Raw genomic sequence first — 55,938 nt, 5'->3', positions numbered from 1 at the left:
CAAGGCGCAGCCGGCCGGAAAGCGGGCCGCTCGATGCCCTGACGAGGTCTTCCAGCTCCTCCACGCCCAGCAGTATCTCGCGGGCCTTGCGCACGAACTCTTCGCCGAGCGCGGTCAGCCGGACCTGCCGGGCGCTGCGTTCCACCAGCGGCGCGCCGAACATCCGCTCCAGTTCCTTCACCTGAAGCGACAGGGCGGGTTGCGAGATGGCGCAGGCCTCGGCAGCGCGTCCGAAGTGGCGGTGCCGGGCCAGCGCCTCGACGTAGCGGATCTGTTTGAGGGTGAGGTTTATCATTTGCACAGCTTATCGTGATGTTTTGAATATTCAATTGGAGTAAATGAAAGCCCGTGTTTAGAATGCTTCCAAACTGAGCATGAAGCACTGTTTTGATTAAGGAAAAAAGGGAGATTCCCATGGACGGAAACAACGTGAACCCAGCCGGTGGCTGCCCGGTGATGCACGGCGGCAATACCGCGATGGGCCAGCCGGTCACCAAGTGGTGGCCGAACGCGCTGAACCTTGGCATCCTGCACCAGCATGGCGCGCGCACGAACCCGATGGATCCCGATTACAACCACCGTGAGGCGGTGAAGGGCCTGGATTTCGACGCGGTCAAGGCCGACGTGAAGGCGCTGATGACCGAAAGTCAGGACTGGTGGCCCGCGGACTGGGGGCACTACGGCGGGCTGATGATCCGCTTGGCGTGGCACTCCGCCGGCTCCTACCGCATGGGCGACGGGCGCGGCGGCGCCGGGTCCGGCAACATCCGTTTCGCGCCGCTGAACTCCTGGCCCGACAACGCCAGCCTGGACAAGGCGCGCCGTCTGCTGTGGCCGGTGAAGAAGAAGTACGGCAACGCGCTGAGCTGGGCCGACCTGATCATCCTGGCGGGCAACATGGCCTATGAATCCATGGGCCTGAAAACCTTCGGCTTCGGCTTCGGGCGCGAAGATATCTGGGGCCCCGAAGAAGACGTGAACTGGGGCGCTGAGGCCGAGTGGCTCGCCCCGAGCGAGAACCGCTACGGTGACCTCGACGATCCGTCGACCCTCTACAACCCGCTGGCCGCGGTGCACATGGGCCTGATCTACGTGAACCCGGAAGGGGTGAACGGCCAGCCCGACCCGGCGAAGACCGCGGCGCAGGTGCGCGAGACCTTCTCGCGCATGGCGATGAACGACGAGGAAACCGCCGCCCTGACCTGCGGCGGGCACACCGTCGGCAAGGCGCACGGCAAGGGCGCGGTGGACCAGATCGGCCCCGAACCCGAGGCTTGCCCGGTGCACGCGCAGGGCTTCGGCTGGGCCAACCCCGGCCATGAGGGCAAGGCGGCGAACGCCTTCACCTCGGGCATCGAAGGGGCCTGGACCAAGGAACCCACCAAGTGGGACATGGGCTATTTCGACTACCTGTTCGGTTACGAGTGGGAACTGACGAAATCCCCCGCCGGTGCGAACCAGTGGAAGCCCGTGGACATGCCCGAAAGCGAGATGCCGCTCGATCCCAGCGATCCGTCCAAGCGCGAAATGCCGATGATGACGGATGCGGACATGGCAATGAAGGTGGACCCCGTCTACAACGAGATCTGCCAGAAGTTCCGCGCCGATCCCGAGTATTTCGCCGACACCTTCGCGCGCGCCTGGTTCAAGCTGACCCACCGCGACATGGGCCCGAAGGACAACTACTACGGCCCCGATGTCCCGGCCGAGGACCTGATCTGGCAGGATCCGATCCCCGCGGGCAGCACCGGTTACGACGTGGCCGCCGTGAAGGCGAAGATCGCGGACAGCGGGCTTTCCGCCGCCGAGATGATCGCAACGGCCTGGGACAGCGCGCGCACGTTCCGCGGCTCGGACAAGCGGGGCGGGGCCAATGGCGCACGCATCCGTTTCGCCCCCCAGAAGGACTGGGAAGGCAACGAGCCGGAGCGCCTGGCCAAGGTGCTGGGCATCCTTGAGCCGATCGCCGCTGAAACCGGCGCCTCGGTGGCCGATGTCATCGTGCTGGCGGGCAACGTCGGGCTGGAGCAGGCGCTGAAAGCCGCCGGTCATGACGTCGAGGTGCCCTTCGCACCGGGCCGTGGCGATGCGACCGAGGAAATGACGGACGCCGAAAGCTTCGACGTGCTGGAGCCGCTGGCCGATGGCTTCCGCAACTGGCAGAAGGAGAAATACGCTGTCAGCCCCGAGGAACTGTTGCTCGACCGGGCACAGCTGCTTGGCCTGACCGCTGCCGAAATGACCGTGCTGCTCGGGGGGATGCGTGTCCTCGGCACCAACCACGGCGGCAACAAGCATGGCGTGTTCACCGACCGCGAAGGCCAGCTGACGAACGACTTCTTCGTCAACCTGACCGACATGGGCAACAGCTGGCACCCGGTGGAGGAAAGCGGCACCTACGAGATCCGCGACCGCAAGACCGGTGCGGTGAAATGGACCGCGACCAGCGCGGACCTGGTGTTCGGCTCGAACTCCATCCTGCGCGCCTATGCCGAGGTGTATGCACAGGACGACAACGCCGGGAAGTTCGCTCGTGACTTCGTGGCGGCCTGGACCAAGGTCATGAACGCCGACCGCTTCGACCTGGTGGCGTAAGGCTCCGGCCCGGGCGGCAGCGTTGCCGCCCGAGGCTGACTTTCGGGCCGTCCCTGTCCGCAGGGGCGGCCCTTTTCGTTGCGCGCCGCTTCCCCGGCAGGGTCGCGCGCAGCGGGCGCGTCTCACAAGAGCATGGAATCGCAGGCCGTTCCGGGCTAACAATCGAGCAGGGAGACATATGATGCCGGATTTACTGAGAAAACCATTCGGAACCCACGGAAAGGTTCACGAGATCACCCCCCAAAGCGCAGGTTGGCGGTACGTCGGCTTTTCGCTCTACCGCCTGCGCGCCGGGGAGGCGGTGTCCGAGGCAACGGGATCGAACGAGGTCATCCTCGTCATGGTCGAAGGCAAGGCCGCCATCACCGGGGCCGGGCAGGACTGGGGCGTTCTGGGCGAGCGGATGAACGTCTTTGAGAAGACACCGCCCCATTGCCTGTACCTGCCCAATGACAGCGACTGGTCTGCGGTAGCGGAAACGGACTGCGTGCTGGCGGTCTGTTCCGCGCCGGGCAAGGGCGGCCATGCGGCGCGCCGCATCGGGCCGGACGGCATCAGTCTGACCGAGCGTGGCAAGGGCACCAACACCCGCCACATCAACAATATCGCGATGGAGCACGAGGATTACGCCGACAGCCTGCTGGTGACGGAAGTCTTCACCCCCGCCGGGCACTGGTCGTCCTATCCCAGCCACCGCCATGACGAGGATGACTTCCCGCGCATCACCTATCTTGAGGAAACCTATTACCACCGCCTGAACCCGGCCAGCGGCTTCGGCATCCAGCGCGTCTACACCGATGACGGGCAGCTCGATGAGACCATGGCCGTCGCCGACGGCGACGTGGTGCTGGTGCCGCGCGGGCATCACCCTTGCGGTGCGCCCTACGGGTTCGAGATGTATTACCTCAACGTCATGGCCGGGCCGCTGCGTAAGTGGCGTTTCGTCCCCGCGCCCGAGGTGGAATGGATCATGGAGCGCGACGCCTGAGCGGCTTGCTCCCTTTTTCCTGAGCGTCTTACGCACTTCGTGACCCAAGCGCCCGCCCCGCGGGCAAGGGCTGGATGCCGCCGGTTTCGGCGGCATCCCTGTTCTCAGAGGATGCCGGGCAGGTTCAGCCCATGCTCGCGCGCGCAATCGCGGGCGATGTCGTAGCCCGCATCCGCATGGCGCATCACGCCCGTCGCCGGGTCGTTCCACAGAACGTTGGCGATACGGCGGTCGGCGTCCTCGGAGCCGTCGCAGCAGATCACCATGCCCGAATGCTGGGAAAAGCCCATGCCCACGCCGCCGCCGTGGTGCAGGCTGACCCAGGTCGCGCCCGAGGCGGTGTTCAGCAGTGCGTTCAGCAGCGGCCAGTCGCTGACCGCGTCCGAGCCGTCCTTCATCGCCTCCGTCTCGCGGTTGGGCGAGGCGACCGAGCCGGAATCGAGGTGGTCGCGCCCGATCACGACGGGGGCCTTCAGTTCTCCGGTGCGCACCATCTCGTTGAAGGCCAGGCCCAGCTTGTGGCGAATGCCAAGGCCGACCCAGCAGATCCGCGCCGGCAAGCCCTGGAAGCTGATCCGCTCCCGCGCCATGTCCAGCCAGTTGTGCAGATGCGCGTCGTCCACCAGTTCCTTCACCTTGGCGTCTGTCTTGTAGATATCCTCCGGGTCGCCGGACAGGGCGCACCAGCGGAACGGGCCGATGCCCCGGCAGAACAGCGGGCGGATATAGGCGGGCACGAAACCGGGGAAGGCGAAAGCGTTCTCCAGCCCTTCCTCCAGCGCGACCTGGCGGATGTTGTTGCCGTAATCCAGCGTGGGCACGCCCGCGTTCCAGAAGTCCACCATCGCGGCCACATGCACCTTCATCGAGGCGCGGGCCGCCTTTTCCACCGCCTTGGGATCGCTTTGCTGTTTCTCGCGCCATTCCGCCACGTTCCAGCCCTGGGGCAGGTAGCCGTGGATCGGATCATGGGCCGAGGTCTGGTCGGTGACGATATCGGGGCGCACGCCGCGCTTGACGAGTTCGGGGAAGACATCCGCCGCGTTGCCGATCAGGGCGACGGACTTCGCCTCGCCCGCCTTGGTCCAGCGCGCGATCATCTCCAGCGCCTCGTCCAGGCTGTGGGTCTTTTCGTCCACGTATTTCGTGCGCAAGCGGAAATCGGCGCGGGTCTCGTCGCATTCGACGGCCAGGCAGCAGGCCCCGGCCATCACGGCCGCCAGAGGCTGCGCGCCGCCCATACCGCCGAGGCCACCGGTCAGGATCCACTTGCCGGTCAGGTCGCCGTCGTAGTGCTGGCGGCCCGCCTCGACAAAGGTTTCGTAGGTGCCCTGCACGATGCCCTGGCTGCCGATGTAGATCCAGGACCCGGCGGTCATCTGGCCGTACATGGCCAGGCCCTTCTTGTCGAGCTCGTTGAAATGGTCCCAGGTCGCCCAGTGCGGCACCAGGTTGGAGTTCGCGATCAGCACACGCGGCGCGTCCTTGTGGGTGCGGAACACGCCCACCGGCTTGCCGGACTGTACCAGCAGGGTCTGATCGTCCTCCAGCTCTTTCAGGCTGGCGACGATGGTGTCGAAATCGGCCCAGGTGCGCGCGGCGCGCCCGATGCCGCCGTAGACGACCAGCTCATGCGGGTTCTCGGCCACGTCGGGGTGGAGGTTGTTCATCAGCATCCGCATCGGCGCTTCGGTCAGCCAGCTCTTGGCGGTGATCTCGGGCCCGGTGTCGGGATAAACGTCGCGCATGTTGTGGCGGGGGTTCGTCATTTTGAGCCTCCTAGGGTCGGGGCCAGGTCGGCCAGGGATTGCAGGATGTCTGAAAGGTGGCCGCGCAGACGACCGGCCTTGGTTTCGTCATAGGCCCAAGGGGCCTGCTCGGCCGTCAGGTAGGTGGACTGGGCCAGCTCCATCTGGATGGCGTGCAGGCCTTCGTCTGGGCGCCCGTAGTGGCGGGTGGTCCAGCCGCCCTTGAAACGCCCGTTCAGGGTGGAGGTGTAGCCCTCCGCCCCGTCGCAGATGTCCCGGACAGCGGCTTCGATCACAGGGGCGCAGGTCGTGCCGTTGTTGGTGCCGATGTTGAAGTCCGGCAGGGTGCCGTCAAACAGGAACGGGATGTGGCTGCGGATCGAGTGGCAGTCATAGAGGATCGCCACGCCGTGGATCGCGCGCACGCGCTCCAGCTCGGCTTCGATGGCGGCGTGGTAGGGGGCGTGGAACGCGAGGCGGCGCTCCTCTACCTCGGCCTCGCTCGGGGGGGTGTCCCATATGTCTACACCGTCGAAATCGGTCAGCGGCACCAGGCCGGTGGTGTTCTGGCCAGGATACAGGCTGGCCCCCGAGGGGTCGCGGTTGGCGTCGATCACGTAGCGATGAAACGTGGCGCGCACGGTCGTCGCGCCGGGCAGCAACCCTTCGTAGAGGGTGTGGATGTGCCAGTCGGTATCGTCCAGCCCCCGGCCACGCTCGTTCAGCCGGGCGCTTATGTCATCGGGCAGCCAGGTCCCGGTGTGGGGCAGGCCCAGCACCACGGGGCTGTCGCCGCGCGTCACCTCGACCGGGGTCACGGCGCGAGCTCCGGCATCGGGGTGTTCGCGGCTTGGCTCAGCGCGCCAGCGCACACCAGGCTGGCGGCGGTTTCAAGGTCAGGGGCCATATAGCGATCCTCTGTCAATGTGGGGACGGTCGCGCGCAGGTGGTCCAGCACCCGCGCGAGCGGCGCGCTGGTGGCCAGCGGTGCGCGGAACTCGATGCCTTGCGCGGCGCAGAGCAGTTCCACGCCCAGAATGCGTTCCAGGTTGGCCACCATCCGCCCCAGCCGCACCGCGCCATGGGCGGCCATGCTGACGTGATCCTCCTGGTTGGCGGAGGTGGGCGTGCTGTCGGTGACGCAGGGATTGGCGAGGTGCTTGTTCTCGCTCATCAGGGCCGCCGTCGTCACCTCCGCGATCATCAGGCCGGAGTTCAGCCCGGGATCGGGGGTCAGGAACGGCGGCAGATCGAAGCTCAGCGTCGGGTCCACGATCAGCGCGATGCGGCGCTGCGCGATTGCGCCAATCTCGGCCACGGCCAGGGCGATCATGTCGGCGGCGAAGCCCACCGGCTCGGCGTGGAAGTTCCCGCCCGAGACGATCAGCCCCGCCTCTGTCAGGACCAGCGGGTTGTCGGTGGCGGCGTTCGCCTCTGTCTGCAGCGTCTGCGCGGCCATGCGCAGCATGTCCATCGCAGCACCGGTGACCTGTGGCTGGCAGCGGATGCAATAGGGGTCCTGAACGCGGGTGTCCCCGTCCCGGTGGCTTTCGCGGATCTCAGAGCCGGAGAGCAGCGCGCGCAGGGCCGCTGCGGCGTCGATCTGGCCGCGATGGCCGCGCAGGGCGTGGATCTCGGGCTGGAGGGGGGCGGTCGAGCCCATGATCGCGTCGGTGGACATGGCGGATGTCACCAGCGCGGCCTGCGTCGCGCGCCAGGCGTCGAACAGGCCCGCAAGCGCGAAGGCGGTGGAAAACTGGGTGCCGTTGATCAGGGCGAGCCCTTCCTTCGCGCCCAGCTCGACCGGGGTCAGCCCGGCGCGGCGCAGGGCCTCGTCCCCCGGCAGGGTCTCGCCCGCAAAGGTGGCCAGCCCGTGACCCATCATCACCGCCGCCATATGCGCCAGCGGCGCAAGGTCGCCCGAGGCCCCGACAGAGCCCTGCCGCGGGATCACCGGGATGACGCCTGCCGCGAGCATCCCCTCGATCAGCGTGACAAGCTCCATCCGCACGCCCGAAGCACCCCGCCCGAGGCTGAGCAGCTTCAGCGCCATCATCAGGCGCGCCTGCGCGGGCGGGATCGGATCGCCGACGCCGCAGCAATGGGACAGGATCAGGTTGCGTTGCAGCCGCGCCGTGTCTTCCGGCGCGATCTTGACGCTGGCAAGCTTGCCGAAGCCGGTATTCACGCCATAGACAGCCGCTTCGCCTTGCGCGGCAGCCTCGATCCGGGCGGCGGCCCGCGCGATGGCGTCATGGCAGGCAGGGTCGAGGCGGACCGGCATGTCCCCGCGATAGATGCGCTCCAGATCGGCGAGGGTGGCGTCGCCGGGGCGCAGGGTCAGGGCGGTCATGCGATGCCTCCGAAGATGCGGCTGTGAAGCGGGTTGAACCCCATGCGATAGGCCAGCTCGGCCGGGTGCGCGATGTCCCAGACCGCCAGGTCGGCGCGCTGGCCGGCGGCGATGGTGCCGGTGTCCTTCAGCCCCAGCGCGCGGGCGGCGTTCAGCGTGACGCCGCGCAGCGCCTCCTCAGGGGTCAGGCGGAACAGGGTGCAGCCCATGTTCATTGCCAGCAGAAGCGAGGTCAGCGGCGAGGAGCCGGGATTGGCGTCCGTCGCCAGCGCGATGGGTACGCCCTGATCGCGCAGCGCCTGGACCGGGGGCACCTGCGTTTCGCGCAGGGTATAGAAGGCCCCCGGCAGCAGGACCGCCACGGTGCCTGCCCGCGCCATGGCGCTGACGCCGGCGTCGTCGAGGTATTCGATGTGATCGGCGGACAAGGCGCCGTAGCGCGCCGCCAGCGCCGCACCGCCAAGGTTGGAAAGCTGCTCGGCATGCAGCTTCACCGGCAGGCCAAGGTCGCCCGCCACGTCGAAGACCCGGCTGATCTGCTCCGGCGAAAAGGCTATGCCCTCGCAAAAGCCGTCGACCGCATCGACCAGCCCTTCGCTATGGGAGGCGCGCAGGGCGGGGATGCAGACCTCGTCGATATAGGCGTCGGCGCGGTCCTTGTATTCCGGCGGGATCGCGTGCGCGCCAAGGAAGCTGGTCCTCACCCGAACCGGGCGCTGCACGGCGAGGTCGCGAGCAACGCGCAGCATCCGCAACTCCGTTTCGACGTCGAGGCCGTAGCCGGACTTGACCTCGATGGTCGTGACCCCCTCGGCGATCAGCGCGTCGGCCCGGCGAAGGGCGCTGTCGAGCAGCTCGGCCGCGCTTGCGCCCCGTGTCGCCGAAACGGTCGAGACGATGCCGCCACCGGCGCGGGCGACCTGCTCGTAGGTGGCGCCTTGGAGCCGCATCTCGAATTCCGCGGCGCGGTTGCCGCCATGCACCAGGTGCGTGTGGCAGTCGATCAGCCCCGGCGTCACCATGCGTCCGCCCAGGTCCTGCGGCGGCACGGCGCGCAGGTCATCGGGAAGGGCGTTCCGTGGCCCTACCCAGCGTATGGTGTCGCCCTCCAGCGCGATGGCCGCATCCTCGATCAGGCCATAGGGCCCGGCGTCCTGGCGCAGGGTCGCGGCGGTCAGGTTGGTCAACACATGTGGCGTGGCGTTCATTGACGGGCGCTCCTTCAACAATCCGCTTTTCTCGTACATATGAATCGGCTATATGTCTAGACATAACATTACCGAAGGTGGGAACATGGCCGTGATACATGCAAGACAGGCCCTGCTGGTCGAAGGGTGGGCTGAGGACGTCCGGCTGACCGTGGCGGATGGTGCAATTGTCGAGATCCGCGCGAACACCCCGGCCGCGCCGGGGGATGTGACGGTGGACACGCTGCTGCCCGCGCTTGGCAACCTGCACAGCCACGCGTTCCAGCGCGCCATGGCCGGCATGACCGAGTATCGGCAGGCCGGGCGCGACAGTTTCTGGACCTGGCGCACGCTGATGTATCGCTTCATGGACACCTTGACCCCGGCGCAGATCGAGGCGATCGCCGCCCAGGTCTATGTCGAGATGCTGGAGGCGGGCTATGCCAGCGTGGCCGAGTTCCACTACGTTCACCACCAGCCCGGAGGCCAGCCCTATGACGACCTCGCCGAACTGTCCGCGCGCATATTCGCGGCGGTCGAGGGGACGGGCATCGGGCTGACCCATCTGCCGGTGCTCTATACCTACGGCGGGGCAGGGCGGAGCGCGTTGAAGGAAGGCCAGCGGCGCTTCGGCAACGATGTCGACGGATTCTCCCGGCTGGTCGAGGCGGCCGAGGCGGGCTTGCGCGCGCTGCCCGGGGATACGCGCCTTGGCATCGCGCCGCATTCGCTGCGCGCCACCGCGCCCGAGGACCTGGCCGAACTGCTCGCGCGCTACACCTCGGGGCCGATGCACATGCATATCGCCGAACAGCCGCAGGAGGTGGCGGACGTTCGCGACTGGCTGGGTGCGCGCCCCGTGGAATGGCTTCTGGACAACGTACAGGTGGATGCCCGCTGGTGCCTGATCCACGCGACCCACATGACGCCGGAAGAAACCCGCGCACTGGCGATGACGAAAGCCGTTGCCGGCCTCTGCCCGATCACCGAGGCGAACCTGGGCGACGGTCCGTTCAGCGGGCCGGACTATGTTGCGGCGGCGGGGCGTTTCGGGATCGGCTCGGATTCGAACGTCAAGATCTCGGTCGTGGAGGAGTTGCGCGCGCTGGAATACGCGCAGCGCCTGCGCGACGGGGCGCGCAACGTCATGATCCCGGACCAGGGGTCCGTGGGTGCGTTCCTCTACACGGCAGCGGCGCAGGGCGGGGCGCAGGCGCTGGGCCGGGACGCGGGCCAGATCGCCGACGGCAAGCTGGCCGACCTGGTCGCCATCGACACCAACGCGCCCACGCTATGCGCCCTTTCGCGCGAGCAACTGCTGGATGGGCTGGTCTTTGCGGCCAAGGACACTGTCGTGACCGATGTCTGGTCCGCGGGGCGGCACATGGTGCGGGGCGGGCGGCATATCAACCGCGATGCGGTGGCCGAGCGCTACAGGAACGCGATGAAGGGGTTGCTGCGCGACTGCTGAGCGCCGTGTCGGCCGGGGCCGCCGCGCCCGTCAGCGGTTCAGGATCCGGTCCAGCCGCTCGGCGGCCTCTTCGCCCTTCAGGCTGTTCTTCCACAGGCGCTCGGTCACTTGCTGGTGCAGGCGCACGGATTCCTGGTCGCCCGAGATCGAGGCGACGCCGATCCTGACATTCGGGTACATGCCCAGCCGGAACGGGCTGACGGCCACCTGCGAGTGGGTGCCGTTGCGGAAGATCTGGAAGCTGGTGCCGGGCATCGAATCCTCGATGACGCCGATCTGGACGCCGATCGGCTGTTCCTCCAGCAAGGTGCGGATGTGCCGGATCTCGGCGCGGGCCACGGTGCGGCGGGCGTCCAGTTCCGCGCCCGAAAACCCCTGCCGGCCGACGAAGCCGACCTGCGCGAAATGTTCCAACTCGGCGCTGGACACCAGGCTCAGGATGTTCGGGCGGCGCGCGCGGTAGCCTTCCTTGCGGCTGCGCAGGATCGCCATGATCCGGTCGAGGTCGGTGTCGAAGAACTCGCAATCGGCCGCGCCGGAGGGCACGCTTTCGCGAAGCACCTGGCGCAGCATTCCGTCGAATTCATCCGTCGTCAGAAGGTAGGAAATCGGCCCGAACAGCACGCTGATGTGGTCGGCGGAAGCTTCGATCTGGCGCATCCGCTCGAAGAACGTCACCGCCGAGGCCGTATATTCCGACCCCACCCCGAGCAGGGAGGTAAGCGACACTTCCAGGAAATCCGCGATCCGCCCGAGGACGTCGACCTTGATCGGTTGGCCGGATTCGTAGCGGTAGATCGCGGCGCGGGACAGGCCGGTGCTGTTAGCAATATCATCGGGGGTCAGCCCCTTGCCGATTCGATAGGATCGGAGTCTTTCTCCGACCTGGACAATCGTGTCGTGTTGCGATGACAAGGCGAAATGACCCTTCTCAGTTTTGCCCAATTTAGCAGCATTCGTGATATGTCGCAACTCAGGGAATTTGCCTTAATAATTTGCAGATTCCTGTGAATTGTCGCAAAAGTGAGAAAAATATTGATTTTGACGCCCTGCTAACGTAGTTTTGCGGCATCAACCTGGAGGCTAACATGACAAATCCTATCAAGTCCGCCCGCGTGCAATTCGGTGTTGCACTTGCCGCGGCGACCTTTTCGCTGGGTGCGCTGCCCGCTGTCGCACAGGACTACATTGCGCGCATCGGCCACCTGGAATCAGAACAGCAGTCCCGCCACATCCACCTTGCCAAGGTGGCTGAGCTGGTGTCCGAACGGACCGACGGCGCGGTGGAGTTCCAGATCTTCCCGCAGGGCCAGATGGGCAACCAGCGTCAGATGACCGAAGGCGTCCAGCTCGGCACGCTCGAGGGCACGGTGTCCCCGGCGGCGTTCCTCGGCGGGTTCAACCCGGTCGTGTCGGTCCTCGATATTCCCTACCTGCTTCCGGACGACGCGGAGGAGGCTCAGGCCCTGCGCGAAGGCCCGTTCGGCCAGGCACTGCTGGACTCGTTCGACTCGCGCGGGATCGTCGGCCTCGCCCTCTGGCCGAACGGCAAGAAGAACTTCACCTCGAACGCGCCGCTCGACAACATCGCGGAATTCGCCGACCAGAAGTTCCGCGTGATGGACAGCCGCATCCTGATCGAGCAGTTCAGCCAGCTTGGCGCATCCGCGATCGCGCTGCCCTTCGGTGAGCTTTACACCTCGCTCCAGACAGGTGTGATCGACGGCCAGGAAAACCCGCTGGACACCATCCTGCGCATGAAGTTCTACGAAGTGCAGGATTACCTGGTGGTGTCCGATCACGGCGCGATGGAAGACGTCGTCCTGTTCAACCCGATGTGGTGGGAAAGCCTGCCCGAGGAATACCGGACCGTCATCGAAGAGGCTTTCGCCGAAGTGGTGCCCGAGCTGACCGCCCACAAGGCAGCCGCCGTGGCCGACGCCCTTGCCGAGATCGAGGCGACCGGCGAAACCAACGTCCGCATCGCCGACGAGGCAGAGCGCGCCGCCCTGCGCGAGAAGCTGTATGAGCCGACGAAGGCCGCCTACATCGAGATGGCCGGTGAAGAAGGCGCGAACCTGATCGCGATCTACGAAGAGCAGATGGCCGAGTAAGTCATCCGCGAAAGGGCTTTTCCGGGAGCTCCGGGAAAGCCCTGATTTTTCGGGATGCGCGGCACAGCCTGCGCATCCCGCACAGCCCATCACATCGTCACAAGAGGAGTAGGTTCAGTCATGGTGAAGTATCTACGGCTGGTGGAACGCACCACGCTGGTGGTCCTGTTCCTGACAATGGCGGGGTTGTTCTTCTTCAGCGTCATCACCCGGGAAATCGGCGGCACCTTCGCCAGCAAGTTCGCCTGGATCGAGGAAGCGGTGCGCCTGATGAACACCTTCCTCGTGTTCCTCGGCCTTGGCCTGGCGCTTGAGCGTGGCAAACACGTGGGCATCGATTCCTTTCGCGATCGGATGCCGGAAAAGCTGCGCTTCCTGGTGCTGAAGCTGATCGATGCCATGGGCTTCTTCTTCAGTATCTACCTTGCGTGGCTGGGTTACGGCCTGTCGCAGTTCGTCCTTGGCACTGGCCAGAGCAGCCCGACCCTCGGCATTCCGATGGGCTATGTCTACTTCGCGCCGGTGATCGGTTTCGCGCTGCTGGCCCTGCGCTTCGCGCTCAGCTTCTTCGGCGTGTTCGACCGGCACGCCAAGTCCGATACCCCCGAAGTGGAGATGGGATCATGATTATCGCGATAGCCGTCCTCGGCGTGATCCTTCTGCTGCTGGGCTTCGAGATGTTCCTGGTGCTTGGCATTCCGGCCCTGGTCACGAAGGAAGCGTTCTTCGGCCGCCTGCCGGACCCTGCCGTCGTGCAGAAGATCTTCGGCGGGATCGACCACACAACGCTTCTGGCGATCCCCTTCTTCATCTTTGCCGCGCACCTGATGGGCTCGGGGCAGATCGCGCGCAACCTGACCGGGCTGGTCCGCTCGCTGATCGGGCATACCCGCGGCGGCATGGGGCATACGGTGATCGGCGGCTCCATGGCGTTCGGCTCGGTTTCCGGCTCGGCCCCGGCGACGGTGGCGGCCATGGGCAAGATGGTCTACCCGGAAATGCGCAAGTCCGGCTTCAGCCAGAAGTTCAGCCTGGGCCTGCTGGTGGCCAGCGCGGAAACCGCGCTGCTGATCCCGCCCTCGATCACCTTCATCATCTACGGCTGGATGACCGGCACCTCCATCGCGCGCCTGTTCGCGGGCGGCCTTGCGGTCGGCATCTTCCTCGGACTGGCCTTCGCCGTCTACGTCATGATCGAGTCCCGCCGCGCGGGTATTCAGGGCGATGCGCGCACCACCTGGAAAGAGCGGGCGATGGCCGTCAAGACCGCGGGCTGGGCGCTGGGCATGCCGGCGATCATCCTTGGCGGCATCTATTCCGGCACCATCACCCCGACCGAGGCAGCGGCGGTCAGCGTCGTCTACGCGATCTTCGTCGAGATGGTGGTCTACCGGAATTTCGGCTTCGGCGACCTGTTCCGCATTACCGAGCAAAGCGCGATCGCGACATCCGTGATCTTCGTGCTGCTGGCGATGGGGGGGCTGATTTCCTTCTTCGTCACGATGGCGCAGGTGCCCACGGGGATCAGCAACTTCCTGACGGCGATCGACGCGGGCCCGCTGACGTTCCTGATCATCGTGAACGTGCTGTTCCTGATCGCGGGGATGTTCATCGACCCGAACTCGGCCCTGCTGATCCTGGTGCCGCCGCTTTACCCGGTGGCCACGTCGCTGGGCGTCGATCCGGTCCACTTCGGCATGATCGTCACGCTCAACATCAGCCTTGGCATGATCACGCCCCCCTTCGGGCTGGATATCTTCGTCGCCTCCTCGACGCTCGGCAAGCCAGTGCTGGACATCATCAAGGGCGTCTGGCCGTTCGTGCTGGTGAACATCATCGTCCTGCTGATCGTGACCTATGTGCCCGAAATATCACTTTTCATTCCGAACCTGATCTTCGGCTAGAAAGGAAGACCCATGACACAGACCGACACCGCCGCCGAAGTCCGGACTTCGGCGAACGGGGAAGCTTTCGAAGCTGAAACCGTCGTGAAGAGCAACGAAGAGGTGAACGGAGAGTACCGTCTGCTGATCCTCGACGCGCCTCAGCGGATCCTGAACTGCCGCCCTGGCCAGTTCTTCCACCTGCTCTGCCCGGTGACCACCGCGCACCAGCCCTACCTGCGCCGCCCGATGAGCATCTACGGCTTCTACCCCGAGCGGGGCGAGCTGCACTTCCTTTACAAGGTGACGGGCGAGGGGACGCGCGCGCTGGCCGAACTGCGCCCGGGCGATACGCTGAACGTGCTCGGGCCCCTGGGGCACGGCTACACGATCCAGGACGACTGGCAGAACCTGCTGCTGGTCGCGCGCGGCGTCGGGCTGGCCACGCTGGCCCCGCTGGCGCAGGAAGCGCGCCGCCTTGGGCGCAAGCTGACGGCGATCTGTTCCGCGCGCAGCCCCGAGGTGCTGATGTCCGTCGACCTGTTCCGCGAAATGGGGGCGGAAGTGATCACCGTGACGGATGCCGAGGGCACCTCCGGCATGGAGGACATCCGCGCCACGATCGAGGCCCGCATCGCCGCCGGAGAGGTGGACGCGCTTTATACCTGTGGCTCCAACCGGATGCTGAAGCTGTTGCAGGACATCGGCGCAAAGCACGGAATTCCGGGCGAAATCGCGCTGGAGCAGCAGATGGCCTGCGGCCTTGGCATGTGCCAGTGCTGCGTGCGCTCTTTCCGCCGCGACAACCGTATCGTGCACGAACGTGTCTGCCGCGAAGGCCCGGTCTTTGATATGCAGGAGGCAATGGGATGGTAGATCTCACCGCGAAAATTGGCGCGCTGACGCTGAAGAACCCGATCATGCCCGCCTCGGGCACGTTTTCCGAGGACCTGGCCGACGTCATCGACATGAACGCGCTCGGCGCGCATGTGACCAAGACGATCACCCGCGAAAAGCGCGGCGGCAACCCGACGCCACGGGTTTGCGAGGTGCGCGGCTCGATGCTGAACTCCATCGGCATTCCGTCCAAGGGGATCGACTATTTCATCCAGAACGTGATCCCCTTCTACCAGAAGTACGACGTGCCGCTGATCGTCAGCATCTCGGCCAACAACGCCGACGACTTCGCGCGCATCTGCGAGGAAATCTCGGTCCCCGGCGTGGATGCGATCGAGGTCAACATCTCCTGTCCCAACATCGAGGAGGACGGCAAGGCCTTCGCCATGCGCCCGTCCACCACGCACCAGGTCATGACCCAACTGCGCGGCGCGTCGGACCTGCCGCTCTGGGCGAAACTGTCACCCAACACGGGCGAGACGAGCGAGGTCGCCCAGGCGGCCGAGGATGCGGGCGCGGACGCGCTGGTGGTGGCGAACACGTTGCTGTCCATGGCGATCGATATCCATTCGCGCAAGCCCAAGCTAGGCAATCTGATGGGCGGGCTGTCGGGGCCGTCGCTAAAGCCAATCACGCTGCGCATGGCCTATCAATGCGCCAAGGCGGTGGACATTCCGGTGATCGGCTGCGGCGGGATCTCCAAGGCGGAGGACGTGATCGAGTACCTGATCGCCGGCGCCTCGGCGGTGCAGGTGGGCACGGCCACCTTCATCAACCCGACGGCCATGATCACGATCATCGCGGAACTGGAAGCCTACATGGCGGCGAACGGCATGGCGGATCTGTCCGCGCTGGTTGGGTCCGTGCGCGATGACGATGCCGCCGATGCCGTGGTCTTCATGGAGACCGCGCCGTGACCCGTATCGGACCCGTCGTGGTGGACGACTGCGAACAGACGCGCGCGGCGGACCTGTTTGCCACTATCGCGGACATGAGCCCCGACAAGGCGGGTGTCAGCCGCCCCGCCTTTTCCGAGGTGGAAACCGCCGTGCTCGCCTACCTTGAAAAGGTGGCGGGGGATGCCGGACTGGCCGTGTCCTATGACGTGGGGCAAAACCTGGTGATGTCCCTGCCAGAGGACGCTGAGGCAGAGAAATTCGTGCTGGTTGGCAGCCACGTGGACAGCGTGCCCATGGGCGGCAACTTCGACGGGCTTGCGGGCGTGATCGCCGGGCTTATGTGCCTGCTGCGCGCCCACGACCGGGGCGAGCGGTTCGCCCGCCCGGTCAAGGTCATCGCCATGCGGGGCGAGGAAAGCGCGTGGTTCGGCCCGTGCTACATCGCCTCCAAGACGCTGATGGGCGTGCTGAGCGAGGAGGAGCGCCTCTCGCAGCACAAGCAGGACGGGCGCAGCCTGGAGGATCACATGCAGGGCGTCGGCATCGACATGGCCCCTGTGCGCGCCGGCAAGCCGTTGATGGATGCGGCCACGATCCTTGAGTACATCGAGCTGCATATCGAGCAAGGCCCGCTTCTGATCGGCAAGGATATGCCCGCCGCCGTCGTCAACAGCATCCGCGGCAACCACCGTCACAAGCGGATCCGCTGCATCGGCGAGGCGGGGCATTCGGGCGCCGTGCCGCGCGCCTTCCGCCGTGACCCCGTCCTGGCCATGGCCGACCTGCTGTCCCGTCTGGACGAGGCGTGGCTGTCCATCGTGCAAAAGGGCGGCGACCTTGTCCTGACCGCCGGCGTCGTCCACACGGATTCCGAGCGCAACGCGATGTCGCGCATTCCGGACCTGGTGGATTTTTCCATGGACATCCGCAGCCAGAGCGCGGAAACGCTCGACGGGATGCGCGAGTTGCTGCATCGCGAGGTGGCGCAGATTGAGCGGGAAAGACGGGTGCGTTTCGAATTCGACCAGGCCAACCTGACCGCGCCCGCGTTGATGAGCGGGGCTGTCGTCTCCGGGCTTGAGGCCGCGATGGAGCGCCTCGGGCTGGAGCCGATGGTCATGGCCTCCGGCGGGGGGCATGACGCGGCGGTCTTCGCCAACGCCGGTGTGCCGGCGGCCATGGTCTTCGTGCGCAACGCCAACGGCTCGCACAATCCGGACGAGGCGATGGAGATCGACGATTTCCTCGTCGGCATGTCGATCATCTACGATCACCTGACCGAAGGCGCGGCCCATGCAGACTGAGCTGATCCTGCCGCGCCCGGACGACATGCACCTGCACCTGCGCGACGGGGACATGATGCGGGCGGTCACGCCGTACTCCAGCCGGGATTTCGCGCGCGCCATCATCATGCCGAACCTCGTGCCGCCCGTGACCACGCTTGAGGCGGCCACCGCCTATCGCGACCGGATCCTGGCGGCGGTGCCAAAGGGGCAGGACTTCCGCCCGATGATGACGCTTTACCTGACCGAGACGACAACCCCTGATGAGGTGGCGGCGGCCTTTGCGTCGGGCATCGTGAAGGCGGTGAAGCTCTACCCGGCGGGGGCGACGACGAACTCGGACAGCGGTGTGAAGGACGTCAGGAACGTGATGCATGTTCTTGAGAAAATGTCCGAAATCGGAATGCCGCTGCTGGTGCATGGCGAGGTGACCTCAGCCGAGATCGACATCTTCGACCGCGAGGCGGTGTTCATCGACCGCGTGCTGGAACCGCTGCGCCGCGCGCTGCCTGACCTGCGCATCGTGATGGAACATGTCACCACCAAGGACGGCGTGGATTACGTCCGTTCTGCCGATAGCGGGCTGGCGGCGACGCTGACCACGCATCACCTGGTGCTGAACCGCAACGCCCTCCTCGCCGGGGGGATCCGCCCGCACTACTACTGCCTGCCGGTCCTGAAGCGGGAACGCCACCGGCTGGCGCTGCGGGACGCGGCGGTGTCTGGCGATGCGCGCTTCTTCCTCGGCACCGATTCCGCGCCCCATGCGCGCTCGGCCAAGGAAAGCCCTTGCGGCTGTGCGGGCATGTTCACCGCCATCAACACGATGCCGATCCTGGCCAGCGTGTTCGAGCAGGAAGGCCAGCTTGACCGGCTGGCAGACTTCACCTCAAAGCACGGGGCCGGTTTCTATGGGCTGGAGCCGACCGCCGCGCGCCTCCGCCTGGTCAAACGCGCCGAACCCCTCGACTGGCCTGCGCAGATCGATGCGGGGGGCGACGAAGTAACGGTGTTTGATCCCGGCTTCCCGGTGTATTGGCACGTGGCCGACCAGCCGGGCGCGACAGAGGAGCAGAGCCATGAAGACATATGATTACCCCGATCGCGCGTTCATCGCCCGCACGACGGCGAAGATGCTGCTGGAAATCAATGCCATCCACTTCTCCAAGGAGCAGCCGTTCCAGTTCACCTCCGGCATCGCCAGCCCGGTCTATATCGATTGCCGCAAGGTGATCGCCTATCCCCGCGTGCGCGCCGCGATGATGAGCTTCATGGGCTCGGTCCTGCAACGCGAAGTCGGCTTCGAGCAACTCGACGCCATCGCCGGGGGCGAGACCGCCGGCATCCCCTTCGCCGCATGGCTGGCGGCGGACCTGGGCCTGCCCATGCAATACGTGCGCAAGAAGCCCAAGGGCTTCGCGCGCAATGCCCAGATCGAGGGCGACCTTCTGGACGGTCAGCGCGTCCTGCTGGTGGAAGACCTGACCACCGACGGGGGCAGCAAGATCAACTTCTGCAACGCGCTGCGCCGCGCGGGGGCGGTGGTGGATCACACGATCATGCTGTTCTACTATGACATCTTTCCCGAAACGGATCGCAACCTGGCCCGCCACGGCCTGAAGCTGCACTGCCTGGCGACATGGCAGGACGTGCTTGCGGTCGCCAAGGAAACCAATGCCTTCGACACCTCCACGCTCGGGGAAATCGAATCCTTCCTGAATGCCCCGCTGGTCTGGTCCGGCAATCACGGCGGCGCAACGTCAATCGTTACCTAGAGGAGACACCGATGTTTGCAGATCTGATCACCATCCTTGAAGAAAAGGGCAGAGGGCTGAACGCCTTTCAGAAATGCGCCGAAACCGCCCGTACCCGCGCGGCCGAAGGGACCGAACAGGCCGCCGCATGGGCCCTGATGAGCGTGATCGCCAGCGAATTCGTGGATGCGAACGAGCGGATGGCGATCTCCACCAGCCAGATCAACTGGCAGATCGAACAGTATGTGGACCAGGCGAAGAAGCTGGACGAAGCCTTTGCCAGCGGCGATGCCGCGCAAAAGCTTGCCGCGACGAACGCGGTCGCGCGTGCGCTGATCAAAAGCGCGGACTGACCGTTCGCCGGCCGCGCCCCCGGGCGGCGGCCGGCGTGATCTCTCCAAACGGCCTTAACCAAACTTTAGGGTCTTGTTTGATATGGGAAATTCCTGAGAGCTGCGGTGTCTCCGTTCGGCCTTGCGCCGGGCGATTTCCTCGCGGTTTCACCTGTCTCACGAGGAGTTACCCGAGATGATAAGACTTGCCCTGGCCGTCATCCTTGGCCTGAGCGCCACCGCCGCTGTCGCGAATGACCCCCTGTCGGATAGCCCCGACGGCGCGGCCCCCCTGCTGGCGGCAGGCGCGATGTCCCCCGGCGAGGATCGCACCGGGCTGAGCCTGCGGGGCAACGTCTCGACACTCGGGCTGGGAGGGGAGTTGGCCTGGCGCGTCAATGACCGCCTCGGCATCAGCGCCCCCTTCGGCTCGGCCGAGATGAACGTCGATGGCAAGGTCGAAGGCTACGACATGGATGGCACCGTGAACCTCGGTGGTTTCGGGCTGATGGTCGACTTCTACCCGATGGGCGGCGCGTTCCACGTCTCCGGCGGGGCCTTTCACACCAACTACAGCGCGCATGGTATCGCGTCCGACGTGAATATCGACGGTGTGATCACCGATGTGACGATGCAGTTCGACCAGAAGCGGAAGGTCGCGCCCGTCACGGCCATGGGCTGGGACTGGCGGCTTGGAAAGCACGGCATGGTCTCGGCAGACCTCGGAGCGATCATCGGCTCGGGTTTCGACCTGACGGCGAGTGAGAGTTCGGGACTTGTCACGCAAGACCGCGTCGATGCGGAAACCGCGGATATCCGCGACACGGCGGGCCGCTTGCGGGTGCTTCCCTACCTGAAACTGGGCGTCGGCATCAATTTCTGAGCTGGGTGGGCGCGCCTCGGCACCCCAAAGCGCGCCGCTGTCCTGTTGCGGTGTTCGCGCGGATGGCGCGGATCGTGCCGCTTCATGTGGTGCGGGCGTTCGCCGTTCTTCAACCGGGGCCGCACCGGCGGTGAAGTCGCCCTGGGCATCAGGTATCGTGAGGATCGGCGGGATTTATCCGCGGGTGCGTTTCCTCGGCAAACCAGAACAGCACGGCGCCGGAAATGAACATAGAGATCGCGACGAACCAGAAGGCCGCCTCGATCACGCCCGTCGCGCTTGCGACGAGGCCGAGGCCAAGCGCGCCGATCGCGTAGCCGAGGTCGCGCCAGAAGCGGTAGATCCCGATCGCCGAGCCGCGCCAGGCGGGCGGCGTGATGTCCGCGACCGCCGCCGACAGGTTCGGGTAGAGCAGCGCCATGCCGAAGCCCGCCACCCCGGCCGAGACCGACCACCATGCAGCGCCCGTTCCCAGCACCACGAGGGCCACGCCGGCGCCGCAGATCCACATGCCCAGCACATTGGGCCAGAAACGGCCGACGTGGTCCGAAAGCCGCCCCGTGACAAGCTGTGATCCGCCCCAGACGAAACCGTAGACGCCGACGATCCAGCCGACCTCGGTCAGGCTGGCGCCGCGGCTCACCAGGAAGACCGGGAACAGGGTCCAGACGAGGGCATCGACGAATTTCTCGACCAGCCCCGCCTGGCTGATCGCGAAAAGACGCCGGTCGCGCCAGCTCATCATCGCGAAAGCCTCGCCCGTGGTCGGCACCGCGGAGATGCCCCGGGGATAGCGCGGCAGCGATTTCGGCGGCGTGGCCGTGTGCGCCGCGCTCTCGGCCCGGGCCCAGGGAAGCGTGTCCTTCACCCAGACCATGGTGAGGATCAGCGCCAGTACGACCACGGCCAGCCCGAACACCAGAAGCCCCGTGCGCGCGCCCAGCCACGCGGCGGCATAGGCGGTCAGGATGCCCGCGCCCGCGACGCCGACGTAGCCCGAAAACTCGTTCAGACCCATCGTCAGCCCCCGTTCCTCGGCCCGGGTGATGTCGAGCTTCGCGGTTTGCGTCATCGACCAGCAGAGCCCCTGGTTGACGCCGAGCAGCACGGTGGCCGCCACGATCCAGGACCAGTCGGGCGCGTGCCAGATCATTGCCGGGATCGGCAACGCCACGACCCAGCCCCAGAAAAGCACCCGTTTCCGCCCGATTCGCTCCGACCAGCGGCCTGCCACGAAGTTCATCACCGCCTTCACCGCGCCGAAAGCCACCACAAAGGAGGTCAGCAGCAGGAAGGAGCCGCGTTCGAGCCCGAACTCACTTTCCGCAAGCGCCGGGATCACGGTGCGGGTCATGCCGATGGCAAAGCCCACCAGCATCACCTGGATCAGCTGGTGCGTGACCTGTCCGGCGTTTTCGCGAATACCGTGTCTCAGATCGCTTTCGGTCATGCGGCGGGCGCCTTCGTCGTCGGCCGCAGGCCGGGTGGGCGGCACGACACCGGGCGGGGCAGGGGGGACCCCACTCTCCGACCCGGCCTGGGGGCGCGGTGATTGGGGAACGGCTCGTTGGCGATGTCCATGCCCTCGCATCCTTTCGCGCGCCGCGCGACACGTCTGCCCTCGATCCCGGCATACGGCGTTCGGGGTTGCGGGGCGCGGGGTTTTCGATATGATTCAATCAATCACTTGATTGATCTATCCACGGGAGTCGCCCGATGTCAATCAGCCCCAAGGCTGCCCTGCTCGAAGAATACGCCCTCATCGCGCGCGCCCTGTCCGCCCCGGCGCGGCTTTCGATCCTCGAACAACTGGCGCAAGCCCCGCGCGGGGTGGAGGGCCTGGCGGAAAAGACCGGCCTGACCCTCGCCAATTGTTCGCAACATCTTCAGCACCTGCGCCGGGCGGGTCTTGTCACCAGCCGGCGGGACGGCAAGGCGGTGATCTATCGCCTCACCGACGCAACGACGCTTGGGCTGATGGACCTTCTGCGCATGGTGGCCGAGCGGAACCTGGCCGAGGTCGCGCGTATTCTTCGCGGCCTGTCGGACGGGGAGGACCCGCCCGAGCCGGTCAGCCGCGCAGAGCTTGCCGCCCGGCTCGCCGAAGGATCGGTGACGGTGCTGGACGTGCGGCCGGCGGACGAATACGCCGCCGGGCACATTCCCGGCGCGCTCAACACGACCTTGGCGACGCTTGAGCAGTTCCTGCCCACGCTTTCGCCCGATGCCCGGATCGTCGCCTATTGCCGGGGGCCTTACTGCGTCTACGCGCATCAGGCCGTCGCGGCCCTGCGCCGCCAAGGGTTCGACGCGCGCCGGATGGAGGGTGGCCTGCCGGAGTGGCGCGCGGATGGAAGGCCGGTGTTTCAGGGGACGGACGAGCCGCTTTCCGCCGGTCCCGCCCGATAGCCGGAATTGATCTGCCTCATCGAAGCCGTGATCCGGGGGCGATAGCGAGGGGAGCGTAACCTTCGGAGCGATTCACCCATGAAAATCCTCTTCGCGATCCTCGTCGTTGTCGCGCTTGTGCTTGTCGGGCTGGCCGTGCTCGCTTTCCTGGACCGGCGCGCCGACCGGGCGGAGTGGGAGCGGCTGACAGCGCTGCAGCCGAAGGATCCGCCGCTTTTCACGGCGCAGATGGTGGCCGACCTGCCCGAACCGGCGCGCCGCTATTTCACTTATGCCATCAGCCCGGGCACCCCCCTGCTGCCGGTGGCCGATATCGGGATGACCGGGCAGTTCAGCCTGGGGACGAAGGACGACCCGCGCTACCAGCCGATGGAGGCGCGCCAGCTGCTCGCCGCGCCCGAGGGGTTCGTCTGGGCCATGAACACGACCGGGGGCATGCCCGTCGCGGGCTCGGATTCGGGGCGCTGGACGCGGTTCCGGATCTTCGGCCTGGTCCCGGTCGCCCGCGCCGGAGGCGATGTGGATCACGCCCGCTCCGCCTTCGGGCGTTTCGTGTCGGAGGCCGTGATCTGGTCCCCCGCGGCCGTGCTGCCCGGGCCGGGCGTGACGTGGGAGGCGGTGGATGACGATACCGCCCGCGTCACCCTGCGCCGGGGGCAACTGGCCCAGGCGGTGGACATGACCCTCGATGCCGAGGGGCGTCCGCGGGTCGTGTCTTTCGAGCGCTGGACCAACGCCAACCCGGAGAAGACCTTCCGCCTGCAACCCTTCGGCGCGGTGGTGTCGGACTTCCGCGAGGTGGCGGGCTATCGCCTGCCGTTCCACGCCGAGGCGGGCAACATGTTCGGCACCGACGACTATTTCCCGTTCTTCATCGCCGATGTCACGCAAATCCGCTTCCCGGAAGCGCAACCATGACGGCCCTCGTCCTCGGCATCCAGGTCGCCCTGCCGCTGGCGCTGCTCGCCTGGCTGACGCTCCTGCCGGCGGGAAGCGTTGTCGGGGGCGCACTTCAGGCGGCGGGGACGGGGGCGATGCTGTTCGCCCTGGCGCGCATCGCGCAATGGGCGGTGCCGGTCTGGTGGTTGCTCTGGGTCTACGGCGCGCTTTGGCTGGGGGTTGTCCTTTACTGGGTGCTGGTAGCACGCTCCGGTACCTGGCCCCTGCTGCCCGAGGGGGCGTGGGGCTGGACTGGCCTTGCGCTGGCGGCCCTGCTTTGTGCTTTGGGTGGATGGTACGGGGCGCGGGCGCTAGCGGGACGCACCCTGCCACCCGTTGAGGTAGTGGACATCGCCACCCCGTTCGGCCCCGGTCGCTACCTCGTCGGGAATGGCGGGTCCGACGCTGTCGTGAACGCCCACATGAAGACGCTGGATGCCAGCGTCGAGCGGTTCCGGCCCTGGCGCGGGCAATCCTACGCGGTCGATTTCTTCGGGCTCGGGCGCTTCGGGCTGCGCGCCGACGGTTGGAGGCCCGCCGATCCGGCGGGATACGCGATCTTCGGTGCCGAGTTGCGCGCGCCCTGTGCGGGCAAGGTCATCGCGGCAGAGGGCGATATGCCGGATTACGACGTGCCTGAGCAGGACCCGGTCAACCGCCTTGGCAACCATGTCATCCTGCGCTGCGGCGCGGCCGAGATCGTCCTTGCGCACATGCGCCAAGGCAGCGTCAGCGTTGCCGCCGGGGATAGCGTCGCAGTGGGGGACCGGCTGGGCGAGGCGGGCAATTCCGGCGCGAGCACGGAGCCGCACCTGCATATCCATGCGCAGCGTCCGGCGGAGCAAGGCGCACCGCCGATCTCGGGCGCGCCACTGGCCTTGCGGATCGAGGGGCGCTTCCTCGTGCGGGGGGACCGGCTGACCGGCCAGCCGGAATAAGGCAGGTCGCCGCGTGGCCGATGACATTCGCCGCGCTGGCCCGCCGTCAGGATCGGACGCGGCCCAGCTTGCCAGTCCCCGCTTCGGACGGGATTACCGCTCGAGGCACTGTCTCCCGGTGCAAAGCGTCACCGGGAGGGCTTTGAAAACAAAATGCCTTATGCCTCGGACACCCGCAGGACCAGTTTCCCCGCGACCTCTCCGGCCTCGATGCGTTCGTGGGCGCGGCGAATGTCCTCCAGCGGGAGCTGCTCGGCGACGACGGGGGCAATCCGCCCCTCGGCCAGCATGGTGAACAGGCGCGCAAGATCCTCGCGGAACCAGTCGGGGTGCTTCCGCCGCATCGCGCCGATGGAATAGAAGGCGGTGGCGTGGCCGTTGGGCAGCCAGTTCCAGAGCTTGAGCTTCACCAGGTCCAGCGGGATCGAGCCGCCGTGGCCCAGCACCTCGTTCTGGAAGCCGAAGGCGATCAGCATCCCGCCCGGTTTCAGCACGTCAAGGGACCGCGACAGGCTTTTGCCACCGAGCGGATCGAAAACGAAATCGACGCCATCGCCAAGGGCCGCCTTCAGCGTGTCCAGGGTCGCATCCGCCGCGATCGGCGTGGCGCCGAGGCTGCGGATCAGGTCGTGCTTGGATGCGACATCGGTGCCGAAGGCGGTGATGCCCGCGTCGCGCGCCAGTTGCAGCATCGCCGTACCGACCGCGCCGCCTGCCCCGTGGATCAGCAGGCTCTGCCCCGCCCGCGCCCTGGCCACGCGGTTCAGCATCTGGAAGGGCGTGACCGACGAGAGGATCATGCTGAGGGCGTCGATGTCCGCGATGCCCTCGGGTACGGGGGTGAGTCGGTCCTCGGGCAGGCAAAGATACTCGGCATAGGCGCCGATCGTCGTCAGGTCGGCCACGCGGTCGCCGGGGCGAAAGCGGGTCGCCTTCGGGCCCACGGCGTCCACCACGCCGACGAGGTCGTAACCGGGGGTGAAGGGCGGCTTCTCCTTCACGTCGCGGTAGAGCCCCTTGCGGATGATCGCGTCGGTGAAGGCCGCGCTGGTCACAAGGACGCGGATGCGTACCTCGGTGCCGTTCGGCTCGGGCAATGCGTCGCGCGTTTGCATCTCCAGCATGTCCGGGCCGCCGAAGCCGGTCAGCACGATCTTGTTCCAGCTCATTCGGGTGTCTCCATCGGGGGTCAGCCTTGGCTCACGAAGGTTGTGATCTCACGTGCCACGTCTGTGTCGTGGCCGAGCCAGATATGCCCGCCCTCGGGCCAGATCACCAGCGTTGCTTCGGGGATTCGCACAGCGAGGCGTCGCGCGGTGTCCGCCGTGGCAAAAAGGTCGTCCTCGCAGGACAGGATCAGCGTCGGCACCCGGATCTTCTCATACGCGGTGGGCGAGGGGGCGCCGGCCCAGAAGCCGTCCGTGCGCAATCCGTCCGCCTTGCGGCTGATGGGCAGAAGCCCGGCGAGGATCAGCTCCGCGCGCCGCCGCTCATCCGGTGTGACGCGGGACAAAAGCGCGGGATCGGTGGCGAGCAGGGTCCGGATCATCTGCCCCGGCGCGAGCGTGGAAAGCCCCCAAAAGGCAAGGTCCGAGCCCAGCACAAGGTTCACCGCCAGCCGTTGCGCCGGGGTGAATTCCACCGGGTCGCGGCCGGTCAGGTTCGCCGCGGGCACCAGCAGGACGAGGTGCGAACACCTGTCGGGATGGCGCAGCGCGAACTCGGCCGCGCTGAGCGCCCCGGCCGAGCCGCCGATGACGGGCAGGCGCGCGATGCCCAGGTGATCCAGTAGCGTCACCAGAACATCTGCCTGGTGCGCGGGCGAGGCATCCTCGGGAAAGGCGCTGCGCAGGTAGCCGAAGCGCGAGGGGGCGACGACGCGAAAGCCGCTTTCGCGCAGCGCATGGGCGAAAAGCAGGCCCTGGTCGAACCCGCCGCCGGTGCCGTGGATCATCATCGCCGGGGGGCCGTCGCCAGCAACGGCGTACTCCAGGGCACCGGCCTGCGTGTCGATCACGCTGCTGCGGCGGGCCAGCCGCGCATGGGTTGCGGCCATCGTGCTCCGGTAGGCGCCGGTCGCGTAGGCCCCGCCCGCCAGGGCCAGGCCGCCCAGCCCGGTCAGAACCCTGCGGCGGGTGGTCATTCCAGCGCCCCGATGCCGAGGCTGGCCGCCCGCACCCCGCTCACCCGGCGGCTCTTAGCGCGGCCCGGGGCGCGGGGGGAATGACCTCCGTCATAGCGCCCGCGCGGGTGAACATCGTCTTGCGGTGCCACCAGACGACGACGACAGCGACACCGGCGAGGATCCAGGTGTCCCAGGGCTGCGCGTCCGGCCAGAAGGGGTTGATCAGCTGCCAGTGGAACAGCATCGGCCAAAGCAGGCTGCCGCCCGTGCGGTTCAGGATCGGCGTCACCAGAACGGCGAGCACGACGTTGCCAAGGAAGAAGGGCAGGAAGTTCCAGCTGCCGAACACCGTCCCCGCAAGGTAGAAGGCGGGCAGGTGCCAGAAGCCCCAGATCGCCCCGATCATCGCCCCGGCCCAGATCGGCGCCACGTGACGCTGAAGAAGGGGTTGCAGCACGCCGCGCCAGCCGAATTCCTCGACAGGGCCGAGGAACAGCATCATGAACATGACCGCGACCATCGGACCGGCCCCCTCGGGGGGCAGCGGCGCGAGGATTGGACCGCCCTTGACCAGCGATCCGGCCACGAAGACCAGCGGCGGGCCGATCAGGACGAAGGCTACCCATCCCGGTGGCGCGCGCCAGAGCAGGAGCCGCGACAGGAAGCGCCGCAAGCCCGCGGCGCCGGCATGGGAAAGGATCAGCACGAACGCCGCAATGGCGGGCGACCAGGTGGCGAGGAAGAAGAGCGGGTGCGAACCGCTGATTTCCCCGAACCAGCTTGTCGCCAGTGCCGGGGTCAGCACGTAGAGGCCGACGATCCCCCAAGTAATCAGGAAGGTGATGACCAGGAAGAGCGGAATGGTGCGTGAAGACATCGGACCTCGCTTTTCTCCCCGGTCGGAGGGTCGTTCATCATGTGTCATGCTTGAAGGAGCGCACGCGCCTTGAATAAGCTATTCGGGGGCGTCTTCCGTGATCTGTATCAACTTTCCACCGTGACGGGCCAGGTTGGCCCGATTCCTTGATACGCTGGCCGGCGAGACCGGTTGCACGGATTTCCGCGCCAACAGTGCGCCGCCGGTCTTTGCCGTGCAGTTCCTGGATGCTCCGGGGGCCGCGTCATTCCTGGAGCCGGAGGCGCCCCGCAGCGCCCCCCAATCGATCTATCCGCCCTGCATCGTCGGCCGGGTCTGACGCGCCACCAGCGCGAGCACCCCCCAGACCGCGCTGCGCAGGGTCATGGCGAAGACCGTCCGCATCTCGAACGCGCCGCCTTGGGCGACGTGCAGACCGAAGCCCGTGAACACGAGCACGGTCGCCGCGAATATGGCGAGAGACAGGGCGAACGCCCATTGCCGGCGCTGCCAGATGGCGTAGCCGGCGACGACATAGGCCAGCCCGGCCAGCGTGTTGAACCAGAGCACGAAGCCGACGATCCGCCCCATGTCGACCCCGCCGAGCAGGGTGACGCCGCCCGAGGCGATCGTCAGAAGTCCGAAGCCGATCGCGAAGAGCCCCGCGACAAGGGAAATCCTACCTGTCTTGCCCATCGGATAGATCCTTTTCTGTGCGCAGCAGCGCCATCTGAAGGTCGAAAAGCCGCAATCCTTCCGCGACCAGGGAAAAGCCGCGCGCGCCCAGCGTCCAGCGGATCGCGACCCCTTGCACAAGCGAGGTGAGCAGGATCGCGATATCCTCGGCGTTGACGTCGCGGCGCAGATCGCCTGACGCCTGCTGGTTGCTGATCGCGTCGACAAGGTGCCCCTGAAAGGTGGCCAAAAGCCCGCGAAACACTTCCCTCAGCGCGGTATTTTCCACCTGCAATTCGCGCGAGAACAGGATCGACGGCAGGGCAGGGGTCCCGGCAATGGCGTTCAGTTGCGCTGCGACCAGCGCCCGCAGGCGCGCGTCCGGTGTGCTGGTCTGTGCCTTGGCGGCGGTCCAGCTGCTGCGCAGGCGGGTCGCGATATTCTCGGCCACGGCCAGCCAGAGTTCGCCCTTGTTGGGGAAATGGCGAAAGATCGCAGGCTGGCTCAGGCCGACGGCCCGGGCCACGTCCGTCGTGCTTAGCCGGTCCGGCCCGATCCGGTCTGCCAGGCGCAACACCTCGGTGACGATTTGCGCTTTGCGTTCCTCAGCGCTTTGACGAGCGGCCATGGGTGTTCCTCTTGTTAGTGATAACTAACTAACATATACTCCCGCCAATAGCAACCTCGAGTCCGAGTCGGATGCTACCGACAGAGAGGCCCCGCCATGCGCCCCAAGACCGCCCCAACCAGCTGTTTCCAAACGCAGATCGGGCTGCGTCCCATGGCGGGTGGTGCGCCGTATCCGTCCCTCGCCGCCAAGGTTATGGCCTTGCGCGACAATACCCCGGCGCGGGGCTGAGGCCATGCGCGTTGCCCCTTTCCTCGCATTGGTTCCCATCGCGCTCGGGGTCGCGGCGGCGGGCTGGATGATCTCCTCCGCGCCGGAACCCGCCCGGGTTGAGGGGGGTGAGCCGGCCCATCCTGTCCGCGTGCTCACGGTCGCGGCGCAGGATCTTCGCCCCACGGCCACCGGCTGGGGGAACCTGCGCGCCGCCGACACCTGGGTCGCCGTGGCCGAAGTGCAGGGAGAGGTGATCTGGCGCCACCCGGACCTTGAGCCGGGGCGGTTGCTCCCCGCCGAAACAGAAGTGTTGCGCATCGATCCCACGGATTACGAGCTTGCGCTGGCGCAGGCGGGGGCCGACCTGGACGCGCTCGCATCCGAAGGTGCGCAACTCAGCGCCGAGGCCGCCAACACCGCCCGCATCCTGGACCTGGAGCGGGACCGCCTGGCGCTGGCCGAGGGGGACCTGGCGCGGATCCGCAGCCTGACCAAACAGGGCGCGTCCCCGCAAGCCCGCCTGGACGAGGCAGAGCGCGCCACGCTTCTGGCCCGCCGCACGGTGGCGGAGCTGGAAAACACGCTGGCCCTGATCCCGTCGCGCAAGGCGCGGATCGCGGCGCAGACCGCGCGGACGCAGGCCGCCCTCGACCGGGCGCGCCGCGCGCTCGCGCGGACCACGCTGACAACGCCCTTCGATCTGCGCGTCACCGAGGTCAGCGCCGAGCGGTTCCAGACCGTCGCACCCGGCCAGGTGGTCATCCGCGCCAACGGGATCGCCACGGCCGAGGTGGTGGCGCATCTGCCGATCGCGAGCTTTCGCCGCCTCGTCGCCAGCGCGCCCGGGGCGATCACCCTGGAGGACATGATGCGCGATGGGCCAACCATCGGGATCGACGTGACGCTCAGCCCGCTGGCGGACTCGGCCCAGTCATGGCCCGCCCGCGTCAGCCGGATCGAGGGCGCGCTGGATCCCCGTGCGCGCACGGTGCCCGTGGTGGTGACGGTCGACGACCCCTACGCCGGTGCCGACCCACCCCGCCGCTTGCCGCTGGTGCCCAACATGCAGGTGCAGCTTGCTTTCACGGGGGCGCCGAAAAGCGGGGTGATCGCGATCCCCGAGTCGGCGCTTCACGGGGGCATGGTGCGCCTCGCAGGCCCCGGCGACCTGCTGGAGTTGCGCCCCGTCACCGTCGCCTTTGCCCAAGGTGGGCAGGTGGTGATTGCCGAGGGGCTTTCCCCGGGTGAGCGCGTGGTGCTTGACGACATCGTGCCCGCGATCCCCGGCATGGCGCTTCTGCCCGTCGGGGCGGCGGAATGATCCGCTGGTTCACCGGGCATCCGACGGCGGGCAACCTGCTGCTGCTGCTGTTTCTGGCCGCCGGTATCCTGGCAGCCCCGGGCCTGCTGCGCGAGACTTTCCCCGATTTCCGCGCCGTCGAGGCAGAGATCACCGTGCCCTGGCGCGGCGCTTCCGCCGAGGACGTGGAAAGCGCGATCTGCGCGCCGCTCTGGGACGGGCTGCAGGGCGTGGAGGGGCTGGAGACCCTGACCTGCACCGCGCAGACCGGGCGCGCGCAGGCCGTGGCAAGCATGGCGCCCGGCAACGACTCACTTCGTTTCGTCAATTCCCTGCGGACCGAGGTTTCGGCGATCGACACATTCCCGGACAGCGCGGATCCCGCCATTACCCGCGAGTTGCATCGAACCGATCCGGTTACCTCCGTCGCCGTCTCGGGCGAGCTGCCGCTGGGCGAACTGGACCTTTATGCCGACGCGCTGTCCGACCGCCTGTCCGCGCTGCCCGGGGTGGCGACGGTGAACCGTTCGGGGCTCGGGACGCGCACGTTCCGGGTCTCGGCGCGCGAGGCGGTCCTTGCAAGCCACGGGCTGACGCCCGCGGCACTGGCCGCTGCCATCGCCACGCAGAACATAGACCTGCCCGCGGGGACGCTGGAAGGGGCGGGCGCGGACCTGACGCTGCGCTTCACCGCCGAGCGGGACACGGCGGTGGCGCTGGCCGGGATCCCGGTGCTGGTGCAGCCCAATGGCGCAACTCTGACACTGGGCGACGTGGCGGTGATCGAGGAAAGGTTCGAGCCGCCCCATGACCGCGCCTTCGTGGATGGCACGCCCGCGATCCTGATCGACGTCGCCAAGGCGCTTGACGCCGATGCGCTGCGTGTGTTCGACGCCGTCACCGCCCTTGTAGCGGAGGAGACGACCATCCTGCCCGACACCGTCAAGGTGGAGGTGGTGCAGGATGTCACCTCCATCATCCGTGACCGCCTGCTGATGCTGGTGCAGAACGGCGTGATCGGCCTTGTGCTGGTCGTGGCCGTGATGAGCCTGTTCTTCCGCCCCGGATTCGCGATCTGGGCCGCGATGGGCCTGCCGGTGGCGTTCGCGGGGGCCTTCCTGTGGATGGCGCTGACGGGGCTCAGCCTGAACATGATGACGCTGGTGGCCCTGCTCATGGCGATCGGCATCGTGATGGACGATTCCATCGTGATCGCGGATTCGATCGCCGTGCACGCCGCCAAGGGCGCAACGGTTCAAACCGTGGCTGCCGGGGTCGGCGCGGTCGCGCCCGGCGTCATCTCGTCCTTTCTGACCACGATGGCCGTGTTCCTGCCGCTGGCGTTTCTTGCCGGGGAACTGGGCGCCGTGCTTGAGGTGCTGCCGGTCGTCCTGCTGGCGGCGCTTGCCGCCTCGCTGGTCGAGGCGTTCCTGATCCTGCCGCACCACCTGAAGGGCGGCTTGAAAGAGGTCGCGCCGTCGCGCTTCCGTCGCCGCTTCGATGCCGGGTTCGACGCCCTGCGCGAACGCGGCGTGGGTCGGCTGGCCGATGCCGCGATCCGCGGGCGCTGGCTGGTGGCGGGGCTGTCCATCGGGGCGCTGATCCTGACCGTTGGCGCGCTCGGCGGCGGCGTGGTCAAGCGCGAGGCGATGCCCGATATCGACGGCGACGTGCTGGAAGCGCGGCTGATGCTGCCCGCGGGCACACCGCTGGCGCGCACCAGCGAAGCCGTCGCGCAGGTGGAGGCCGCGCTTCAACGCGTGAACGAACAACTCTCGCCACGGCAACCGGGCGCGCAACCGCTGGTGATCCGCCGCATTACCCGCATGGGGCGCAACCTGTCGGCGGGCGAGGCGGGCGCCCATGTCGCCACCGTGGCCGTGGACCTTCTGGGGGCCGAGACGCGCGCCAGCACGCTGGACGAGATCGTGACCCTATGGCGCGAGGAAACCGGGCCGTTGCCCGGCGTCACCTCGCTGATCCTGACCGAGCCGGGCATCGGCCCACAAGGCATCGCGCTGGAGCTGCGCCTGACCCATCCAGACCTGGCGACGCTAGAATCCGCGGGGCGCAACGCCCTGGCCGAGCTGCAAACCTACGCCGGTGTGCGCAACGCGATCCTCGACCTGCGCCCCGGCGCGCCTGAGGTGCGGCTGAGCCTGTCGCCGGGGGCCGAGGCCCTTGGCCTGACGGCCAGCGACGTCTCGGCGCAGGTGCGCGCCGCCTTCCTTGGCACCCGGCTTGCCGAGATCCGGCAGGGCGACCTTGCCTGGGATCTGGAGGTCCGCTTGAGCGAGACCGACCGCGACACCCGCGCCGACCTGGCCACGTTCGAGATCGCCCTTCCCGGCGGCGGCAGCGTGCCGCTGGCCAGCATCGCCACCCTTTCCGAGGCGCGGGGCTGGGGCAGCATCGCCCGGCGCAACGGTCTGCGCACCCTGACCGTTTCCGCGGACGTGGGCGGGCGCATCGGCAACGCCGATGCGATCACCGCCCGGCTGGCCGAGGGCTTCCTGCCGGAGCTTGCCGCCGCAACCCGCGGCCTTGGCTTCGAGATCGGCGGGCAGGCGGCGAACGCGGCTGAAACCGTCGGTTCGATCCTGCGCGGGTTCGTGATCGGGCTGGTGGGCGTCTACATCGTGCTCAGCTTCCAGTTCCGCAGCTACGTCGAGCCGCTGATCGTGATGCTCACCATTCCGCTGGCCTTCCTGGGCGTGATCTGGGGGCATGTGCTGATGGGATACAACATCTCCATGCCATCGCTCGTGGGCGCGGCATCGCTGGCCGGGATCGTGGTGAACAACGCCATCCTTCTGGTCGGCGTCATCAAGTCCCGCCGCGCCGAGGGCCGCTCGGCCAGCCACGCCGCCGGGGAGGCGGTGCGCGCGCGGTTCCGGCCGATCTTCGTGTCCGTCTCGACCACGATCATGGGCATGGCGCCCCTGCTGCTGGAAACCTCGACCCAGGCGCAGACGCTCAAGCCGCTGGTGATTGCCGTGGTCTTCGGCCTTCTGGCCGCCACGGTGCTGATCCTGCTGGTGCTGCCGGCGTTCTACGCGGTGATCGACGACATGCGCCCCGACAGGGGCTGATCGGGGCAGAGGCATCCGTCTTCCTTCCCGAGCTTCTTGATGCTATTCACCCGGGTCACCGTTCAGGGCGAGGCTTCGCCGGAGTTCGAGGGCGGCAGAACAATCGGGGACAGGGCAACATTTTGTTGCGCCACCCACGGAAACGGGGGCAAAACGCCCCAAGATCGAGGATGACCGGTCAGGTGACCATGAGCGCAGAGCCAGGAAAACAACGGGTTACCGACGTCCGTCGGGCCGCGCGGCTTTCCGTCGCCCCCATGATGGACTGGACCGATCGCCATTGCCGGTGGTTCCATCGCCGGCTCAGCAGGGAAACGCTGTTGTACACCGAGATGGTGACAGCCGCCGCGCTGGTGCGGGGCGGCGCGCATTACCTGCTGGACTACGATCAGGATGAGCACCCTGTCGCGCTTCAGCTTGGCGGATCGGACCCTGCCATGCTGGCGGAGGCGACGCGGATCGCGACCACGTTCGGGTATGACGAGATCAATCTCAACGTCGGTTGCCCGTCGGACCGGGTGCAATCGGGCTGTTTCGGCGCGGTGTTGATGCGCGATCCCGCGCTGGTGGCGGATTGCGTCAAGGCGATGCAGGGCGCCGCGGGCGACACGCCGGTCACGGTCAAATGCCGGATCGGCGTGGATGAGCAGGACCCCGCGCAGGCCTTGCCCGCGTTTCTGGAGGCGATGATCGGGGCCGGTGTCCGCCAGGTCACGATCCACGCGCGCAAGGCCTGGTTGCAGGGGCTCAACCCCAAGGAAAACAGGGAGATTCCGCCCCTCGACTATCCATTGGTGCTGGCGATGAAGGCGCGTTTCCCCGAGTTGTGGATCGGGTTGAACGGCGGTGTAACCTCGCTGGAGCAGGCGCAGGACCATCTGGCAGAGGGGGTTGACGGCGTGATGATCGGGCGGGCTGCCTATCACCAGCCGTGGGATATCCTCGCCCATGCGGATCAGCGGATCTACGGGGCCGATACGCCGGTGGTCGCGCCCGAAGAGGCGGTGCGCGCCATGCTGCCCTATATCGAGGCGGAGCGCACGAAGGGTACGCCGCTGCATCACGTCACGCGCCACATGCTCGGGGTTTTCGCCGGTCGTCCCGGCGCGCGGGCGTTTCGCAGGGTGTTGTCGGACCACCAGCGGCTGAAACAGGGTGGCCCGGAATTGCTCGAGGATGCATTGGCCGAGGTCGTTCCGCAGGCCGCCTGAGCTGAAGAGTATGCTACACGATACCGTCAGCGCCGATGTCGCTGGCGCTGCGCCGGTGTTGGCCTGACGCGCCCCTCGGAGCGCGTCAGGCCAGCCGGTTACGTCGCGGTGCGCGGCGCGCGGGCCTGGTAGCTGGCAAGCGCGATGCCGATCAGCATGGCGGTGGTGAACAGCATGGTCCCCCCCTCCATCAGCGGCAGGGCCGTCATCGCGGGGCCGGGGCACAGCCCGGCGATGCCCCAGCCGAGCCCGAAGATGGCCGAGCCGCCGATCAGCTGGCGATCCAGGTCCTGCCGGGTCGGCAGGTGGAACATCGGATGCAGCATCGGCCCGGAGCGGCGGTGCACCAGCCGGTAGCCCGGCAGGGTGACGGCGATCGCCCCGGCCATCACGAAGGCCAGGCTGGGATCCCACTGGCCCGCGATATCAAGGAAGTTCAGCACCTTGGCGGGGTTGATCATCCCCGAAACGATCAGGCCCAGCCCGAAGATCAGACCAGAGAGCGCGGCAAAGACGGGACCCATCACGACACCCCCAGCACATGGCGCATGACGAAGACGGTCAGCGCCGCCACGACCATGAAGGTGGCCGTCGCCACCAGCGAGCGTGTGGACAGCCGCGACAGGCCGCAGACGCCGTGCCCGCTGGTGCACCCCCCGCCGCGTACCGCGCCGTAGCCGACCAGCAACCCGCCGAGGATCAGAAGGATGGGCGTGTCCGTCAGAGCGATCTCGGGCTGCGGGGCAACCAGCAGCGCCAGCGGCATCGCCGCCAGAAGCCCGATGAGGAAGGCGAGCCGCAGTGAAAATCCTCCGTCCCTCGTCGGGGAGAGCACACCGGCTATGATACCGCTGATCCCGGCGATACGACCGACCGTCGCCATGAGGACGACGGCCGAAAGCCCGATCAGCGCGCCTCCGGCGAGTGACATGAGGGGGGTGAAGGTTGTTTCCATCAATCGGCTCCAGTCTTGGGGCCCGCGGGGGCGGGGCCCTGAAAATTCGTTTACCTTTTGCGCTTAGGATCGTCCCGGGTGCAAGGGCTGCGACCCGGCAAATTTAAGGCGGTAAAAAGCTCGTGAAGCTGCTTTTACATATCGGCACGGAAAAGACCGGCAGCACGGCGTTCCAGGAATGGGCGCAAGCCAATCGCCGTGCCCTGCTGGCGCAGGGGGTGTGGCTGGCGCAAAGCCTTGGCGTGCCAAATCACCGCGCCCTGTCCGTCATGGCGCGCACCGCGGATGAGGTCGAGGACGGTTTCGCCAAGTTCGGCGTCAATTCGCCGCGCGATCACGCCGCCTTTCGCGCCCTGCGCAGCGCCGCCCTGCGTGACGAGGTGGCGGCGGCGCGGGCCAGCGGCGCGACGGTTTTCCTGATCACCAGCGAACATTGCCACAGCCGGATGAAGACACAGGCCGCCGTCGATTTCGCCGCCGGGCTGTTGCGCCCCTTTTTCGCCTCGATCGAAATCGTCTGTTTCCTCAGGCCGCAGGCGGACATGGGGCTCTCGCTCGGCTCGACCATGTCGCGTTGCGGGCTGCATATCTCCGGGCGGCTGGTGCGCTCGATCGGGCCGGGGAACAGTTACTACGACTACCACGGGATGCTGACGCGCTGGGCCAAGGCCTTCGGGGATGCAAGCATTGTTCCGGTGCCGTTCCGCCCCGGCCCCGTGCCCTGGCTTGAGGACCGGCTGGGGCTGAACACGGAGGGTTTCGTGCCCGAGGCGCGGGTGAACCGGCGGCTCGACTATCGCACAGTTGCGCTGATGAACCAGATCGTGGGGCCGTCGAACGATGGCGCGCGCTCGGACGTTCCGCCGATCTGCCGGGACATCAACGCCGAGGAGGTGCCGTGCACCGACCCACTCAGCCTGTCGCGCGCGGATGTCGCGGCAATCACCGCGAAATTCGCGGACGGAAACGCCGCGCTTTGCGCGCGCTGGGGCAGCGTGACGGTCGCGGACCTGACGCCGGACCTGTCCCGCTGCCCCGAGGTCGGGACGCTTGAGCAACTAGAGCAGGCCGACACGGCCCCCGTGCTGCGCCATGTCATCGGGCGGCGCAACGCCGAACTGGCCCTCGCGCGGGCAGAGGCGTTGTTGCTGAAATCCATGCTGGCCGAGCAGGCCGGAAAGCGGGAGGACGCCATCGCGCTGCTCGACCAGGCGTTGCCGCTGCTGGACAAGGCCGCGACCTTCGAGCTGACCGCCGCCTGGGCAGGGGAGCAGGCCCAATCCTACCGCGCGCGCCTTGCCCGGCTGCGCTCGGCCAAGGCCGGGCGGCCGCGCCGCGCGCGCCCCGTGCTGGTCCGGCTCTGGCGCGGCATGAACGCGATGCGCTCGCAGGCCTGACTGGCCCCGCGCGGTATTGTCGGGCTCTGGCGCAGTCGGTGCGATAAGCGCATCGTCTGGGCCGCCAAATCCTGTCGGATCCTTCATTTCCGAAGCCGCCGCCGCACGGGCGGATGGTTGACACGACCGCGCGGCATCGGGTTTGTGGTCTCAGCAGCCGTGATGCCCGCCAGCGCGCTCAGACAAAACGCCACGGGCAGGGACAGGCCAGATGACGGGGCCAGCAGACAAGGGGTCGGGCCAGCGCAGGAACGGGGCCGGTCCGCGGATCCCCCCCGAAAAACAGGAGAATACGATGAGCTTCGATGCATTGGTCGTCACAAAGGACGACGACGGCAAGACCCACGCCGCTGTCCAGGCGCTGACGCTGGACGACCTGCCCGAGGGGGAGGTGACGGTGGCCGTCGAGTATTCGACCGTGAACTACAAGGACGGGCTCTGCATCGGCCCCGGCGGCGGCCTTGTGCGGACCTATCCCCATGTGCCCGGCATCGATTTCGCCGGCACGGTCGAGACATCGCAGGACCCGCGCTACAGCCCCGGCGACAAGGTTGTGTTGACTGGCTGGCGCGTGGGCGAAGCGCATTGGGGTGGTTACGCGCAAAAAGCCCGGGTCAAGGCGGACTGGCTGGTTCCCCTGCCTGACGGGCTGACGCCGCGCGCGGCGATGGCGGTGGGCACCGCCGGGCTGACCGCGATGTTGGCGATCAACGCGCTGGAGGATCACGGGCTCAAACCCGACGACGGCCCTGTGCTGGTCACCGGCGCGGCAGGGGGCGTCGGCTCGGTCGCGACGGCGATCCTGGCGACCCTCGGCTACGAGGTGGCTGCCGTCACCGGCCGCCCCGAGACGGCGGACTATCTGAAAACGCTTGGCGCGTCCCGGATCGTCGCGCGCGAGGAGATCAACGAAACCGTCAAGCGCCCGCTGGAAACCGAGACATGGGCGGGTTGCGTCGATGCCGTCGGCGGCGCGATGCTGGCGCGGGTCCTCGGGCAGATGAAATACGGCGCAAGCGTCGCCGCCGTCGGTCTGGCCGGTGGGGCCGGGTTGCCCGCAACGGTCATTCCCTTCCTGCTGCGCGGCGTCAACCTGCTTGGCATCGACAGCGTGATGCAGCCCTTCGAGAACCGCCAGCGCGCCTGGGCCCGTATTGCCGAGGTGCTGCCGATGGACAAGCTGGAGGCCATGGTCCAGCCCGCCACGCTGGCGGATCTGCCCCGGCTCGGCGCAGAGATCCTGAAGGGCCAGGTCAAGGGCCGGGTCGTCGTGGACGTGAACGCGTGAGCCTCGGCAGTCCGGGCAGACCCGCTGGCGAAGCTGCAAAAATGGCGGCGGGCACAATGGTTTGCCCGCGTGAGTGATCCGACCCGGCTGCTGCGGCGTATTCCTGTTAATCCTTGTTTCGACAGCGCCGGGCGGCCCACCGATATATGAACACTCCGACACTCTTCTGGTTCCGCCGTGACCTGCGACTGAGCGATCATCCCGGCCTGACAGCGGCACTGGCGCAAGGCGCGCCGGTGATCCCCCTCTTCATCCTCGACCCCGAGACGGAGGCGATGGGCGCCGCGCCGCGCTGGCGCCTCGGGGAAAGCCTGCGCAGCCTGGACGCGGCGCTGCGCGCCAAGGGCAGCCGCCTGATCCTTCGCCGTGGCGATGCGTTGGAGCAGCTGACCGCGCTGATCGCGGAAACCGGCGCGGATGCCGTCCACTGGACGCGCGCCTATGATCCGGACGCGATAAAACGCGATACGCACGTCAAGAAAGCCCTGAAGGACCAGGGGTTTGGCGCGGAAAGTCATCCCGGTCACATCCTGTTCGAGCCATGGACCGTGGAAACCGGGCAGGGCGGCTTTTACAAGGTCTACACCCCGTTCTGGAAGGCCGTGCGCGACAGGGGGCAGAGCGACGCGCTGCCGCCCCCGACGGACCTGGCCCCGCCTGCGGACTGGCCCGCGTCCGACGCCCTCGACAACTGGGCCATGGGGGCCGACATGGTGCGCGGGGCGGGGATCGTCGCGAAATACGCCCGCGTGGGCGAGGCGGCGGCGTTCGAGCGGCTCGACGCCTTTATCGACGGGCCGATCGCGTCCTATGCCGATGACCGGGATCGGCTCGATCTGAATGGCACCTCGGGGCTGAGCGAGAACCTGACCTATGGCGAGATTTCGGCCCGCAGTTGCTGGCACGCCGCTCAGCGCGCGATGCGAGACGGCGCGACCGGCGCGGAAACCTTCCTGAAGGAACTGGTCTGGCGCGATTTTGCCTATCACCTGATTTACCACACCCCCCATATCGCCGCGCGCAGTTGGCGCGAGGAATGGGTTGGCTTTCCCTGGCGCAACGACAACGCCGACGCCGAAGCCTGGAAACGCGGCCGCACCGGGGAGCCGGTGATCGATGCCGCCATGCGCCAGCTTTACGTCACCGGCACGATGCACAATCGCGCGCGGATGCTGGTGGCAAGCTACCTGACCAAGCACCTGATGACCCATTGGCGCGTCGGGCAGCGTTGGTTCGAGGAATGCCTGATCGACTGGGACCCGGCCTCCAACGCGATGGGGTGGCAGTGGGCGGCAGGCTCCGGACCCGATGCCGCGCCATATTTCCGCGTCTTCAACCCCGCCACCCAGGCCGAGAAGTTCGACCCGAAGGCCGCCTATCGCAAGGCCTGGGTCGCGGAATTGTCCGATGGCGACGCGCCCGCCACCGCCACCGATTTTTTCGCCGCGATCCCCCGTTCCTGGGACCTTGCGCCGACCGACAGCTACCCCGAGCCGCGCGTCGATCTGAAAGCGGGGCGAGAGGCCGCCCTAGCCGCGTATTCCAACCATAAGAACAAGAAAGGCGAGGCAGCCTGACCGGGCACCTGCCGATATCCAGAGGATAAAATCACCTATGAGAATTGCAGTTGTTGGCGCTGGGATCACCGGCATGGGGGCCGCCCTTGCGCTGAGCGAGGAGAACGACGTTCACCTGTTTGAGAAGGACGGCCGGATCGGCGGCCATGCGAACACGGTCGATGTCGCCTTCGGGGATACGGTGGTGCCCGTGGATACCGGGTTCATCGTCTACAACACGGTGAATTATCCCAATTTGACCGGGCTGTTCGCACATCTGGACGTGCCGACGAAGGTCTCCGACATGTCCTTCGGACTGTCGGTGGACGGCGGGGCGACGGAATACGCCTGCGACAGCTTCGATACCCTGTTCGCGCAACGCTCCAACCTGTTTCGCCCCAGGTTCATCAAGGGGTTGCGAGAGATCCTTCGCTTCAATGAAGAAGCCCCGGCGCTGCTGGACCAGGGCAAGCTCGACGGGCTGAGCCTGGGGGCGTTCCTGTCGCAGTACCGTTACAGTGACTGGTTTCGGGACAACTTCGTGCTGGCGATGGGCGGCGCGATCTGGTCCACGCCGACCGCCATGATGCTGGAGTTCCCGGCGGAGTCCTTCGTGTCCTTCTTCCGCAACCACGGCCTGATGAACGGCATGGGAGAGACGCACAAGTGGCGCACGGTTGACGGCGGCTCGCGGGCCTATATCTCCCGGATCATGCAGGCCTTGGGCGACCGCGTCCACGCCGGTGCCGAGGTTGTGGGCGTGGATCGTTCCTCCGGGTTGCCGAAGCTTCACTTCGCCGATGGCAACGAGGCGGTGTTCGACCAGGTGATCCTTGCCTGCCACGGGCCGCAGGCGCGCGCGCTTCTCGGCGACCAGGATGAGCAGGAAGAGCAGATACTGTCGGCGTTCCGTACCTCGGACAACCGCGCCGTGCTGCATTCGGACCCCGCGCTGATGCCGAAGCGGAAGAAGGTCTGGTCGAGCTGGAACTTCCTTGCCGGGCGGAATGCAGCGACGGATCGCCGCCCCGCCGCCGTCACCTACTGGATGCAGCGCTTGCAGGGCATTGCGCCGGAACATCCGCTGTTCGTCAGCCTCAACCCCGCGCGGGACATCGACCCCGACCTGATCCACCGCGAGTTCACCTACGCGCACCCGATCTTCGATTCCGCCGCGTTCCGCGCCCAGTCCGAGATTTCGGCCATACAGGGCCGGGGCGGAGTGTGGTATGCTGGCGCATGGCTCGGCTACGGATTTCACGAGGATGGCCTGCGCGCTGGTCTGGCCGTCGCGCATGCACTGGGCGCCGCGCCCAACTGGGCGAAGGGTCTGCCCGAACCCGCCGCCAGCCCGCTGCAGGAGGCCGCGGAGTGAGCAGACGACCACCAGCGCGACTGTATTTGGGCCATGTGATGCACATGCGCCTGATCCCGCGCCGGCACCGCTTTCGCTATCGCGTCTTCTCGCTGCTGATCGATATCGACCGGGTCGACGCGGTGACGAAGAAGCTGTGGCTGCTGTCGCACAATCGCTTCGGGGTGATGTCGTTTATGAACAAGGACCACGGCCCGCGCGACGGCTCGGCGCTGCGCCCTTGGGTGGACGCGACGCTGGCGCAGAACGGTTTGCCGCCCGCTCCGCGGGTGGAGTTGCTGAGCTTTCCGCGGATGCTCGGCTACGGGTTCAACCCGCTCAGCGTCTACTATTGCTTTGACGCAGCCGACCGGCTGGCGGCGATCATCTACGAGGTGAAGAACACCTACGGCGACCAGATAGCCTATGCGCTGCCCGTGGAAAACGGCCCCGGCCCGGTCGAGCAGCAGCAGCAAAAGCAGATGTACGTCTCGCCCTTCATCGGGATGGATCAGACCTATCGCTTCACGCTCGCGCCGCCCGACAAAAGGCTTGCGTTGCGTATCCGCCAGGCGGGGCCGGAGGGGGACGTGCTGATCGCGACGCATACCGGCAAGGGCGTTCCGCTGGGCGATGGCGCGTTGCTGAAGGCCTTCGTGACGCACCCGCTGATGACCTTCCGGGTGATCGCCCTGATCCATTGGCACGCGCTGAGACTGGCGTTGAAAGGGGTTCGATTCCACAGCTACACGGGCCCGAAGGGCATGCGCAACCTCTTGAGTGAAAAAGATAAATCCACTCTTGGCGCGACTGCCTCAGGCCACTAGAATTTGCCCTGAAGGGTGTGGGAGTAATACTGAATGACTGTTCTGACTTCGATCCGTGATCAGCGGGATCTGCCGCGGTGGTTCCAGACCGGGTTTGCGCTGCTGGGCCGGCTGAGGACCGGCTCGATCGAGATCGTCCTGCCCGATGGCCGCCGCTTCCTGGCCAAGGGTGAGCGGGACGGGCCCCACGGGGTCATCGTGACCCGCAATCCCGCGCTGTTCACGAGGATCGCGCGCGAAGGCGACGTCGGCTTTGGCGAGGCTTACATGGACGGGTGGTGGGACACGCCCGACCTGCAGGCGCTGATGGATGCCTTCGTGGCCAACAACGACGAGATCGGGCAGGAGTTCCTGGGCGCCGGACTAGTGCGGATGTACGAGCGGATGCGCCATAGGCTGAACTCCAACACCCGGCGGCAGGCGCGCAAGAACATCTCCTATCACTATGATCTCGGGAATGAATTCTATGCCGCCTGGCTGGACGAGACGATGACCTACTCCTCGGCCTTCTTCCGGAAGGACGGTGAGGATCTGTCGCAGGCGCAGACCAACAAATACGCCTCCATGTGCGATCTCATCGGTGTCAGCGACGGCGATCACCTGCTGGAGATCGGCTGCGGCTGGGGCGGGTTCGCCGAGTACGCCGCCGGCACCCGCGGCGCGAAGGTGACCGGGCTGACCATATCAAAGGAACAGCACGACTTCGCGGCGGAACGTATCTTCAAGGCGGGCCTGGCCGAGAAGGTGGATATCGTGATCCGCGATTACCGCGACGAAAGGGCCACCTACGACGGCGTCGCCTCGATCGAGATGTTCGAGGCGGTGGGCGAAAGATACTGGCCGGTCTATTTCGACGCGCTGCGTGACCGGCTGAAACCGGGTGCGCAGGCGACCTTGCAGGTCATCACCATCGAGGATCGCCTGTTCGAGAATTATCGCCGCGGGGTCGATTTCATCCAGAAATACATCTTCCCGGGCGGCATGTTGCCCAGCCCCGGTGCGCTTCAGGACCAGATCCGCCGCGCGGGGCTGACCCCGGCGGGCTCCATCGAGTTCGGGGAAAGCTATTCCGAGACGCTGCGCCAGTGGCACCGCAAGTTCAACGACTGCTGGGACCGGATTGCGCCCCTTGGATTTGACGAGCGTTTCCGCAGGATGTGGGCCTATTACCTCACCTCTTGCGCGGCGTGTTTCCATAGTGGCACAACCAACGTCACTCAGGTTACAATGCGGCGCCCGGCGTGAGCGCGGGGAAACGTTGCTTGAAGGAGTTCGGTCATGCGCGCCAAGCTATCGCAAGACGCCAACATGCCCACCGCCGCCCGACTGGTCGCCGCGCTGGCGCTGGGCGGGGCCTGCGTCATCATGGCATTCGCATTCGTCTATACCTACCCCGACGAACGCTGGGAAAACGACCTGGTCAGCATGATCTGGTCCTTCGGGATCTGTGGTTTGATCATCGGCTGGAAGTCCCTCGGGCGACGCATGATGATCGAGGGCGGCACCGGGATCGTGCTGGGCCTGCGCGCGGGGATCACCGTCAGTATCCTGATCCTGGCGATCGTCGCGATGTATCACACCTGGGGCGAGATCCTGGCCGGGCGGATGATCGGCGGCGGCGCCATGGACGCGGTGTTCGAGACGTTCACCAAGGCGGCGGATTACGCCGCGTTCCTGTTCCATCCGCGCATCCTGGGGCTGGCGGCCTTCCTGTCGATCTGCGCCGGGGTTATGACGCGCAACGCCTATTTCCGCTGGAACTGAGCCCTCGGGCTGAGCAGGGCGGCGGCGCGTAGTGGCGCTGCCGCTGTCGCGTGTCGCGGCCTATGCCGCGCCGTCGCTGCCGCTCGCGGCGATGTATTTTCCGGTCTACGTGTTCCTCGCGGAATTCTATGCCTCGGACCTCGGGTTTTCGCTGGGGTTCATCGGTTTCGCCTTCATCGCGGTGCGCCTGTTCGACGCGGTCAGCGACCCGGCCATGGGGGTCCTGTCGGACCGGCTCCGCACGCGCTGGGGACGGCGGCGCATCTGGCTGGCGGTGGGCTGCCCGCTGGTCATGCTCAGCGCCTGGTGCCTGTTCGTGCCGCCCGCGGATGTCGGCGGGGCATGGTTCGTCGGCTTCCTCTTTTCCCTGACGCTGGGATGGACGATCATGCTGACGCCCTATTTCGCGTGGGGCGCGGAATTGACCGGCGACTATGCCGAGCGGGGCCGCGTCACGGTCTGGCGCGACAGTATCGGGCTGGTCGGCACGATCATGGCGGCGATCCTTTACAATGCAGGGGCCGACGCGGCAGGGGGCATGATGCTGGTCGCCGCGGCCATCGTCTTGCTGCTGCCGCTCAGCGTGACCTGGTGTCTGTGGGTCGTGCCCGAGCCGCGCGATTTCTCACGGCCCAGCCCGGCACCGGGGAACCTGATCGGTGTCCTGCGGGGCGAGCCGCTGTTCGGCCGCCTGTTGCTGGCCTATTTCATCAACGGGGCGGCCAACGCGCTGCCCGCGACGCTGTTCCTTTTCTTCGTCGAATACCGGCTGGAGGCGCCGGGGCAGGGCGGGCCGCTGCTGGTGCTGTACTTCGGCGCCGCCGTCGCGGCCGCGCCGTTCTGGACCTTTGCCCTGAAGCGCATCAGCAAGCACCGGCTGTGGTGCCTGGCGATGATCTATGCCGCGATCATCTTCTCGACGGCGCTTCTGCTCGGGCCCGGGGACGTTGCGGCCTTCGCGGTGATCTGCGTGCTGTCGGGCGCGGCGCTGGGGGCGGACCTGGCGCTACCCTCGGCGATGCAGGCGGACCTTGTGGACCTGGACACCGCGCGCAGCGGGCAGCAGCGCACGGGGGCGTTCTTCGCGCTCTGGTCGCTCGCCACCAAGTTTGCACTGGCCCTGGCGGGAGGGGCGGCGCTGATCCTGCTTGAGGGGGCCGGGTTTTCGGCCAATGGCGACAACGGGACCACTGCGCTGTGGTCGCTGGCCCTGTTGTACGCGCTGGCCCCGATCGTGCTGAAGATGATCGCGGTCGCGATGATGTGGGGCTTTCCGCTGGATGCCGCGCGCCAGGCCGAGCTGCGCGCCAGGATCGAGGCGTGAGCTTTCAGCCTTTGCCCCAGCCGAGCATCTTTCGCACGGCCCAGATGTAGGCCCGGTTCGGCAACAGCCCGATGGCGCGCAGGATGAAGGCGAAGCGGCGCGGGAAGGCGATCTCGAACCCGGGTTTCTTCAACCCCTCCACGATGCGGCGGGCGGCGTCCTCGGGCTGCATCAGGAAGGGCATGTCGAACGTGTTGACGGAGGTCGCCTCCGTCTCGACAAAGCCGGGGTTGATGACCGAGATGCGCACCCCGAGATCGACGAGATCCATCGCCAGCGCCTCGCACATGGCGATCAGCCCGGCCTTGGTGGCCGAATAGACGGCGGCGTCCGGCAAGCCGCGATAGCCCGCTACAGACGCGGTGATGGCGAGATGCCCGGTGCCTTGCGCGATCATCGCCTTCAGCACCGGGTCCAGCGCGTTTGTGACGCCGATCAGGTTGACCGACAGCATCTTTGACGCGGTTTGGGCCGAGAAATTCTGCGCGCGCATCGGCGTGTAGACCCCGGCGTTCAGGATCGCCAGCGCCAGCGGACCGTCCGCGGTGATACGCTCCACGCAGGCCACCATGCCCGCCGCGTCGGTCACGTCGCCGGGCAGGGGGACGATCCGCCCCGGGCCCGTTGCCTCGCTGGCGAGGTGTTCAAGCTGATCGGCAGAGCGCGCGGTGGCATAGACGGTCCACCCCTCGGAGGCCAGCTTCAGCGCAACTGCGCGTCCGATGCCGCCCGAGGCGCCCGTGATCCAGGCCGCCCCGTCACCGGGGCGCATGACTTTCGTGAAAACGCTCAAACCGTCAGGACCAGATCGGCGCGAGGGGTTTGCCCGTGCGTGCCAGAACGAACCTGGCTTGCTCGCCGCGCGCCTCGAACCGGTTGCCGACCCACTCGCCATTGGCGTCGTAGAACAGGTCCAGCCGACCGATGTCACCGCGCACGTTCCACACGGTCGCGCGGGTCGGTCCGGCAGGGGTCGGAACCTCCACCGACCCGGCGCGCGCCGTGTTGATGTTCATCGGCTTGCCGTCCTGGGTCGAGATCCATGTCGGGCGCGACAGAAACGCCTGGCTCCAGTAGGTGGTGGTCGCGGGATTGCCCTGAACCGTGCCCCGGAAGCCCGAGCCGTCGATCTGCAGTCCACCACCGGTGCGCAGCACACTGACGCGGTGCGGCGTGCCGTTGTCGTTCGCCTTTCCCTCAAGGCGCTGCAAGGCTCCATCGGCCCAGACTTCGCGACTGTACAGTTGGTAGCTGTAGGCTGACAGACCCAGAATGCGCACTTCGATGTTTATATCGACCGCGACGTTGATCTGGGACCCGGACCGGCCGACGTCCAGCGTTTGTTGGCCGATCCGCTTGTCGCCCCGATACAGATCGAACACCCGCGGCCCGGTCGCCGCGCGCAGCGGGCGCGGGGCGGCAAGCGTGCCGATCAGGGCTGCGCTGCCGGTGCGCAGGAATGTGCGTCTGTTGAGGGCCATAATTACCTCGTGAAAAGGTTCAGCGCCCGTCCGACGGGGCCGGTGAACTTCAGGTTCCCCGACATCACGATCAGGCAGTAACAGATCTCATCCCCCACCACGCGGGGTTTGTGGTTGTCATTGTGATCGTTCAGCGCCACGTCGCCGCGCCCGTAGCGGACGCCCTGGTCCTCCATCTGGCCGGACAGGATCAGCGTTGCCTCTTCGCCCTCGTGGGTGTGATGAAGCACGCCGGTGCCCGGGCGGATGCGCATCAGGCTGACGTGCTCTCCGTCGAACCCGTCGAAGGTGTATTCGTGCAGGCCGGGCAGACGGAACTTCCAGCCGAGACTGTCGAGCGGCCCGTCGAGTTCCGCGCGGATCGGCATCGGGACGATGCCGAGGGGGTCTTCGGCAATCGGTCGCGTGCAGATCGGCGCGTCGAGCGCCCGCATGGCCGCCTCCAAAGACGGAGAGGAGGTCGCCACCGGGGCCGGTTCCTCCATCATCAGCGCGCTCGACAATGTCTCGAACCGCTCAACATCGGCGCGGCATTTGGGGCAGTAGGTATTGTGCGCGGCAATGAGCAGGCTCATCCCTTCGCTGAGGGCCCCGCTTGCATAGCCCGCAAGATGCTCTTGCGTCGGGTGCTTTTGCGACATGTCGTTACCCAAGTTACTTATCCTTCGTGGCACGCCGCTTGGCGCTTGGCGTGGCATTCCAATCTGTCTATTCCCATTGTTTACGCAGTGCGCGCGGTTTCGGATCACCGGGAAGTGATAATTCCAGTATCCGCGCAGTCTATAGCGAATTGCGCCGACTTCAACTTTGAGGAGAGTCTCGCATGGAACCGATTTTCGTATATGGAACCTTGCGGGACCCCGATATCCTGGCCACGGCACTTGGCCCCTTGGTATCGCGCCTGACGCCGGTGGCCGCGCGGCTGCCGGGGGTTCGCACCCTTCAGGCGCGCTCCGGCCCGTTTCCGGTGTTGCGCGCCGATCCTGACGGCATGGCGCCCGGGCTACTGCTGGCGCCGATGGACGCTGAGATACGCGCAGCACTCGACTTTTTCGAGGCTTCCTTCGACTTCACCCTGACGCCCCGGCAGGTCCAGACCGAGGACGGGCCGGTCACGGCGCTCGTCTACGACCCGGGCCCGGGTGTGGAGGATACGGGCACCCCCTGGACCCTTGAGGACTGGGCCGTGGACGCGAAGCAACTGTTCCTGTCCATCGGCAGGGAGGTGGTCACCCATCGCCTGGATCCGGCGGCCCGCACGCGGCAAGCGGGTGCGATGATGCGCCGCGCCGTGGCGCGCAGGGCGGCGGCCCGCGCGGCCCCGGTCACGGGGCAGGGGCTGCGCACCGCTTTCGGGCCGGACGCGGTGCAGGATCTGCGCGCGTCGCGCCTGCACGGCGGCTTCTTCGCGCTTGAGGAACTGACCTATCGCCACGCCCGCTTCGACGGCGCCATGACCGCCCCGGTCCAGCGTGAGGCGTTCATCAGCGGGGATGCGGTCACGGTGCTGCCCTGGGACCCGGACCGGGACGAGGTGCTGCTGATCGAGCAACTGCGCACCGGGCTGATCGCGCGCGAGGATCCCAACCCCTGGAGCATCGAGGTGATCGCCGGGCTGATCGACCGGGACGAGCCCCCCGAAGCCGCCGCCCGCCGCGAGGCGCAGGAGGAAGCGGACCTGACCCTTGGCCGCTTTCACCCGATCGCCGAGTACTACAGCTCTCCCGGGGCGTGCACCGAGTACCTGACCAGCTACGTGGCCGAGGCGGACCTGTCCGGCTACACTTCCGGCATCCACGGCCTCGCGACGGAGACCGAGGATATCCGCACCATGGTCGTTCCGCGCGAAACCGCGTTGCAGGCGATCACGACGGGCGAGGCACGCAACGCCCCGCTGATCCTGTCGCTGCTGGGGCTCGAGCGCCTGCGCGGGCAGCTGCTGTCGGCGTGGCGGGGCGGTGTTGCGGCTGGCGGGGCATAGGTCTAGTCTCCGCCGCGACGATACGAGGCCGCCGACAAGGAACCCGCCGATGGAGATCAAGAAAACCTTTGCCGACATGATCGGCAACACCCCGCTGGTCCGCCTGAACGGCGTTTCGGACGCGACCGGATGCGAGATTCTGGGTAAAGCCGAATTCCTGAACCCCGGACAATCGGTCAAAGACCGCGCGGCGCTGAGCATCATCCGCACCGCGCTGGCCGAGGGCAGCCTGAAACCCGGCGGCACGATCGTCGAGGGGACCGCGGGCAACACCGGCATCGGCCTCGCGCTGGTGGGGGCGTCGATGGGGTTCCGGACCGTCATCGTGATCCCCGAAACGCAGAGCCAGGAAAAGAAAGACATGATCCGCATCGCCGGTGCGCAGCTTGTCGAGGTTCCTGCAAAGCCCTTCCGCAACCCCAACAACTACATCCGCTATGCCGCGCGGCTGGCCGCCGCGCTGGACGCGAAAAGCCCGAATGGCGCGATCTTCGCGAACCAGTTCGACAACGTGGCGAACCGCCAGGCCCATGTGGAAACCACCGGCCCCGAGATCTGGAGCCAGACCGACGGCACCGTGGACGGGTTCATCTGCTCGGTGGGTTCGGGCGGAACGCTCGCCGGGGTGGCGCAGGCGCTGCGCGCGCGCAATCCCGGCATCCGGATCGGCCTGGCCGATCCGAAGGGCTCGGCCCTCTACAATCACTACGTGAACGGAGAGTTGAAGGCCGAGGGCAACTCGCTGACCGAAGGCATCGGGCAGGGCCGCATCACCGCCAACCTCGAGGGATTGGAAGTGGATGTCGCCCATTCGATCCCCGACGACGAGGCGCTGGGCTACATCTACGACCTGCTTGAGAACGAGGGGCTCTGCCTTGGCGGCTCCTCCGGGATCAACATCGCGGGCGCGGTCCGGCTGGCGAAGGAAATGGGCCCCGGGCACACCATCGTGACGATCCTGTGCGACTACGGGACGCGCTACCAGGCCAAGCTCTACAACCCCGAGTTCCTGCGCGAACGGGGCTTGCCGATGCCGCGGTTCCTGACCGACAGCGTCGATGTGCCGAGCGTGTTCGAGGAGGAGGCGTGACCCGGCTTCTGTTCCGCGAAGACGCCTACCTGCAAACCGCGCCCGGCGTCGTCACGGGCCACACCGACCGGGGCGGGGTGATCGTGGATGCGACGCCGTTCTATCCCACCAGCGGCGGGCAGGCGGGCGATTGCGGCACGCTGAGTTGGGACGGCGGGCGAATGACGGTCGCGACCTCGGTCAAATCGGGGTCGGACGTCGTCCTCGTCCCGGGCGAGGGGCAGTCCCTGCCGCCGGTCGGAACCGAGGTCGAGCAGGTGATCGACTGGGCCGCGCGGCACCGGATGATACGCTTGCACACCGCCCTGCACCTGCTGTCCGTGGTGATCCCCCTGCCGGTGACCGGTGGCCAGATCACCCCCGCCAAGGGGCGTCTCGACTTCGCTATGCCAGAGGCGCCGGCGGACAAACAGGCGCTCGAGGATGCGTTGAACGCGCTCATCGCCGCCGACCACCCGGTGTCGGAAACCTTCATCACCGAGGCCGAGCTGGACGCGAACCCCGGGCTGGTCAAGACGATGTCCGTGCGGCCCCCGCGCGGCACCGGACAAATCCGCCTGATGCGCATCGGGACGGGCGATGCTCCGGTGGACCTGCAACCCTGCGGCGGCACCCACGTCAGATCCACCGGAGAGATCGGTCCGGTCCTGCTCGGCAAGATCGAGAGCAAGGGCAAGCAAAACCGCCGCGTGAACCTCACCCTCGCCAGCTGATCCCGCCGCCCGGCGTCGTCGCCGGGCTTCCCGCGCGCCCCTCGGGGCCAAGCCTGAGCGCCCTTCCCAGGGTCGCAAGCCGGGCGGCCACCAAAGCGAGCCTCCGGCCCATGTCACGATCCGCCCGACACATAACGACAAAACTTGCTGCCCGACGCTCTTGCACGCCGCGCGAACCTGTTGTACCTCCCGCTGCACGGAGAGGTGGCCGAGTGGTCGAAGGCGCACGCCTGGAAAGTGTGTAGGCGGGCAACCGTCTCGAGGGTTCGAATCCCTCTCTCTCCGCCACCCACCCCAGTCTCTGTCACCGTTATCAATTCCCGGCTATTTTCTCCCGATTTCTCGGAGGGTTGTCCTGTGCGGTCGACCTCGGAGACGATCGCAATGTCGCGGATCAAGGGGCTGATCCCCGGTCGTCTCCCGAGCAAGCATCACGCGCTTCGCTTTGGGTCGAAATTCCCTGCGTGCAGGGAATTTTGCAGGGAATTTTCCAAGAATACCTTCGCTTCGGCGCGCACACGGGGGGAACCATTATTGCTTTCAGAGGGTTGTAGCTGTTTTCCCTACGTCGCCCAGCAGGGAATTCCCAGGGAAAGGCGGTAATTGGAGGGCATGGATCAGACGTGGGTCAGATCAGGGCCAAACCCGTAGAGATGTACCTGCGCTGCCCAGTCAAGGGGGATCGGCTTGCGGATGATCCGTTCAAGGGTCAGGTCCGGAGGTTGACGCCCCTCAAGGAGGGCCTGCTGGATCGCCGGCGAGAGGAAGGCGAGTTTTGCCCGTGTGCGAATGTAGGATTCTGAGTGAGGCGTTGCCGCCGCGATTTCGTGCAGCGGTTTTCCCTTCCGCAAGTCAGAGGTCCACGCATGCGCATGGGCTAGGGCACGGAGCAGCGTTCGATCCGGGACAGGCGCCTGTTCTCCAGTTGCGATCTTTCCCTCGACACCTCGCCGGCGGAGGGTGAAGGCAGCCTTGATGCGAAGCGCGGCTGGATCAATCTCCTCGGGGTTTAGCCCCAGTTCGCTCGCCAGTTTTGGGGCGTCGAGGTCGAGTATGATGTGTCCCTTTTCCAGACGTCCCTCCGCGATGAGGTCCGCCAGAAGATCTGGTGTGCCCTGAGATAGCCGTACTGCCAGATCCTGCGCCTTGGTGCGTATTCCGTCGCCATGCCGCAGATCCGGCGTGTCGCAGATCCGGTGGGTTCGGGCGCGTTCGTCAATGCGCGTTGCGATGATGTTTGCAACGGTCTGCTCGAGGGCGGGTGCAGGCAGGCGCCAGCCCTCAGGATCGGTTCCGCCGGAGATCAGACGGTTGGAAACATAGTAGCGCAACTGCCGCCCGTGGCGCCGGGTGTGCGTCGGGGTGAGCCGGTCTCCGGTTGCGTCCCGAAGCTTGCCGGTGAGAGGCGCGGTTCCGGTTCCGCAGGGAGCGCCCGCTGACCGTTGCCGGGACCTTGGCCGCGCGCTGCCGGCTTGTAATTTGGCATCGACCTTGTCCCATAGCTCTACGTCGATGATGGCCGCGTGCTGCCCGTCCCAGATCCGGGTTTTGTGGCGTATCTTTCCGATATAGATCGGATTGCGCAGCAGCGCGTAGATCTGACCGCGGGAGAAGGGATTGCCACCCTGGGCGCGACCCGACTTGAACAGGTGCCGCTTTGAGCGGAGGTGAAGCTCATTGGCCCTCTTCATGACCCCGTTGAGGCAGCCGATCTGGTCGTAGAGCTCAAAGAGGGTCCGCACCGTCTCCGCTTCCTGCGGGTTGATGACGAGGCCACGGACCTTGGGATCGGGATGCGGGTCGTACCCCAGGGGCGGTACACCGCCCATCCAGAGGCCTTTCTTCTTTGAGGCGGCGATCTTGTCGCGGATCCGCTCCGCCGTCACTTCGCGCTCGAATTGCGCAAAGGACAGAAGCACGTTGAGCGTCAACCGGCCCATGGAAGTGGCGGTGTTGAAGGCCTGGGTGACCGAGACAAAGGAGCAGCCGGCGGCGTCGAAACGCTCGACTAATCTGGCGAAGTCGGCGAGAGAGCGGGTAAGTCGGTCGATCTTGTAGACCACCACCATCTGGATATGGCCGGCATCGATATCGGCCATGAGGCGCTGCAAGGCAGGCCGGTCGAGCGAGCCGCCGGAAATACCGCCATCGTCATAACGGGTCTTGCCCGCAACCCAGCCCTCGTGGCGTTGACTGGCGATGTAGGCGGCACATGCTTCGTGCTGGGCATCGAGCGAGTTGAAGTCCTGATCCAGCCCCTCGTCGGAGGATTTGCGGGTGTAGATGGCGCAGCGGATCCGGGGCTTGCTCATGATTGTGCCGATCTCTTCAATCCGAAGAACCGCGGTCCGGACCATCGCGCCCCGGTGATCGCGCGGGCAATCGGCGACAGCGATTTATAACGCTGGCCATTCCAAAGAAATCCGCCCTCTACGACATCGACGACATGGGTCACGTCGTTCCATTCGCGGATCAACCGCCCCCCTGGCTTGAGCATCGGGGTTATGGTGGTGCCCTTGGCGCGTGTGGCATGCGCGAGCTTGGTGGGGAAACTCTTGGGTAGCCCTCCGCTCTCTCTTGCTTGCAGTTCGAAGGCGAGGAAACGCCGCAGGAAGGGGCTGCTGAGACGATTGGGCACCGGCGTTGCAAAAACCTCGGACCAGGCGGCGACGAGCGCCGTCCGGTCCATGGCCTCGATGTCTGCAACCGAAGGCATCATCGGGCGCGCTCGGGGAGGCCCGTGAGGCGGTACACGGCGCACCCCCCGGGTTTGGTGGGGACCGCGCGCTCGATGGTATGGCCGGTTTTGCGCAGGCCGCTGATGGCGGCGCGCACGGTGTGGGGCTGCCATTCAAGTTTGCTGGTGATGGTGGTGAGATCGGCGCCTGACTTGCGTTGCAGCAGGCGGATCAGTTCGGAGCGTTTGGTGCGCGTGGTCTCTTTCATGGGATCTCTCCAGGTTGTGGGGTGTGGCCGACTGCCGGTCCCGGTACCCGGAAAGCCCGGTCAGGTCCGGGCGCGTCGTCACCAATGCTTCGGGACGTCCGGAAGTCCAGTCGAAGGAGGCTGTCAGGCCAGAAAAACAGAGGCTCCGCGGTCGGGTGGCCCAAGGCTTAAGCCACTCGAAATTTTAGGGGTTCCCTTCCTGCTCCGGGCTGTCGTAAGGATTGAGCATGCCAAGGAGGGCTTTGACGAATTCGCGCGGATGCGCGGTGGTCAGGCCCCCGGCCCGGTCTCCGAGTTCCGCAAAATGTGGTGGAAAAAAAGGAGGCCATGATGGCGCAGGACCCACCAAAGAAAGCAAAGCCGGGCCAGGCGCTACCGCGCCCGGATCGGGCCGGGCAGAAGCGTTCAGGCTCTACGATCACCCTGAAGAAACCTCCCGGGGGCCCAGCGGCCACGCCACGGCGGAACGATCCATATCCGACCCTCCGCCTGGTGGAGAAGCCGATTGTGGATCTGACGCGGGCGCCGCGCAGGGTCCGGCGCGCCGACAAGGCGCAGAAGAAGCGGGTTCTAAGGTCGATCGAACGTTACGGAAACGTCGCTCCGATCCTCGTGACCGGCGATGGCGTAGTTATCGACGGGCATACCCGGCTGGATGCGGCTATCGAGCTTGGCGCCAAGACCGTTCCATGTATCGAGATCGACCACCTGTCGCCGTCGGAGATCCGACAGCTGCGGATCGCTCTCAACAAGATACAGGAACGCGGGGTCTGGGACGAGGACGCGCTCCGGCTGGAGTTCCAGGATTTTCTGGAGATTGATGTAGATCTGGAGATCCTCGGCTTTGATGCGGTAGAGATCGATAGCATCCTGGAGATCGGGTCCGGCGCTGACAGCGCGGAACCGGATCCCGAGGACAGCATCACGGAACATGACGGTCCGTTGGTCACCCGACCCGGGGATCTGTGGTGGCTCGACAGCCACCGGATCCTCTGCGGCAATGCGCGCTCGGAGGACGACCTGAGGCGTCTCTGCGACGATGAGCGGGCGCAGATGCTGTTCACTGACCCGCCCTACAATGTGCCCATCACCGGTCATGTTCGCGGGACGGCTGGCGGTTACCGGGAGTTCGCCGAGGCCTCGGGCGAGATGTCCGAGGAAGAGTTCGCCAACTTCCTCACGACCGCGCTGACGAACGCGACCAATGTGCTCGATCCGGGCTCCGTCGCCTGTGTCTTCATGGACTGGCGCCACATGCAGGAGATGCTGATCGCACTACGCCAAGCGATGCTGCGGCTCATCAATCTCTGCATCTGGGTCAAGCCGAACGGGGGGATGGGGTCACTCTATCGTTCCCGGCACGAGTTGGTGTTCGTCGCCGTTGCAGGCAATGCGCGGCATCGCAACAACGTGGAGCTTGGCAAGCATGGTCGCTACCGGACGAATGTCTGGGAGTATGCCGGCGCGACCGGCGGGAGCGCCTCAGCGGAAGACAACTTCGATGTGCATCCAACGGTCAAGCCGGTCGCGCTCGTCGCCGATGCGATCCTCGATTTGACTGCTGCGGGGGACGTAGTTCTTGATCCCTTTCTTGGTAGCGGCACGACGCTGTTGGCGGCGGAGCGGACCCGGCGGCGCTGTCTCGGTCTCGAGATCGACCCGGCCTACGTCGATGTCGCGATCCGCCGATGGCAGGAAATGACCGGTGGCGCGGCCATTCATGTCGCGTCCGGGCGGCGCTTCGATGATCTCGCAGCAGACTCTGCGGGCGGGGCGCCGTCAGTGCCCAGCGGCGGGGCAGAAATCGATGCGTCTGAAGATGGGGAGGGCGCGTGATGGGCAAGAAGCCGCCAAAGGACGGCTACGAGGTCGGCTACAGCAAGCCGCCGAAGCACACGCAGTTCCAGCCAGGGCAGTCCGGCAACCCCTCGGGGAAGAAGAAGGGAACCCCGGACCTGCAAACGATGATCCAGGCTATCGGCGGGGAACCGATCACCGTCATAGAAGGGGGCGCCAAGAAGCAGATCCCAAAGAGCGCGGCAGTGGTGCAGGCCCTCTATGCCAAGGCCATGAAAGGCGACGTTCCCGCGGGCAGACTGCTCCTGGCGACGTTAGCGAATGCGGTGACTGCTGCAGAAGCCGATGTCGGCCAGAAACTCTCCGATGCGGATCTTTCAACGCTGAAGCGCCATGCGGATTGGGTGAAGCTCCTGGAGGAAGCCGCAGCCGACGAAAAGGAGGCGGACAATGACCAAGGCAGCTGAGGTTGCACGTCTTCTTTACCGCAACAACATTCCCGCCTATGTCGACAGGGCTTTCCAGGAACTCAATCCTGGCGACAGCTATATTCCCGGCGAACATATCCGGGCGATTTGCCGCAAGCTCGAGTGTGTCCTGAAGGGTCAAATCCGGCGCCTGCTCATCACGATGCCGCCCCGGCATCTCAAGTCGCACTGTGCCAGCGTCGCGTTCACAGCGTGGGCGCTGGG

52 protein-coding genes, 1 tRNA gene and 1 pseudogene (1 of these 54 only partly in view) are annotated in these 55,938 nt (G+C 66.6%); 34 read left to right on the top strand and 20 right to left on the bottom strand.

Going from position 1 to position 55,938, the window contains the following annotated elements; all coding sequences use genetic code 11:
* Nucleotides 1-295, bottom strand: the start of a protein-coding gene (locus DJ029_RS15645; protein WP_112323431.1) for a hydrogen peroxide-inducible genes activator. Its footprint begins 614 nt before the window's first position; only the first 295 of its 909 coding nucleotides appear in the window; it begins with the start codon at nt 293-295; the stop codon falls past the left edge of the window.
* A gap of 119 nt (nt 296-414) precedes the next feature.
* Here DJ029_RS15645 and katG point away from each other — a divergent pair, with 119 nt between their 5' ends.
* A complete protein-coding gene (katG, locus tag DJ029_RS15640; protein WP_112323430.1) occupies nt 415-2,595 on the top strand; it encodes a catalase/peroxidase HPI in 2,181 nt (726 codons plus the stop codon).
* Nucleotides 2,596-2,776: 181 nt separating this feature from the next.
* Nucleotides 2,777-3,583 (top strand): 5-deoxy-glucuronate isomerase, encoded by an 807-nt coding sequence (gene iolB / locus DJ029_RS15635; RefSeq protein WP_112323618.1) that lies wholly within the window; start codon nt 2,777-2,779, stop codon nt 3,581-3,583.
* Nucleotides 3,584-3,687: 104 nt separating this feature from the next.
* Here iolB and hutU read toward each other — a convergent pair whose 3' ends face one another.
* The 4 genes from hutU to hutI are packed head-to-tail and all read right to left on the bottom strand — an operon-like array spanning nt 3,688 to nt 8,892.
* Nucleotides 3,688-5,352 carry a urocanate hydratase gene (gene hutU / locus DJ029_RS15630; RefSeq protein ID WP_112323429.1) on the bottom strand — a complete coding sequence of 555 codons (1,665 nt, stop codon included), beginning with the start codon at nt 5,350-5,352 and terminating at the stop codon, nt 3,688-3,690.
* On the bottom strand, nt 5,349-6,149 hold the full coding sequence (gene hutG, locus DJ029_RS15625) for an N-formylglutamate deformylase (RefSeq protein ID WP_112323428.1): 801 nt from the start codon (nt 6,147-6,149) through the stop codon (nt 5,349-5,351). Before hutG ends, hutU begins: the two co-directional genes overlap by 4 nt.
* Complete coding sequence (gene hutH, locus DJ029_RS15620) at nt 6,146-7,684, bottom strand: histidine ammonia-lyase (protein ID WP_112323427.1); 1,539 nt, start codon at nt 7,682-7,684, stop codon at nt 6,146-6,148. Before hutH ends, hutG begins: the two co-directional genes overlap by 4 nt.
* Nucleotides 7,681-8,892, bottom strand: a complete 1,212-nt coding sequence (gene hutI, locus DJ029_RS15615) for an imidazolonepropionase (RefSeq protein WP_112323426.1) — start codon at nt 8,890-8,892, stop codon at nt 7,681-7,683. Before hutI ends, hutH begins: the two co-directional genes overlap by 4 nt.
* A gap of 85 nt (nt 8,893-8,977) precedes the next feature.
* On the opposite strand from hutI, the gene DJ029_RS15610 reads away from it, so the two are divergent.
* Complete coding sequence (locus tag DJ029_RS15610) at nt 8,978-10,342, top strand: formimidoylglutamate deiminase (RefSeq protein ID WP_112323425.1); 1,365 nt, start codon at nt 8,978-8,980, stop codon at nt 10,340-10,342.
* Nucleotides 10,343-10,372: 30 nt separating this feature from the next.
* Here DJ029_RS15610 and DJ029_RS15605 read toward each other — a convergent pair whose 3' ends face one another.
* Entirely contained in the window at nt 10,373-11,257 is an 885-nt protein-coding gene (locus DJ029_RS15605; RefSeq protein ID WP_112323424.1) for a helix-turn-helix domain-containing protein, read from the bottom strand.
* A gap of 173 nt (nt 11,258-11,430) precedes the next feature.
* Between DJ029_RS15605 and DJ029_RS15600 the strand changes: the two genes are divergently transcribed.
* The 10 genes from DJ029_RS15600 to DJ029_RS15555 all read left to right on the top strand — a co-directional run bounded on the left by DJ029_RS15600 (nt 11,431) and on the right by DJ029_RS15555 (nt 20,387).
* Entirely contained in the window at nt 11,431-12,456 is a 1,026-nt protein-coding gene (locus DJ029_RS15600; protein ID WP_112323423.1) for a TRAP transporter substrate-binding protein, read from the top strand.
* Between the two features lie 120 nt (nt 12,457-12,576).
* Nucleotides 12,577-13,083 carry a TRAP transporter small permease gene (locus tag DJ029_RS15595; RefSeq protein WP_112323422.1) on the top strand — a complete coding sequence of 169 codons (507 nt, stop codon included), beginning with the start codon at nt 12,577-12,579 and terminating at the stop codon, nt 13,081-13,083.
* Complete coding sequence (locus DJ029_RS15590; RefSeq protein WP_112323421.1) at nt 13,080-14,360, top strand: TRAP transporter large permease; 1,281 nt, start codon at nt 13,080-13,082, stop codon at nt 14,358-14,360. Before DJ029_RS15595 ends, DJ029_RS15590 begins: the two co-directional genes overlap by 4 nt.
* Before the next feature lie 12 nt (nt 14,361-14,372).
* Entirely contained in the window at nt 14,373-15,215 is an 843-nt protein-coding gene (locus DJ029_RS15585) for a dihydroorotate dehydrogenase electron transfer subunit (RefSeq protein ID WP_112323420.1), read from the top strand.
* Nucleotides 15,209-16,153 carry a dihydroorotate dehydrogenase gene (locus DJ029_RS15580; protein WP_112323419.1) on the top strand — a complete coding sequence of 315 codons (945 nt, stop codon included), beginning with the start codon at nt 15,209-15,211 and terminating at the stop codon, nt 16,151-16,153. Before DJ029_RS15585 ends, DJ029_RS15580 begins: the two co-directional genes overlap by 7 nt.
* A complete protein-coding gene (locus DJ029_RS15575; RefSeq protein ID WP_198671169.1) occupies nt 16,150-17,439 on the top strand; it encodes a Zn-dependent hydrolase in 1,290 nt (429 codons plus the stop codon). The genes DJ029_RS15580 and DJ029_RS15575 overlap by 4 nt, the downstream gene beginning before the upstream one ends.
* On the top strand, nt 17,429-18,511 hold the full coding sequence (gene pyrC / locus DJ029_RS15570) for a dihydroorotase (RefSeq protein ID WP_112323418.1): 1,083 nt from the start codon (nt 17,429-17,431) through the stop codon (nt 18,509-18,511). Before DJ029_RS15575 ends, pyrC begins: the two co-directional genes overlap by 11 nt.
* Nucleotides 18,498-19,193 carry an orotate phosphoribosyltransferase gene (locus tag DJ029_RS15565; protein ID WP_112323417.1) on the top strand — a complete coding sequence of 232 codons (696 nt, stop codon included), beginning with the start codon at nt 18,498-18,500 and terminating at the stop codon, nt 19,191-19,193. Before pyrC ends, DJ029_RS15565 begins: the two co-directional genes overlap by 14 nt.
* An 11-nt stretch (nt 19,194-19,204) precedes the next feature.
* Nucleotides 19,205-19,525 carry a hypothetical protein gene (locus DJ029_RS15560; protein ID WP_112323416.1) on the top strand — a complete coding sequence of 107 codons (321 nt, stop codon included), beginning with the start codon at nt 19,205-19,207 and terminating at the stop codon, nt 19,523-19,525.
* Nucleotides 19,526-19,700: 175 nt separating this feature from the next.
* Nucleotides 19,701-20,387, top strand: coding sequence for a hypothetical protein (locus DJ029_RS15555; protein WP_112323415.1), 687 nt, complete (start codon nt 19,701-19,703; stop codon nt 20,385-20,387).
* Between the two features lie 148 nt (nt 20,388-20,535).
* Here DJ029_RS15555 and DJ029_RS15550 read toward each other — a convergent pair whose 3' ends face one another.
* Nucleotides 20,536-21,837, bottom strand: a complete 1,302-nt coding sequence (locus tag DJ029_RS15550) for an MFS transporter (protein WP_112323414.1) — start codon at nt 21,835-21,837, stop codon at nt 20,536-20,538.
* Between the two features lie 266 nt (nt 21,838-22,103).
* Here DJ029_RS15550 and DJ029_RS15545 point away from each other — a divergent pair, with 266 nt between their 5' ends.
* From DJ029_RS15545 to DJ029_RS15535, 3 genes are all read left to right on the top strand, one after another.
* Nucleotides 22,104-22,796, top strand: coding sequence for an ArsR/SmtB family transcription factor (locus DJ029_RS15545; RefSeq protein WP_112323413.1), 693 nt, complete (start codon nt 22,104-22,106; stop codon nt 22,794-22,796).
* 78 nt (nt 22,797-22,874) lie between these two features.
* Nucleotides 22,875-23,714: a DUF6544 family protein gene (locus tag DJ029_RS15540; protein WP_112323412.1), complete on the top strand. Its 840-nt coding sequence runs from the start codon at nt 22,875-22,877 to the stop codon at nt 23,712-23,714.
* Nucleotides 23,711-24,673, top strand: coding sequence for a peptidoglycan DD-metalloendopeptidase family protein (locus DJ029_RS15535; RefSeq protein ID WP_112323411.1), 963 nt, complete (start codon nt 23,711-23,713; stop codon nt 24,671-24,673). Before DJ029_RS15540 ends, DJ029_RS15535 begins: the two co-directional genes overlap by 4 nt.
* Nucleotides 24,674-24,831: 158 nt before the next feature.
* On the opposite strand, the gene DJ029_RS15530 is transcribed toward DJ029_RS15535, so the two are convergent.
* The 5 genes from DJ029_RS15530 to DJ029_RS15510 form a co-directional block, all read right to left on the bottom strand.
* The gene (locus DJ029_RS15530) at nt 24,832-25,842 is read right to left on the bottom strand and encodes a medium chain dehydrogenase/reductase family protein (protein WP_112323410.1); all 1,011 of its coding nucleotides are present in this window, start codon (nt 25,840-25,842) and stop codon (nt 24,832-24,834) included.
* Between the two features lie 20 nt (nt 25,843-25,862).
* Nucleotides 25,863-26,816 carry an alpha/beta fold hydrolase gene (locus tag DJ029_RS15525; protein ID WP_112323409.1) on the bottom strand — a complete coding sequence of 318 codons (954 nt, stop codon included), beginning with the start codon at nt 26,814-26,816 and terminating at the stop codon, nt 25,863-25,865.
* Between the two features lie 40 nt (nt 26,817-26,856).
* Nucleotides 26,857-27,675 carry a CPBP family intramembrane glutamic endopeptidase gene (locus DJ029_RS15520; protein ID WP_112323408.1) on the bottom strand — a complete coding sequence of 273 codons (819 nt, stop codon included), beginning with the start codon at nt 27,673-27,675 and terminating at the stop codon, nt 26,857-26,859.
* A gap of 288 nt (nt 27,676-27,963) precedes the next feature.
* Nucleotides 27,964-28,350 carry a hypothetical protein gene (locus DJ029_RS15515; RefSeq protein ID WP_112323407.1) on the bottom strand — a complete coding sequence of 129 codons (387 nt, stop codon included), beginning with the start codon at nt 28,348-28,350 and terminating at the stop codon, nt 27,964-27,966.
* Nucleotides 28,334-28,957: a TetR/AcrR family transcriptional regulator gene (locus DJ029_RS15510; protein ID WP_112323406.1), complete on the bottom strand. Its 624-nt coding sequence runs from the start codon at nt 28,955-28,957 to the stop codon at nt 28,334-28,336. The genes DJ029_RS15515 and DJ029_RS15510 overlap by 17 nt, the downstream gene beginning before the upstream one ends.
* Nucleotides 28,958-29,192: 235 nt before the next feature.
* Between DJ029_RS15510 and DJ029_RS15505 the strand changes: the two genes are divergently transcribed.
* The 3 genes from DJ029_RS15505 (at nt 29,193) to dusA (ending at nt 34,773) form a co-directional block, all read left to right on the top strand.
* A complete protein-coding gene (locus tag DJ029_RS15505; RefSeq protein ID WP_112323405.1) occupies nt 29,193-30,491 on the top strand; it encodes an efflux RND transporter periplasmic adaptor subunit in 1,299 nt (432 codons plus the stop codon).
* Entirely contained in the window at nt 30,488-33,562 is a 3,075-nt protein-coding gene (locus DJ029_RS15500) for an efflux RND transporter permease subunit (protein ID WP_112323404.1), read from the top strand. The genes DJ029_RS15505 and DJ029_RS15500 overlap by 4 nt, the downstream gene beginning before the upstream one ends.
* Before the next feature lie 188 nt (nt 33,563-33,750).
* Entirely contained in the window at nt 33,751-34,773 is a 1,023-nt protein-coding gene (gene dusA, locus DJ029_RS15495; protein WP_232823103.1) for a tRNA dihydrouridine(20/20a) synthase DusA, read from the top strand.
* Between the two features lie 98 nt (nt 34,774-34,871).
* On the opposite strand, the gene DJ029_RS15490 is transcribed toward dusA, so the two are convergent.
* Both DJ029_RS15490 and DJ029_RS15485 read right to left on the bottom strand, forming a co-directional pair.
* Nucleotides 34,872-35,297 (bottom strand): YeeE/YedE family protein, encoded by a 426-nt coding sequence (locus tag DJ029_RS15490; protein WP_112323402.1) that lies wholly within the window; start codon nt 35,295-35,297, stop codon nt 34,872-34,874.
* Nucleotides 35,297-35,728, bottom strand: a complete 432-nt coding sequence (locus DJ029_RS15485) for a YeeE/YedE family protein (RefSeq protein ID WP_112323401.1) — start codon at nt 35,726-35,728, stop codon at nt 35,297-35,299. Before DJ029_RS15485 ends, DJ029_RS15490 begins: the two co-directional genes overlap by 1 nt.
* A 122-nt stretch (nt 35,729-35,850) precedes the next feature.
* On the opposite strand from DJ029_RS15485, the gene DJ029_RS15480 reads away from it, so the two are divergent.
* From DJ029_RS15480 to DJ029_RS15445, 8 genes are all read left to right on the top strand, one after another.
* Entirely contained in the window at nt 35,851-37,125 is a 1,275-nt protein-coding gene (locus DJ029_RS15480) for a hypothetical protein (protein WP_112323400.1), read from the top strand.
* Nucleotides 37,126-37,420: 295 nt separating this feature from the next.
* The gene (acuI, locus tag DJ029_RS15475; protein WP_112323399.1) at nt 37,421-38,413 is read left to right on the top strand and encodes an acryloyl-CoA reductase; all 993 of its coding nucleotides are present in this window, start codon (nt 37,421-37,423) and stop codon (nt 38,411-38,413) included.
* Nucleotides 38,414-38,559: 146 nt separating this feature from the next.
* Nucleotides 38,560-39,990, top strand: coding sequence for a cryptochrome/photolyase family protein (locus tag DJ029_RS15470; protein ID WP_112323398.1), 1,431 nt, complete (start codon nt 38,560-38,562; stop codon nt 39,988-39,990).
* 37 nt (nt 39,991-40,027) lie between these two features.
* Nucleotides 40,028-41,344: an NAD(P)/FAD-dependent oxidoreductase gene (locus DJ029_RS15465; RefSeq protein WP_112323397.1), complete on the top strand. Its 1,317-nt coding sequence runs from the start codon at nt 40,028-40,030 to the stop codon at nt 41,342-41,344.
* Nucleotides 41,341-42,150, top strand: coding sequence for a DUF1365 domain-containing protein (locus DJ029_RS15460; protein ID WP_198671167.1), 810 nt, complete (start codon nt 41,341-41,343; stop codon nt 42,148-42,150). Before DJ029_RS15465 ends, DJ029_RS15460 begins: the two co-directional genes overlap by 4 nt.
* A gap of 33 nt (nt 42,151-42,183) precedes the next feature.
* Nucleotides 42,184-43,395 (top strand): SAM-dependent methyltransferase, encoded by a 1,212-nt coding sequence (locus tag DJ029_RS15455; protein WP_112323395.1) that lies wholly within the window; start codon nt 42,184-42,186, stop codon nt 43,393-43,395.
* Nucleotides 43,396-43,428: 33 nt separating this feature from the next.
* Nucleotides 43,429-43,914: a TrgA family protein gene (locus DJ029_RS15450; RefSeq protein WP_112323394.1), complete on the top strand. Its 486-nt coding sequence runs from the start codon at nt 43,429-43,431 to the stop codon at nt 43,912-43,914.
* A 31-nt stretch (nt 43,915-43,945) separates the two neighbouring features.
* Nucleotides 43,946-45,238: an MFS transporter gene (locus tag DJ029_RS15445; protein WP_198671166.1), complete on the top strand. Its 1,293-nt coding sequence runs from the start codon at nt 43,946-43,948 to the stop codon at nt 45,236-45,238.
* 4 nt (nt 45,239-45,242) lie between these two features.
* On the opposite strand, the gene DJ029_RS15440 is transcribed toward DJ029_RS15445, so the two are convergent.
* Genes DJ029_RS15440 through DJ029_RS15430 form a run of 3 tightly spaced genes read right to left on the bottom strand, consistent with a single transcriptional unit; the run spans nt 45,243 to nt 47,372 of the window.
* The gene (locus DJ029_RS15440) at nt 45,243-46,031 is read right to left on the bottom strand and encodes an SDR family NAD(P)-dependent oxidoreductase (RefSeq protein WP_232823102.1); all 789 of its coding nucleotides are present in this window, start codon (nt 46,029-46,031) and stop codon (nt 45,243-45,245) included.
* 4 nt (nt 46,032-46,035) lie between these two features.
* Nucleotides 46,036-46,719, bottom strand: a complete 684-nt coding sequence (locus DJ029_RS15435) for a DUF6134 family protein (protein WP_112323392.1) — start codon at nt 46,717-46,719, stop codon at nt 46,036-46,038.
* Between the two features lie 2 nt (nt 46,720-46,721).
* The gene (locus DJ029_RS15430; protein WP_157966397.1) at nt 46,722-47,372 is read right to left on the bottom strand and encodes a ChrR family anti-sigma-E factor; all 651 of its coding nucleotides are present in this window, start codon (nt 47,370-47,372) and stop codon (nt 46,722-46,724) included.
* Between the two features lie 170 nt (nt 47,373-47,542).
* On the opposite strand from DJ029_RS15430, the gene DJ029_RS15425 reads away from it, so the two are divergent.
* From DJ029_RS15425 to DJ029_RS15410, 4 genes are all read left to right on the top strand, one after another.
* Nucleotides 47,543-48,700 carry an NUDIX domain-containing protein gene (locus DJ029_RS15425; RefSeq protein WP_112323390.1) on the top strand — a complete coding sequence of 386 codons (1,158 nt, stop codon included), beginning with the start codon at nt 47,543-47,545 and terminating at the stop codon, nt 48,698-48,700.
* Between the two features lie 49 nt (nt 48,701-48,749).
* The gene (locus tag DJ029_RS15420) at nt 48,750-49,790 is read left to right on the top strand and encodes a cysteine synthase A (protein ID WP_112323389.1); all 1,041 of its coding nucleotides are present in this window, start codon (nt 48,750-48,752) and stop codon (nt 49,788-49,790) included.
* Nucleotides 49,787-50,503 carry an alanyl-tRNA editing protein gene (locus DJ029_RS15415; RefSeq protein WP_112323388.1) on the top strand — a complete coding sequence of 239 codons (717 nt, stop codon included), beginning with the start codon at nt 49,787-49,789 and terminating at the stop codon, nt 50,501-50,503. Before DJ029_RS15420 ends, DJ029_RS15415 begins: the two co-directional genes overlap by 4 nt.
* Before the next feature lie 198 nt (nt 50,504-50,701).
* Nucleotides 50,702-50,791 (top strand) — tRNA-Ser (locus DJ029_RS15410).
* Between the two features lie 329 nt (nt 50,792-51,120).
* On the opposite strand, the gene DJ029_RS15405 is transcribed toward DJ029_RS15410, so the two are convergent.
* Genes DJ029_RS15405 through DJ029_RS15395 form a run of 3 tightly spaced genes read right to left on the bottom strand, consistent with a single transcriptional unit; the run spans nt 51,121 to nt 53,449 of the window.
* Nucleotides 51,121-52,815 (bottom strand): recombinase family protein, encoded by a 1,695-nt coding sequence (locus DJ029_RS15405; RefSeq protein ID WP_112323387.1) that lies wholly within the window; start codon nt 52,813-52,815, stop codon nt 51,121-51,123.
* Nucleotides 52,812-53,222, bottom strand: a complete 411-nt coding sequence (locus tag DJ029_RS15400; RefSeq protein WP_232823101.1) for a DUF2924 domain-containing protein — start codon at nt 53,220-53,222, stop codon at nt 52,812-52,814. Before DJ029_RS15400 ends, DJ029_RS15405 begins: the two co-directional genes overlap by 4 nt.
* Nucleotides 53,219-53,449, bottom strand: coding sequence for a DUF3489 domain-containing protein (locus DJ029_RS15395; protein ID WP_112323386.1), 231 nt, complete (start codon nt 53,447-53,449; stop codon nt 53,219-53,221). Before DJ029_RS15395 ends, DJ029_RS15400 begins: the two co-directional genes overlap by 4 nt.
* A 327-nt stretch (nt 53,450-53,776) precedes the next feature.
* Here DJ029_RS15395 and DJ029_RS15390 point away from each other — a divergent pair, with 327 nt between their 5' ends.
* The 3 genes and pseudogenes from DJ029_RS15390 to DJ029_RS15380 all read left to right on the top strand — a co-directional run.
* On the top strand, nt 53,777-55,285 hold the full coding sequence (locus DJ029_RS15390) for a site-specific DNA-methyltransferase (protein ID WP_112323385.1): 1,509 nt from the start codon (nt 53,777-53,779) through the stop codon (nt 55,283-55,285).
* The gene (locus DJ029_RS15385) at nt 55,285-55,713 is read left to right on the top strand and encodes a DUF5681 domain-containing protein (RefSeq protein WP_112323384.1); all 429 of its coding nucleotides are present in this window, start codon (nt 55,285-55,287) and stop codon (nt 55,711-55,713) included. Before DJ029_RS15390 ends, DJ029_RS15385 begins: the two co-directional genes overlap by 1 nt.
* Nucleotides 55,697-55,938, top strand: a pseudogene (locus DJ029_RS15380) (hypothetical protein); the annotation flags it as partial. The gene DJ029_RS15385 and the pseudogene DJ029_RS15380, both read left to right, overlap by 17 nt.

The sequence above is a fragment of the Oceanibium sediminis genome, assembly GCF_003265325.1.
GTDB lineage: Bacteria > Pseudomonadota > Alphaproteobacteria > Rhodobacterales > Rhodobacteraceae > Halovulum > Halovulum sediminis.
Note: the sequence above shows the minus strand (reverse complement) of the source record. Positions and strands in the feature narration are given on the sequence as shown.

What these genes read in the sequence shown, in the direction of transcription:
- katG (WP_112323430.1), top strand. Translation starts at nt 415, where the DNA reads ATGGACGGAAACAACGTGAACCCAGCCGGTGGCTGCCCGGTGATGCAC.
- iolB (WP_112323618.1), top strand. Translation starts at nt 2,777, where the DNA reads ATGCCGGATTTACTGAGAAAACCATTCGGAACCCACGGAAAGGTTCAC.
- hutU (WP_112323429.1), bottom strand. Translation starts at nt 5,352, where the DNA reads ATGACGAACCCCCGCCACAACATGCGCGACGTTTATCCCGACACCGGG.
- hutH (WP_112323427.1), bottom strand. Translation starts at nt 7,684, where the DNA reads ATGACCGCCCTGACCCTGCGCCCCGGCGACGCCACCCTCGCCGATCTG.
- hutI (WP_112323426.1), bottom strand. Translation starts at nt 8,892, where the DNA reads ATGAACGCCACGCCACATGTGTTGACCAACCTGACCGCCGCGACCCTG.
- DJ029_RS15610 (WP_112323425.1), top strand. Translation starts at nt 8,978, where the DNA reads ATGGCCGTGATACATGCAAGACAGGCCCTGCTGGTCGAAGGGTGGGCT.
- DJ029_RS15600 (WP_112323423.1), top strand. Translation starts at nt 11,431, where the DNA reads ATGACAAATCCTATCAAGTCCGCCCGCGTGCAATTCGGTGTTGCACTT.
- DJ029_RS15595 (WP_112323422.1), top strand. Translation starts at nt 12,577, where the DNA reads ATGGTGAAGTATCTACGGCTGGTGGAACGCACCACGCTGGTGGTCCTG.
- DJ029_RS15590 (WP_112323421.1), top strand. Translation starts at nt 13,080, where the DNA reads ATGATTATCGCGATAGCCGTCCTCGGCGTGATCCTTCTGCTGCTGGGC.
- DJ029_RS15585 (WP_112323420.1), top strand. Translation starts at nt 14,373, where the DNA reads ATGACACAGACCGACACCGCCGCCGAAGTCCGGACTTCGGCGAACGGG.
- DJ029_RS15580 (WP_112323419.1), top strand. Translation starts at nt 15,209, where the DNA reads ATGGTAGATCTCACCGCGAAAATTGGCGCGCTGACGCTGAAGAACCCG.
- pyrC (WP_112323418.1), top strand. Translation starts at nt 17,429, where the DNA reads ATGCAGACTGAGCTGATCCTGCCGCGCCCGGACGACATGCACCTGCAC.
- DJ029_RS15565 (WP_112323417.1), top strand. Translation starts at nt 18,498, where the DNA reads ATGAAGACATATGATTACCCCGATCGCGCGTTCATCGCCCGCACGACG.
- DJ029_RS15560 (WP_112323416.1), top strand. Translation starts at nt 19,205, where the DNA reads ATGTTTGCAGATCTGATCACCATCCTTGAAGAAAAGGGCAGAGGGCTG.
- DJ029_RS15555 (WP_112323415.1), top strand. Translation starts at nt 19,701, where the DNA reads ATGATAAGACTTGCCCTGGCCGTCATCCTTGGCCTGAGCGCCACCGCC.
- DJ029_RS15550 (WP_112323414.1), bottom strand. Translation starts at nt 21,837, where the DNA reads ATGACCGAAAGCGATCTGAGACACGGTATTCGCGAAAACGCCGGACAG.
- DJ029_RS15545 (WP_112323413.1), top strand. Translation starts at nt 22,104, where the DNA reads ATGTCAATCAGCCCCAAGGCTGCCCTGCTCGAAGAATACGCCCTCATC.
- DJ029_RS15540 (WP_112323412.1), top strand. Translation starts at nt 22,875, where the DNA reads ATGAAAATCCTCTTCGCGATCCTCGTCGTTGTCGCGCTTGTGCTTGTC.
- DJ029_RS15535 (WP_112323411.1), top strand. Translation starts at nt 23,711, where the DNA reads ATGACGGCCCTCGTCCTCGGCATCCAGGTCGCCCTGCCGCTGGCGCTG.
- DJ029_RS15530 (WP_112323410.1), bottom strand. Translation starts at nt 25,842, where the DNA reads ATGAGCTGGAACAAGATCGTGCTGACCGGCTTCGGCGGCCCGGACATG.
- DJ029_RS15525 (WP_112323409.1), bottom strand. Translation starts at nt 26,816, where the DNA reads ATGACCACCCGCCGCAGGGTTCTGACCGGGCTGGGCGGCCTGGCCCTG.
- DJ029_RS15520 (WP_112323408.1), bottom strand. Translation starts at nt 27,675, where the DNA reads ATGTCTTCACGCACCATTCCGCTCTTCCTGGTCATCACCTTCCTGATT.
- DJ029_RS15515 (WP_112323407.1), bottom strand. Translation starts at nt 28,350, where the DNA reads ATGGGCAAGACAGGTAGGATTTCCCTTGTCGCGGGGCTCTTCGCGATC.
- DJ029_RS15510 (WP_112323406.1), bottom strand. Translation starts at nt 28,957, where the DNA reads ATGGCCGCTCGTCAAAGCGCTGAGGAACGCAAAGCGCAAATCGTCACC.
- DJ029_RS15505 (WP_112323405.1), top strand. Translation starts at nt 29,193, where the DNA reads ATGCGCGTTGCCCCTTTCCTCGCATTGGTTCCCATCGCGCTCGGGGTC.
- DJ029_RS15500 (WP_112323404.1), top strand. Translation starts at nt 30,488, where the DNA reads ATGATCCGCTGGTTCACCGGGCATCCGACGGCGGGCAACCTGCTGCTG.
- dusA (WP_232823103.1), top strand. Translation starts at nt 33,751, where the DNA reads ATGAGCGCAGAGCCAGGAAAACAACGGGTTACCGACGTCCGTCGGGCC.
- DJ029_RS15490 (WP_112323402.1), bottom strand. Translation starts at nt 35,297, where the DNA reads ATGGGTCCCGTCTTTGCCGCGCTCTCTGGTCTGATCTTCGGGCTGGGC.
- DJ029_RS15485 (WP_112323401.1), bottom strand. Translation starts at nt 35,728, where the DNA reads ATGGAAACAACCTTCACCCCCCTCATGTCACTCGCCGGAGGCGCGCTG.
- acuI (WP_112323399.1), top strand. Translation starts at nt 37,421, where the DNA reads ATGAGCTTCGATGCATTGGTCGTCACAAAGGACGACGACGGCAAGACC.
- DJ029_RS15470 (WP_112323398.1), top strand. Translation starts at nt 38,560, where the DNA reads ATGAACACTCCGACACTCTTCTGGTTCCGCCGTGACCTGCGACTGAGC.
- DJ029_RS15465 (WP_112323397.1), top strand. Translation starts at nt 40,028, where the DNA reads ATGAGAATTGCAGTTGTTGGCGCTGGGATCACCGGCATGGGGGCCGCC.
- DJ029_RS15455 (WP_112323395.1), top strand. Translation starts at nt 42,184, where the DNA reads ATGACTGTTCTGACTTCGATCCGTGATCAGCGGGATCTGCCGCGGTGG.
- DJ029_RS15450 (WP_112323394.1), top strand. Translation starts at nt 43,429, where the DNA reads ATGCGCGCCAAGCTATCGCAAGACGCCAACATGCCCACCGCCGCCCGA.
- DJ029_RS15435 (WP_112323392.1), bottom strand. Translation starts at nt 46,719, where the DNA reads ATGGCCCTCAACAGACGCACATTCCTGCGCACCGGCAGCGCAGCCCTG.
- DJ029_RS15425 (WP_112323390.1), top strand. Translation starts at nt 47,543, where the DNA reads ATGGAACCGATTTTCGTATATGGAACCTTGCGGGACCCCGATATCCTG.
- DJ029_RS15420 (WP_112323389.1), top strand. Translation starts at nt 48,750, where the DNA reads ATGGAGATCAAGAAAACCTTTGCCGACATGATCGGCAACACCCCGCTG.
- DJ029_RS15405 (WP_112323387.1), bottom strand. Translation starts at nt 52,815, where the DNA reads ATGAGCAAGCCCCGGATCCGCTGCGCCATCTACACCCGCAAATCCTCC.
- DJ029_RS15400 (WP_232823101.1), bottom strand. Translation starts at nt 53,222, where the DNA reads ATGATGCCTTCGGTTGCAGACATCGAGGCCATGGACCGGACGGCGCTC.
- DJ029_RS15395 (WP_112323386.1), bottom strand. Translation starts at nt 53,449, where the DNA reads ATGAAAGAGACCACGCGCACCAAACGCTCCGAACTGATCCGCCTGCTG.
- DJ029_RS15390 (WP_112323385.1), top strand. Translation starts at nt 53,777, where the DNA reads ATGATGGCGCAGGACCCACCAAAGAAAGCAAAGCCGGGCCAGGCGCTA.
- DJ029_RS15385 (WP_112323384.1), top strand. Translation starts at nt 55,285, where the DNA reads ATGGGCAAGAAGCCGCCAAAGGACGGCTACGAGGTCGGCTACAGCAAG.